Annotated in this window: 49 protein-coding genes (2 of these 49 only partly in view); 22 read left to right on the plus strand and 27 right to left on the minus strand. The window is 62.7% G+C overall.

All coding sequences use genetic code 11. The annotated features are described in order from the left end of the window. The 3 genes from ACJO2E_RS19580 to ACJO2E_RS19590 all read right to left on the minus strand — a co-directional run. Positions 1–69: the 5' portion of an inositol monophosphatase family protein gene (locus tag ACJO2E_RS19580; RefSeq protein ID WP_406966077.1), read on the minus strand. 726 nt of this gene lie to the left of the window's left edge; 69 of the gene's 795 nt are visible here — the first part of the coding sequence; it begins with the start codon at positions 67–69; its stop codon lies off the left edge, out of view. A 62-nt stretch (positions 70–131) separates the two neighbouring features. Further along, entirely contained in the window at positions 132–1,301 is a 1,170-nt protein-coding gene (locus tag ACJO2E_RS19585; RefSeq protein WP_406966078.1) for an HlyD family secretion protein, read from the minus strand. Between the two features lie 19 nt (positions 1,302–1,320). Then, complete coding sequence (locus ACJO2E_RS19590) at positions 1,321–2,883, minus strand: DHA2 family efflux MFS transporter permease subunit (RefSeq protein WP_406966079.1); 1,563 nt, start codon at positions 2,881–2,883, stop codon at positions 1,321–1,323. A 140-nt stretch (positions 2,884–3,023) separates the two neighbouring features. Between ACJO2E_RS19590 and ACJO2E_RS19595 the strand changes: the two genes are divergently transcribed. Both ACJO2E_RS19595 and ACJO2E_RS19600 read left to right on the plus strand, forming a co-directional pair. Continuing rightward, positions 3,024–3,941 carry a LysR family transcriptional regulator gene (locus ACJO2E_RS19595; RefSeq protein WP_406966080.1) on the plus strand — a complete coding sequence of 306 codons (918 nt, stop codon included), beginning with the start codon at positions 3,024–3,026 and terminating at the stop codon, positions 3,939–3,941. A gap of 173 nt (positions 3,942–4,114) precedes the next feature. Beyond that, a complete protein-coding gene (locus ACJO2E_RS19600; protein WP_406966081.1) occupies positions 4,115–4,327 on the plus strand; it encodes a hypothetical protein in 213 nt (70 codons plus the stop codon). 59 nt (positions 4,328–4,386) lie between these two features. Here the strand turns inward: ACJO2E_RS19600 and ACJO2E_RS19605 are convergent, their stop codons facing one another. From ACJO2E_RS19605 to ACJO2E_RS19615, 3 genes are all read right to left on the minus strand, one after another. Further along, a complete protein-coding gene (locus tag ACJO2E_RS19605) occupies positions 4,387–5,688 on the minus strand; it encodes a pyridoxal phosphate-dependent aminotransferase (protein WP_406966083.1) in 1,302 nt (433 codons plus the stop codon). A 114-nt stretch (positions 5,689–5,802) separates the two neighbouring features. After that, positions 5,803–7,494, minus strand: a complete 1,692-nt coding sequence (locus ACJO2E_RS19610) for an acetolactate synthase large subunit (protein ID WP_406966084.1) — start codon at positions 7,492–7,494, stop codon at positions 5,803–5,805. Between the two features lie 75 nt (positions 7,495–7,569). Beyond that, a complete protein-coding gene (locus ACJO2E_RS19615) occupies positions 7,570–7,887 on the minus strand; it encodes a DUF3301 domain-containing protein (protein WP_328185171.1) in 318 nt (105 codons plus the stop codon). A 158-nt stretch (positions 7,888–8,045) separates the two neighbouring features. On the opposite strand from ACJO2E_RS19615, the gene ACJO2E_RS19620 reads away from it, so the two are divergent. From ACJO2E_RS19620 to ACJO2E_RS19630, 3 genes are all read left to right on the plus strand, one after another. Then, entirely contained in the window at positions 8,046–8,555 is a 510-nt protein-coding gene (locus ACJO2E_RS19620) for a DnaJ domain-containing protein (protein ID WP_406966085.1), read from the plus strand. 87 nt (positions 8,556–8,642) lie between these two features. Beyond that, complete coding sequence (locus ACJO2E_RS19625) at positions 8,643–11,000, plus strand: glucose/quinate/shikimate family membrane-bound PQQ-dependent dehydrogenase (protein ID WP_406966086.1); 2,358 nt, start codon at positions 8,643–8,645, stop codon at positions 10,998–11,000. 193 nt (positions 11,001–11,193) lie between these two features. Then, complete coding sequence (locus ACJO2E_RS19630) at positions 11,194–12,327, plus strand: glutathione S-transferase family protein (protein WP_406966087.1); 1,134 nt, start codon at positions 11,194–11,196, stop codon at positions 12,325–12,327. 96 nt (positions 12,328–12,423) lie between these two features. Here the strand turns inward: ACJO2E_RS19630 and ACJO2E_RS19635 are convergent, their stop codons facing one another. The 3 genes from ACJO2E_RS19635 to ACJO2E_RS19645 all read right to left on the minus strand — a co-directional run bounded on the left by ACJO2E_RS19635 (position 12,424) and on the right by ACJO2E_RS19645 (position 16,457). Continuing rightward, positions 12,424–13,413 (minus strand): adenosine deaminase, encoded by a 990-nt coding sequence (locus tag ACJO2E_RS19635; RefSeq protein WP_406966089.1) that lies wholly within the window; start codon positions 13,411–13,413, stop codon positions 12,424–12,426. Positions 13,414–13,478: 65 nt separating this feature from the next. Further along, complete coding sequence (locus tag ACJO2E_RS19640; RefSeq protein WP_406966090.1) at positions 13,479–15,479, minus strand: methyl-accepting chemotaxis protein; 2,001 nt, start codon at positions 15,477–15,479, stop codon at positions 13,479–13,481. Positions 15,480–15,680: 201 nt separating this feature from the next. Continuing rightward, positions 15,681–16,457: a secretin gene (locus ACJO2E_RS19645; RefSeq protein WP_406966091.1), complete on the minus strand. Its 777-nt coding sequence runs from the start codon at positions 16,455–16,457 to the stop codon at positions 15,681–15,683. Positions 16,458–16,840: 383 nt separating this feature from the next. Between ACJO2E_RS19645 and ACJO2E_RS19650 the strand changes: the two genes are divergently transcribed. Next, positions 16,841–17,917: a 3-deoxy-7-phosphoheptulonate synthase gene (locus ACJO2E_RS19650; protein WP_406966092.1), complete on the plus strand. Its 1,077-nt coding sequence runs from the start codon at positions 16,841–16,843 to the stop codon at positions 17,915–17,917. A gap of 27 nt (positions 17,918–17,944) precedes the next feature. Here the strand turns inward: ACJO2E_RS19650 and ACJO2E_RS19655 are convergent, their stop codons facing one another. Next, complete coding sequence (locus ACJO2E_RS19655) at positions 17,945–18,607, minus strand: LysE family translocator (RefSeq protein WP_406966093.1); 663 nt, start codon at positions 18,605–18,607, stop codon at positions 17,945–17,947. Positions 18,608–18,745: 138 nt separating this feature from the next. On the opposite strand from ACJO2E_RS19655, the gene ACJO2E_RS19660 reads away from it, so the two are divergent. Beyond that, on the plus strand, positions 18,746–20,191 hold the full coding sequence (locus ACJO2E_RS19660; protein ID WP_406966094.1) for a dihydrolipoyl dehydrogenase: 1,446 nt from the start codon (positions 18,746–18,748) through the stop codon (positions 20,189–20,191). Positions 20,192–20,263: 72 nt separating this feature from the next. Here the strand turns inward: ACJO2E_RS19660 and ACJO2E_RS19665 are convergent, their stop codons facing one another. Continuing rightward, positions 20,264–20,539: a DUF2061 domain-containing protein gene (locus ACJO2E_RS19665; protein ID WP_406966095.1), complete on the minus strand. Its 276-nt coding sequence runs from the start codon at positions 20,537–20,539 to the stop codon at positions 20,264–20,266. A gap of 265 nt (positions 20,540–20,804) precedes the next feature. Here ACJO2E_RS19665 and ACJO2E_RS19670 point away from each other — a divergent pair, with 265 nt between their 5' ends. The 4 genes from ACJO2E_RS19670 to ACJO2E_RS19685 all read left to right on the plus strand — a co-directional run bounded on the left by ACJO2E_RS19670 (position 20,805) and on the right by ACJO2E_RS19685 (position 25,112). Beyond that, the gene (locus tag ACJO2E_RS19670) at positions 20,805–21,278 is read left to right on the plus strand and encodes a Dps family protein (RefSeq protein ID WP_406966097.1); all 474 of its coding nucleotides are present in this window, start codon (positions 20,805–20,807) and stop codon (positions 21,276–21,278) included. A 280-nt stretch (positions 21,279–21,558) separates the two neighbouring features. After that, positions 21,559–23,094 (plus strand): choice-of-anchor I family protein, encoded by a 1,536-nt coding sequence (locus tag ACJO2E_RS19675; protein WP_406966099.1) that lies wholly within the window; start codon positions 21,559–21,561, stop codon positions 23,092–23,094. A 387-nt stretch (positions 23,095–23,481) separates the two neighbouring features. Next, positions 23,482–24,138, plus strand: a complete 657-nt coding sequence (locus tag ACJO2E_RS19680) for a YccT family protein (RefSeq protein ID WP_406966100.1) — start codon at positions 23,482–23,484, stop codon at positions 24,136–24,138. Positions 24,139–24,176: 38 nt separating this feature from the next. Further along, positions 24,177–25,112, plus strand: a complete 936-nt coding sequence (locus tag ACJO2E_RS19685; protein ID WP_406966101.1) for a porin — start codon at positions 24,177–24,179, stop codon at positions 25,110–25,112. An 88-nt stretch (positions 25,113–25,200) separates the two neighbouring features. Here ACJO2E_RS19685 and ACJO2E_RS19690 read toward each other — a convergent pair whose 3' ends face one another. Together ACJO2E_RS19690 and ACJO2E_RS19695 are read right to left on the minus strand one after the other, a co-directional pair. Further along, positions 25,201–26,367 carry an NAD(P)/FAD-dependent oxidoreductase gene (locus ACJO2E_RS19690; RefSeq protein WP_406966102.1) on the minus strand — a complete coding sequence of 389 codons (1,167 nt, stop codon included), beginning with the start codon at positions 26,365–26,367 and terminating at the stop codon, positions 25,201–25,203. A gap of 216 nt (positions 26,368–26,583) precedes the next feature. Then, positions 26,584–27,879 (minus strand): MgtC/SapB family protein, encoded by a 1,296-nt coding sequence (locus ACJO2E_RS19695; RefSeq protein WP_406966103.1) that lies wholly within the window; start codon positions 27,877–27,879, stop codon positions 26,584–26,586. 126 nt (positions 27,880–28,005) lie between these two features. On the opposite strand from ACJO2E_RS19695, the gene ACJO2E_RS19700 reads away from it, so the two are divergent. Next, a complete protein-coding gene (locus tag ACJO2E_RS19700; RefSeq protein WP_406966105.1) occupies positions 28,006–29,076 on the plus strand; it encodes a beta-N-acetylglucosaminidase domain-containing protein in 1,071 nt (356 codons plus the stop codon). A 9-nt stretch (positions 29,077–29,085) separates the two neighbouring features. Here the strand turns inward: ACJO2E_RS19700 and ACJO2E_RS19705 are convergent, their stop codons facing one another. Continuing rightward, positions 29,086–30,087, minus strand: a complete 1,002-nt coding sequence (locus ACJO2E_RS19705) for a ChaN family lipoprotein (RefSeq protein ID WP_406966106.1) — start codon at positions 30,085–30,087, stop codon at positions 29,086–29,088. Positions 30,088–30,197: 110 nt separating this feature from the next. Next, positions 30,198–31,427 carry a hypothetical protein gene (locus ACJO2E_RS19710; protein WP_406966107.1) on the minus strand — a complete coding sequence of 410 codons (1,230 nt, stop codon included), beginning with the start codon at positions 31,425–31,427 and terminating at the stop codon, positions 30,198–30,200. Positions 31,428–31,514: 87 nt separating this feature from the next. Here ACJO2E_RS19710 and ACJO2E_RS19715 point away from each other — a divergent pair, with 87 nt between their 5' ends. After that, a complete protein-coding gene (locus tag ACJO2E_RS19715; RefSeq protein WP_406966108.1) occupies positions 31,515–33,485 on the plus strand; it encodes a CASTOR/POLLUX-related putative ion channel in 1,971 nt (656 codons plus the stop codon). 184 nt (positions 33,486–33,669) lie between these two features. Continuing rightward, entirely contained in the window at positions 33,670–35,262 is a 1,593-nt protein-coding gene (locus ACJO2E_RS19720) for an isocitrate lyase (RefSeq protein ID WP_406966109.1), read from the plus strand. Positions 35,263–35,458: 196 nt separating this feature from the next. Here ACJO2E_RS19720 and ACJO2E_RS19725 read toward each other — a convergent pair whose 3' ends face one another. Beyond that, the gene (locus ACJO2E_RS19725; RefSeq protein ID WP_406966110.1) at positions 35,459–36,547 is read right to left on the minus strand and encodes a M48 family metallopeptidase; all 1,089 of its coding nucleotides are present in this window, start codon (positions 36,545–36,547) and stop codon (positions 35,459–35,461) included. Continuing rightward, on the minus strand, positions 36,522–37,823 hold the full coding sequence (locus tag ACJO2E_RS19730) for a YjgN family protein (protein WP_406966111.1): 1,302 nt from the start codon (positions 37,821–37,823) through the stop codon (positions 36,522–36,524). The genes ACJO2E_RS19725 and ACJO2E_RS19730 overlap by 26 nt, the downstream gene beginning before the upstream one ends. Positions 37,824–38,306: 483 nt before the next feature. Between ACJO2E_RS19730 and ACJO2E_RS19735 the strand changes: the two genes are divergently transcribed. Genes ACJO2E_RS19735 through ACJO2E_RS19750 form a run of 4 tightly spaced genes read left to right on the plus strand, consistent with a single transcriptional unit; the run spans position 38,307 to position 40,775 of the window. Continuing rightward, positions 38,307–39,155 (plus strand): dentin sialophosphoprotein, encoded by an 849-nt coding sequence (locus ACJO2E_RS19735; RefSeq protein WP_406966112.1) that lies wholly within the window; start codon positions 38,307–38,309, stop codon positions 39,153–39,155. 51 nt (positions 39,156–39,206) lie between these two features. Beyond that, positions 39,207–39,560, plus strand: a complete 354-nt coding sequence (locus ACJO2E_RS19740; protein WP_406966113.1) for a hypothetical protein — start codon at positions 39,207–39,209, stop codon at positions 39,558–39,560. 13 nt (positions 39,561–39,573) lie between these two features. Then, positions 39,574–40,266 (plus strand): C39 family peptidase, encoded by a 693-nt coding sequence (locus ACJO2E_RS19745; protein WP_406966114.1) that lies wholly within the window; start codon positions 39,574–39,576, stop codon positions 40,264–40,266. Positions 40,267–40,268: 2 nt separating this feature from the next. Then, complete coding sequence (locus ACJO2E_RS19750) at positions 40,269–40,775, plus strand: hypothetical protein (RefSeq protein ID WP_406966115.1); 507 nt, start codon at positions 40,269–40,271, stop codon at positions 40,773–40,775. A 103-nt stretch (positions 40,776–40,878) separates the two neighbouring features. Here the strand turns inward: ACJO2E_RS19750 and ACJO2E_RS19755 are convergent, their stop codons facing one another. The 3 genes from ACJO2E_RS19755 to ACJO2E_RS19765 all read right to left on the minus strand — a co-directional run bounded on the left by ACJO2E_RS19755 (position 40,879) and on the right by ACJO2E_RS19765 (position 43,645). Next, entirely contained in the window at positions 40,879–41,940 is a 1,062-nt protein-coding gene (locus ACJO2E_RS19755; protein ID WP_406966116.1) for a transporter, read from the minus strand. 9 nt (positions 41,941–41,949) lie between these two features. Further along, positions 41,950–43,344: a sigma-54-dependent transcriptional regulator gene (locus tag ACJO2E_RS19760; protein WP_406966117.1), complete on the minus strand. Its 1,395-nt coding sequence runs from the start codon at positions 43,342–43,344 to the stop codon at positions 41,950–41,952. A 169-nt stretch (positions 43,345–43,513) separates the two neighbouring features. Then, positions 43,514–43,645, minus strand: a complete 132-nt coding sequence (locus ACJO2E_RS19765) for a hypothetical protein (protein WP_406966118.1) — start codon at positions 43,643–43,645, stop codon at positions 43,514–43,516. A gap of 157 nt (positions 43,646–43,802) precedes the next feature. Between ACJO2E_RS19765 and ACJO2E_RS19770 the strand changes: the two genes are divergently transcribed. The 3 genes from ACJO2E_RS19770 (at position 43,803) to ACJO2E_RS19780 (ending at position 47,778) form a co-directional block, all read left to right on the plus strand. Continuing rightward, entirely contained in the window at positions 43,803–45,569 is a 1,767-nt protein-coding gene (locus tag ACJO2E_RS19770) for an SLC13 family permease (RefSeq protein WP_406966119.1), read from the plus strand. A 94-nt stretch (positions 45,570–45,663) separates the two neighbouring features. Further along, on the plus strand, positions 45,664–47,010 hold the full coding sequence (senA, locus tag ACJO2E_RS19775) for a selenoneine synthase SenA (protein WP_406966120.1): 1,347 nt from the start codon (positions 45,664–45,666) through the stop codon (positions 47,008–47,010). A gap of 27 nt (positions 47,011–47,037) precedes the next feature. Continuing rightward, the gene (locus ACJO2E_RS19780) at positions 47,038–47,778 is read left to right on the plus strand and encodes a putative 4-mercaptohistidine N1-methyltransferase (protein WP_406966121.1); all 741 of its coding nucleotides are present in this window, start codon (positions 47,038–47,040) and stop codon (positions 47,776–47,778) included. 424 nt (positions 47,779–48,202) lie between these two features. Here the strand turns inward: ACJO2E_RS19780 and ACJO2E_RS19785 are convergent, their stop codons facing one another. The 6 genes from ACJO2E_RS19785 to ACJO2E_RS19810 form a co-directional block, all read right to left on the minus strand. Beyond that, complete coding sequence (locus ACJO2E_RS19785) at positions 48,203–49,432, minus strand: heme biosynthesis HemY N-terminal domain-containing protein (protein ID WP_406966122.1); 1,230 nt, start codon at positions 49,430–49,432, stop codon at positions 48,203–48,205. Continuing rightward, on the minus strand, positions 49,429–50,598 hold the full coding sequence (locus tag ACJO2E_RS19790) for a uroporphyrinogen-III C-methyltransferase (protein WP_406966123.1): 1,170 nt from the start codon (positions 50,596–50,598) through the stop codon (positions 49,429–49,431). The genes ACJO2E_RS19785 and ACJO2E_RS19790 overlap by 4 nt, the downstream gene beginning before the upstream one ends. Before the next feature lie 12 nt (positions 50,599–50,610). Beyond that, positions 50,611–51,435: a uroporphyrinogen-III synthase gene (locus tag ACJO2E_RS19795; RefSeq protein ID WP_406966125.1), complete on the minus strand. Its 825-nt coding sequence runs from the start codon at positions 51,433–51,435 to the stop codon at positions 50,611–50,613. Continuing rightward, complete coding sequence (gene hemC, locus ACJO2E_RS19800; RefSeq protein WP_406966126.1) at positions 51,416–52,357, minus strand: hydroxymethylbilane synthase; 942 nt, start codon at positions 52,355–52,357, stop codon at positions 51,416–51,418. Before hemC ends, ACJO2E_RS19795 begins: the two co-directional genes overlap by 20 nt. 118 nt (positions 52,358–52,475) lie before the next feature. Further along, positions 52,476–53,216, minus strand: coding sequence for a LytR/AlgR family response regulator transcription factor (locus tag ACJO2E_RS19805; protein ID WP_406966193.1), 741 nt, complete (start codon positions 53,214–53,216; stop codon positions 52,476–52,478). Continuing rightward, on the minus strand, positions 53,216–54,286 hold the full coding sequence (locus ACJO2E_RS19810) for a sensor histidine kinase (RefSeq protein ID WP_406966127.1): 1,071 nt from the start codon (positions 54,284–54,286) through the stop codon (positions 53,216–53,218). The genes ACJO2E_RS19805 and ACJO2E_RS19810 overlap by 1 nt, the downstream gene beginning before the upstream one ends. A gap of 91 nt (positions 54,287–54,377) precedes the next feature. Between ACJO2E_RS19810 and argH the strand changes: the two genes are divergently transcribed. Continuing rightward, the gene (argH, locus tag ACJO2E_RS19815) at positions 54,378–55,772 is read left to right on the plus strand and encodes an argininosuccinate lyase (RefSeq protein ID WP_406966128.1); all 1,395 of its coding nucleotides are present in this window, start codon (positions 54,378–54,380) and stop codon (positions 55,770–55,772) included. Between the two features lie 32 nt (positions 55,773–55,804). Here the strand turns inward: argH and ACJO2E_RS19820 are convergent, their stop codons facing one another. Then, positions 55,805–56,799, minus strand: the 3' portion of a protein-coding gene (locus ACJO2E_RS19820) for an EAL domain-containing protein (protein ID WP_406966129.1). 208 nt of this gene lie beyond the right edge of the window; the window shows 995 of its 1,203 coding nt (coding positions 209–1,203); its start codon lies off the right edge, out of view; the stop codon is at positions 55,805–55,807.

Consider the following 56,799-nt stretch of genomic DNA (forward strand, 5'->3'; position numbering starts at 1 on the left):
CCGTTCCCGGCGGATCAGTTCGCCAGCCTCACGGGCGATGAGTTCGGCGAAGTCGGCAATCTCGGACATGGGGCGGCTCTCCCTGATGGTGTGACGGAAAGGTCTCACCATTGCAGGAAGCGCCCCGGGAATCAATCGGCCGGCTGATCCGTGGCGATGGCGATCACCACCATCATGCCGGGGCTCAGCAGGTGGCGGTCTCCCTCGTCCACGGAGATGCGCACCGGGATGCGCTGGGTGACCTTGGTGAAGTTGCCGGACGGGTTGGAGCTGGGGATCAGCGCGAACTCGCTGGTGGCGGAGCGGCCAATGGTCCGCACCTGGCCGGAGAAGTTGCGGTCCGGCCAGGCGTCCACGTGGATATTTACCTTCTGGCCCACGGCCAGATTGCGTACGTCGGTTTCCTTCACCTTCGCCTCGATCCAGATGTTGTCCGGCTGGTACATCATCAGGATGGGCTGGCCGGCGGACAGGTATTCGCCGGTTTCCACAAAGGTGCGGGCGACCACGCCGGCGGCTGGCGCGGTGATGGTCATGTCCTCCAGCCGGGCTTGCTGTTTGCGTACATCCGCCTTCGCTTCCGCCAGTTCCTGCCGGGTGATGGCGGTCTGGGCCTCCAGCAGTTCCGGGGTGGGCAGGCTCATGGTGCTGCCGGAGAACAGGCCGAGGGCGGCGCTGTCCCGCTGGGACTGGCGCAGGGCCACCTGCTGCCTGGCGGTCTCCAGCCGGGCCTGGGCGGCCAGCCGGTTGTAGTAGTCGCGGTCACGCTGCTGTTTCGACAGGGAGCCTGACTGGAACAGGGTGTCGGCCCGCTGCCAGGCCTGCTCCGCGTCCTCCAGTTCCACTTCCGCCACTTTCAGGTCGGCCCGGGCCGCGGCCAGTTGCTGTTCGGCGTTGGCGATGCCGCCCTGCAACTGCCGGCGTGCCTGTTCGGCCTGCTGCTGTTCAAAGGCCAGTTGCGCCTCCATGCGGGCTACCCGCGCCTGGCGCTGCTCCAGCTCCAGTTGTTCCGGCCGGCTGTACAGGTTCGCCACGGTCTGGCCGGAGTCCAGCTCGTCGCCATTGTCCAGGGTGAAGGTGTCCACCCGGCCGGGCAGGCGGGAGGATACGGTGACCAGGTCGGTGGTCACGCTGGCGTTGTCCTCCACCACGTGGGTGGTGCGGTACCACAGCCACTGGCCCAGCCACACCAGGCCGGCCACCACCAGCACGGCCAGCAGCAACAGCCGGGCCATACGGCCGGGGCGCATGGCGGGGCTTCGCTTGTTGGCGGCGGGGTTGTTGTTATTGTCATCAGCCATCGAGTAAGTCCGTGTCGGGTCAGTCTGTTGCGTGTTGGGGTGTCCGGCTCCAGCGGCTCAGCAGCCAGGCCGGGATCACCACGAAGGTGAGCGACACCATTACCAGCCAGAAGCCGTCCTGGTAGGCCATGATGGTGGCCCAGAACTGTTCAGTGGCGCCGAGTTTCTGGAGGGCGGCGGTGGTCTGCCAGGCGTCCGGTACGCCGGTGCCCGCCAGCAGGTCCCGCCAGTGGTCGGTAGTGGCCATGGCGGTGTCGTTGCCCGGTGTTACCGCGGTGCTGATATGGCTGCCGTGCCAGGTGATGCGCCGGTCCATCATCAATACCAGGGCGGCGGTCCCGAAGGCCCCGCCCATCTGCAGCATGAAGTTGATCACGCCGGAACCGTAGCCGGTCAGCGCCGGTGGCAGCGAGCCGATGGCCCCGGACAGTGTGGGCGGCGGAAACGAGGCCATGCCCATGCTCATCAGGGTCAGCGCCAGGGCCAGGTAGAAGAACGAGGTGTAGGCATCGGACAGGGAGAACAGGTACACCGCAAAGATCGCAAAGGCCAGCCCCGGCAGGGTCATGTAGTGGGCCGGGTAGCGGTCACTCAGGCGACCGACAATGGGCACCAGTACCGCCAGTACCAGGGTGGAGGGCAGGAACAGCAGTCCCGTGGTCACCGGCCGGAAGTGCAGGACGCCCTGGGAGAACAGGGGCAGCAGGTACATGATGGCGTAGAAGGCGCCGCCGAACACGAAGATGGCCAGGCAGCCCGCCACGAAGGCCCGGTGGCGGAAGATGCCCAGGTCCAGCAGCGGAAAGGCAGTGCGCCGCTGCCACCATACGAACCCGGCCCCCAGCAACAGTGACAGCGCCACCAGCCCCACCACCGCCAGGCTGTCCCAGCCCCAGCGCTGGCCGTTGGACAGGGCGGTGAGCAGGGCAAAGATGCAGGCGAACAGGCCCACGGCGCCGGGCCAGTCGAAGGGCGGCCGGGGGCCGGTCTCCTCCCGGGTCGGCAGGAACAGGTAGCCCATCACCATGGCCGCCAGGCACATGGGCGGGGTCACGAAGAACACATAGCGCCAGGTGAAGGTCTCCACCAGCCAGCCGCCGATGACCGTGGCCAGGGTCAGGGGCAGCCCCAGGCACATGCCGTAGATGGCGGTGGCCATGCCCCGTTCACCGGCCGGGAACACCGAGAACATGGCGTCCAGGGCCAGAGGGCGGATCAGGCCGGTCATCGCGCCCTGGACCACACGGGCCGCGACGATGGCGGCCATACTGGTGGCCAGGCCACCGATGATCGATGCCACCACAAAGGTGGCCAGCAGCCCCACGAAGGTGGCCCGTTGACCAAAGGCCCGCACCAGCCAGGGTGCAACCAGCAGGGCCACGGTGGTGGCGGCCAGGAAGCCGGTGGAGATCCACTGCACCTGCACATCGCTCAGCCCCAGGGAGCCCTTGATATAGGGCGTGGCCACGTTGACGATGGTAATGGACATGCCCAGCGCCACCAGCCCCAGCAGCATGGTGAGGGTAACGAGCCACTTGTATTTGGGCCCGTAACGCTGGAACATCAATTCCACTTGAGACATGGGGCATCCGGATGGGTGTGGAATGAGCTGAAAGGTCAGGGTTTCTGGCCCATTGGATAGCGTAGATCCGGTGGTGCTGGCAGACTTCGTCGTTTCCGACGATTTAGCAAGCTGATCAATTATAGAGTAGAGACAAGCGCTTGAAAAACCAGGAACTGACACTGCTGTACATTTTCGACGCCATCATGACCGAGGGCTCCATCACCCGGGCGGCGGAGCGCCTGTCCATGACCCAGCCGGCGGTGTCCAACGCCGTGTCGCGCATGCGCCACGCCTGGAAAGATCCGGTGTTCGTCAAGAAGGGCCGTCAGATTGAGCCCACCTCCTACGCTCTCAGTCTGTGGGATCAGGTGCGCAACCCCATGCACGAGTTGTCCCGGGCAGTAAGTACCAGTGCTTTCGATCCGGCCAGTTCACGCCGCAAGTTCCGTATTGCCCTGGTGGACATGATGTTGGATCTGCTGTGGCCGGCACTGGTCGGCAAGCTGGAACGGGACGCCCCCGGGGTGGACCTGCACGCGGTGCCCTACACCCTGGGCGGCGCCCATATGCAGCTTCGGGAAGCCCACGTGGACCTGGCCATCGGCATGTTGGAGGAACACGACCACAGCCTGCGCAGTACCTGGCTGGCTGAGAGCGGCTATGTGCTGGCCATGCGGGAGGATCACCCGTTGGCTGGGCGCCCCATCAGCCTGGAGGAATTCCTGGACGCCCGTCACCTTTTGATCTCGCCGACCGGCGACACCCATGGCCCGGTGGACTCAGCCCTGGATGCCATGGGGCTCAGTCGGCGGGTGGCGGTAACGGTCAACCACTTTCCCGCCATTCCGCAGCTGCTGAAAACCTCGGACCTGGTCACCGCCCTGCCGGACGGCATGATGCAGGATGAAGGGCTGCGGGAGGGGCTCTGGCTGACACAGCTTCCTATCGATGTCGACCCCATCAGCATGTACCTGATCTGGCACGCCCGACATGACCGGGAACCGGGGCTGATCTGGATGCGCTCGCTGGTGGAGTTCCTGGTTCGCGAACGGTGGCAGGACCTGGTGGAGAAATGACTGACCGGCGATAATCGGCCCTTTGATTCATCATTTAATATGATGTGACGAATACCGTTTAACAATTTTTTTGATTGGCGCAACTCCTCAATAATACAACCATCGAGATCAGCCAAGAGCTTCAAGCGCTGATACCCGACGAGTTCAATTATTCGTTTCTGAGGAGTTCAATCATGTTCGGTATCAATGCAAACCTGAAGAAAACCGCCGCCATCGCCGCTATCGCCGTTGCCGGTGTGATGGGCGCCGCTAATGCCAGTGCCCAGCAGTACTGGATGGAAGAAGTTCTGGAGCAGCAGCTCGCCGAAAAGGCCGCCCAGGAAGCCAAGGCAGCGGAAGCCGCTGACCAGCAAGCGGAAGAGAAAGCCGACAGCAACGCTTCATGAGTTGCTGAACGGGCCCTGACCAATCCGGCCAGGGCCCGACGTTTTTATTGCCCCTCTTTTTACAGTCCTTTCAGCCAGGATTCGATCCGCTCCATGGCCTTGACCAGCTTCGGGCTGGCCTGCTGGACGAAGTCCTCTCCCTCTGCAAGATCCTGGTCCGCAAACTCGCCGGCGGCGAGCTTCAGGGCCTCCGCACCATCGAAATCCACGAACGCCAGGCGCGCGCTGAGCTGATCCGGCACGAAACCGAAGTCGCTGGCCGGCAGCATGGCGACACCGGTGTCTTCCAGCAGTCGTTTGCAGAAGGCCGCACTGGTCTTGATGTCATGCCTTGCCAGGCCGTCACGATAGGCGGAGAAGTCCGGGAACAGGTAGAAGGCCCCCTCCGGCTTGCGCACATCCACGTCCATGTCTGTCAGCCGACGGTGGACGAACTCGCCGATGGCTTTCAGAACCCGACGGGAGTGCCTGAGGTACTCGTCAATGTCCTCGCCCCCATTGAAAGCGGTAATGCCCGCATACTGGATAGGCGCCGCGGTGGAGGTGAAGGTCTCGCTGGCGATAATCGCCATGGCATCCTGCAAGGGCCGCAGCTCCGGCGGGAAGATAAACGCCCCCAGGCGCCAACCGCCTGCCCCCAGCCATTTGCTCATACCGGTGCTGATAATGGTGCCTTCGGGGTAGTAGCGGGCAATGGACTTGTGGCGGCCATCGAACTGGACTTCCCCGTAGATCTCATCCGACAGCAGGATCAGCCGGTACTTGCGGGCGACGTTGGCAATGGCCAGCAACTGGTCGTCGGTGTAAGTGCATCCCGTGGGGTTGGACGGGTAGTTGAGGATCAGGATGCGGGGGCGGGTGGGGTCGTCCCGGCAGATGATGTCCAGCTCGTCGGCGGTAAGCTGCCAGTTGTTCTCGGCATGGGTCGGCAGCCAGTGCACCGACCGCCCGATAATCCGCGCCTGGGGTGCGTAGGACACCCAGCTCGGACGGGGGATCAGCAGGTCGCCGTAGTAGGCCAGTTGCAGGATGAACAGCAACTCCTTCGAGCCGGGACCAATCAGCACATCCTCCCAGTTGCAGCGCATGCGCTCGGCCCGGTTGATGTAGCCGGAAATGGCCTCCCGCAGGCCCTTCAGGCCCTTCACCGGTAGGTAGTCCTTCTCGGCGGCATGTTCCTGCAGCGCCGCCACCACCCGGTCAGGCACCGGGAAGGGCGACTGGCCCAGGCCCAGCTTGATGATATCCCGGCCCTCGGCACGCAGCTGGTTGCTCAGCTCGTTGATGCGAAGGGTGGCGGAGGGCTGGATGCCCCGTACGTTGAGGTTGATGGCGTAGCGGTGTTCGTTGTGGATATCCATGGGCCTATACTTGCGGTGATCGTTAAATGGCTGACACCCGCAGTATAGGCAACATCAGTTGTTGCGCGAGATGGTTTTCCGGTAGGTGATTGCCGAAGGTGGCACCGTCACGGGCTATTGGCAGTCTGCATTCAGGTCCCGGGTCAACTCTGCCAGTTGTCGGTTGAACACCCGGTCGTTCTCGCTGTAGTCCACGGGCACATCTACCAGGTGTACGCCGCCTTCCAGCATGGCTCGCTCCAGCGTGGGTTGCAGGTCGTCGGCGCGGGTTACCCGGTGCCCGCTGGCGCCGTAGGACTCGGCGTAGCGGACGAAATCCGGGTTGCCGTAGTCCAGGCCGAAGTTGGGGAATCCATCCTGGGCCTGCTTCCACTTGATCATGCCATAGGCGTTGTCGTTGATGATCAGGATCACCAGGTTCAGCTTCAGCCGCACGGCGGTTTCCAGCTCCTGGCTGTTCATCATGAAGCCGCCGTCGCCACAGATGGCCATCACCTTCTGTTGCGGATACAGCATGGCCGCCATCATGGCGCTGGGCAGGCCGGCGCCCATGGACGCCAGGGCGTTGTCCAGCAGCACCGTGTTGTTGTCGTAGGCCTTGTAGTTGCGGGCGAACCACAGTTTGTACATACCGTTGTCCAGGGCGATGATGCCATCATCCGGCATTACCCGGCGCACATCCCGCACAATGCGCTGGGGAATCACCGGGAATCCGTTGTCCTCGCAGCGGTCCTCCAAATGGGCTTCCAGGGCATCCTTGACCCGCAGGAATTCGGTGAAGTCGTGGTTGGCGCAGCGGCCGCAGTTGTCCGCCAGCCATTCCACGGTGTTGGCGATGTCCCCCACCACCTCGTGCTGGGGGAAGTACACCGGGTCCACGTCGGCACCGCTGAAGTTGATGTGGATGACCTGCTTGCCACCGGGGTGCATGAAGAAGGGGGGCTTTTCCACGACATCGTGGCCCACGTTGATCACCAGGTCGGCGTGGTCGATGGCGCAGTGGACAAAGTCGCCGCTGGAGAGGGCGGCGTTGCCGATGTAACGGGAATGGCGCTCGTCCACCACGCCCTTGCCCATCTGGGTGGTGAAGAAGGGAATGTCTGTGGTGTTCACCAGGTGGATCAGGGCCTGGGACACCCGCTTGCGGTTGGCACCGGCGCCGATCATGATCAGCGGGTGCCTCGCCTCGCGGATCATTTCCGCGGCCTTCTGCAGGCTCTTTTCACTGGCGGTGGGGCGGCGGGCGTCACTGGGCGAGAAGATATGGGTGTCCGGCGTGGCCAGCTCCGCGGCAATGTCCTCCGGCAGTTCCAGGTGTACCGCGCCGGGGCGTTCCTCCGCCGCCAGGCGGAAGGCCTCCCGCAGTTTGGCGGGGATGGTGTTGGCGTTGCTGATCTGCCGGGTGTACTTGGTCAGCGGCCGCATCAGGTCCACCACGTCGAGGATCTGGAACAGCCCCTGCTTGGACGACTTGATGGGCTTCTGGCCGGAAATCATCATCATGGGCATGGCGCCAAGCTGGGCATAGGCCGCGGCGGTGACCAGGTTGGTGGCCCCCGGGCCCAGGGTGGACAGACACACACCGACCCGGCCGGTCAGGCGCCCGTAGGTGGCGGCCATGAAGCCCGCCGCCTGTTCGTGGCGGTTCAGCACCAGTTCGATGGACGACTCCCGAAGGGCTTCCAGCAGGTCAAGGTTTTCCTCCCCCGGCACGCCGAAGATATAACGCACACCTTCTTTCTCCAGGACGCGGACAAAGAGCTGTGCGCCGGTGAGGGCTCCTTCGGTGCGGGTTTCGTCAGTCATGGATCCAGCCTCCTGATGGTCGTCGCTCAATTCGGATGTTCGTGGCGTTGATGCCCCGGTGGTCAACGTTACCGGTTACTGCTGGAAGCGGTGGGCCTGCAACTCGATGTGCTCCACCCGCTGCCCCAGCATGATGATACGGCCAAGATAACGTTCCTCACCCGTGGTGGTGAAATCAAACAGGAACCGCCGCCATACCCGCAACTGTCCCTGCCGGTCCCGCTTGAACCAGAGGCCCCGCAAGTACACGGCGTCGTCCAGCAGCATCACGTCCATGCGTTTGCAGTAGTTCCGGGCGGCGGCCAGCACGGAATCCTTGATGGCCTTGGCCCGCCACCAGTACCAGATGGCGAATCCGGCAATGAAGAGCCAGGTCAGGGTGGATAGGGTCACGGGTTGCTTCCATGTCTTGGGGTCATTCGAAAGCCTACACTCCCGCGCGGAAGGTGAAAAGACGGCAGCATGAAAGCGGCCCGGAATATGACGCGCTGTCATTCATCTGCCGCCCGGGGCGTGTAGAATCGGATCGGAACATACCGGAGAGACTCTGCATGCAATGGATTCTGGGGCTTGCGCTTGCCGCCCTGCTTTTCTATGTCCTCAAGCGATGGGGTGCCCTGGACCCCACACAGAAGAAAGCCGCCACCTGGAAGATCGTGCTGGCGGTGGCCGGTGTGCTGCTGGTGTTCATGGTGCTCACCGGGCGGGTGCACGTGCTGACCGCCGCGGTGGCGGCGCTGATTCCCCTGCTGCGCAAGCTGCCGTCGCTGCTGCAGTTCCTGCCCCATGTGCGGCGCCTGTTTGGTGAGGGTGACTCTGGTGAGGGCCCCGGGGAAGGGCAGCAGCGCCGGCATCAACAGGCAGCATCCTCCGGGCAGATGTCCGAGCGGGAAGCCTGTGAAATTCTCAACGTGGAGCCGGGCTGCAGCCGTGATGAGATCGTGGCGGCCCACCGGCGGCTGATGCAGAAGATCCATCCGGATCGTGGTGGCAACGATTACCTCGCCGCCAAGGTCAATGAGGCCAAGTCCGTACTGCTGGGCAAGCGCGGCGCTCCTTAAACTCTGTTCACCTCCATCAGGGCAGTGGCGGAGTTGCGCTGGGGTGACTAGTTTTAGGGAAAGTCAGCGAAATCAAGGATCGACGCCATGGGTTTGCTTGCGTTTGTGTTTGTGGTTCTGGGGCTGGGCCTGATTATTGGCGGCGGCTGGTTGCTCAGCCTGGGAGGCAGCCTCTATTACCTGGTGGCCGGCCTGGTGCTGGTGGTGGTTGGCATCATGGCACCCAGGCGCCGGACCGCGGCCCAGGGCCTCTACGCCCTGTTCCTGATCGCCACGGCAGCCTGGAGTGTCTGGGAGTCGGGCTATGACTGGTGGCCCCTGGCCACCCGCATCGGCTGGTTCCTGTTACTGGCCATTCCGCTGCTGATCCCGGCCTCCCGTAACGACCGGGGCCCGGCTCTGGGGCTGGGTGCGGTCTGGGCGGTGACCGGCGTGGCCCTGCTGGCCAGTATGCTGAACGATCCCCATCGTATCGAGGGGCGCCTGGGCGAGCAGGTGGTCATGGAGGAGCCCCGCCTCGGAGAGAGCCCGGAAGAGGACTGGCTGGCCTGGGGGCGGACCAATCTGGGCCAGCGCTATTCGCCCCTGGATCAGATCACCCCGGACAATGTCGACAACCTGGAACTGGCCTGGCGTTACCAGACCGGTGACGTCAAACAGCCCGAGGACACCGGCGAGACCACCTACGAGGTGACACCGCTCAAGGTGGGCAACACCCTCTACCTGTGCACGCCCCACAACTGGCTGGTGGCCCTGAACGCGGACACCGGCGAGGAGCGCTGGGTCTACAAGGCGGGCATCGAGCCTAACAACCAGCGTCAGCACCAGACCTGCCGGGGTGTTTCCTACCTGCCCCCCGAGGCTGGACCGGGCACCGCCCCCGCCGTGCGGACGGTCAGTGGTCCGGCCGAGGACCAGTCACCGGTGAGTTGCGATGCCCATCTGTACCTGCCCACCGCCGATGCCCGCCTGCTGGCGCTGGACCCGTCCACTGGGGCCCGCTGTCAGGACTTTGCGGACAATGGCGAACTGGACCTGCAGCACAACATGCCGTTCACCCAGTCCGGCTTCTACTACTCCACATCGCCGCCGGTGGTGGCCAGCGGAGTGGTGGTCGTCGCCGGTTCGGTGAACGACAACTACGACATCAACTCCCCCTCCGGCGTGATCCGCGCCTATGATACCCACACCGGGGAGCTGGTCTGGAACTGGGATTCCGGCAACCCGGAGCAGACCGACCCCATCGCCGACGACGAAACCTACACCACCAGTTCCCCCAACAGCTGGTCCGTGGCCAGCGCCGACGAGGAACTGGGGCTGGTCTATTTCCCCATGGGCAACCGTACCCCGGACCAGCTTGGCATGTACCGCTCCGAGCATGAGGAGCGCTTCTCCAGCTCGGTGGTGGCGCTGGAACTGGACACCGGCCAGGTGGCCTGGGTGCGGCAGTTCGTCCACCACGACCTGTGGGACATGGACACCCCGGCACAGCCCAGCCTGCTGGACCTGGAAACCGACGACGGTGTCCAGCCGGCCCTGGTGGTGCCCACCAAGCAGGGGGATGTCTACGTGCTAAACCGGGAAACCGGCGAGCCGATCCATCCGGTCACCGAGGAACCGGCGCCCCAGGGCGCCATCGAGGGGGACTACACCGCGCCGACGCAGCCGGTGTCCGCCCTCAATTTCAACCCGCCGCCGTTGCGGGAGGCGGATATGTGGGGGGCGACGCCTTTCGACCAGTTGGCCTGCCGTATCCAGTTCCGTTCCCTCAGGTATGAGGGGCGCTACACGCCACCCAGTGAGCAGGGCACCATCGTGTATCCCGGCAACTTCGGGGTCTTCAACTGGGGCAGTATCGCGGTGGATCCGAAGCGGCAGGTGATGTTCGGCATGCCCCTGTATATGGCCTTTGTCTCAAGGCTGGTTCCCAACGAGGAGGGTGTGACGCCGGAAGGTCCGGTCAACCAGGGTGAGCAGGGCCTGAACAGCAACACCGGAGCCCCTTATTCGGTGGAACTGAAACCATTGATGTCGCCCCTGGGCATTCCCTGCCAGCAGCCTCCGTGGGGTTATGTGGCCGGTGCTGACCTGCGTACCGGGGAGGTGGTCTGGAAGCATCGCAACGGCACCGTGCGCGACATGAGCCCCCTGCCGGTCCCCTTCAGGCTCGGCGTGCCGGGCATTGGCGGGCCGGTGATCACCGAGGGCGGCGTGGTGTTCCTGGCCGCCACCGTGGACGACTACCTGCGGGCCTACGACCTGACCACCGGCGAGCAGTTGTGGCGGGCCCGGTTGCCGGCGGGTGGCCAGGCCACCCCCATGACCTACCTGAACAGCCAGGGTGAGCAGATGGTGGTGCAGGTGGCCGGTGGTCACGGCTCCATCGGCACGACCCTGGGCGATTATGTGGTGGCCTACAAACTGGCGGAGGATGCAGACAACTGATCACCGGGTCTGCGTAATGGCCGCTAAAGCGTTATGATGATGTCCCCGTGGCAGGCAGTCTGCCCGCTACTCATACAATAACGCTTAGGGAGTCGTGGCCCCTTCCTTGCCGGTGGGCCGGTAGCAGGATTCTTTCACCTGCGCCGGCTGCCGGCCCGCGATTCCCGACAGGAACAGGAGGTCAGGACAACGCATGCCCAGCCAGGAAACACCCCAACGTCTCTACGGTGTACCCCATTCCCTGTACACCGGAATCGCCCGCTGCTACCTGAGGACCCAGGGCATTCCCTACACCGAGATTCCCACGTCCCACCCGGACTTTGCCGAACGCATCATGCCCGTTATCCAGCGCAGCATCATTCCGGTACTGGAAACGCCGGAGGGGGAGGTTGTCCAGGACAGCCTGGATATCATCGACCACTTCGAGCAGCAGGGCGTGCGTTATTCCGCCTATCCCCAGGGGCTCTTGCAACGGGTGCTGGCGGTGATCATCGCGTACTACGGTACCCAGGCGATGCTGCCCCACGCCATGCATTACCGCTGGACCTACCGGGACGACCAGGAGGGCTTCCTGCGGGACCAGTTTGCGGCGGGCTCCGGCGAGGCCCTGGCGGACAAGATCATGTCGCGGATGAACTCCTACCTGCCGCAACTGGGGGTGAATGATCACACCATTCCCGAGATCGAGGCTTCCTACGAGCAGTTGCTGGACACCCTGAACGTGCATTTCGCGGAGCACCCGTACCTGTTCGGCGGGCGTCCGTCCATCGCCGACTACGGCCTGATCGGCCCCATGTTCGCCCACCTGGGCCGGGACCCGGTGCCCGGCAATATCATGAAGACGCGGGCGCCCAAGGTGTTCCGCTGGGTGGAGCGGATGACCGCGCCGGGTCTGGATACCCCCGAGTTCCCGGGTTACGGCGACGACTTCCTGGCGGACGACGCCATCCCGGAGACCCTGGAACCCCTGTTGCGCCAGATTGCCGATGAGATCTTCCCGATGCTGACGGACAAGCTGGCGTTCATGGACGGCCTGATCCAGGAGCAGCAACCGGAAGACGGCCAGCCGGTATCACCGAAGCCGCACCAGCGCTATGTGGGCGCGGTGGAAACCTCCTTCCGGGGCGTACCTGTGCAGGCGGGCATCCAGCCCTATCTGGTCTATGTGCTGCGCAAGGCGGATGAGGCGCTGGCAACGGCGCCGGGCGAGGACCAGCGGCGGGTGCACGAGGCACTGGCCGACCGGGGCCTGGCCGGCGCGCTGCCCGGGGAGCGGGGCTACAGTGTCGACCGGCGCAACCACATTGAAGTATGGGAACGCCGCTGAGGCCCCTGGCCAGTGTTGCCAGCCCTTGAGGTGGAATCACCACATCGGCGGACTGGCGCCTGGGCCAGGGCCTCAGTGCCTGGCCGGGACTGACTGTTACACCGCCAGTTCAGTGAGCAGCGCCTGGCGGCGTGCCTCCGGCATGAAGGCCGCCTCCAGGGCGTTGCGGGCCAGTTGGCGGAAGGTCTCCTGGCCCCAGCCGAAGGCGCTGTGGCAGGCCCGGTAGTTGTCCAGTACACCACCGCCGAAGTAGGCGGGGTCATCGGAATTGATGGTCAGGGTCAGGCCGGCCGCCAGCAGGCGCGGCAGCGGGTGGTCGGTCATCCGCTCCACCACCTTGAGGCGCACGTTGGACAGGGGGCAGACCGTCAGGGGGACGCGTTCCTCCTTCAGTCGCCGGACCAGGCCCGGGTCTTCCAGGCAGCGCACACCGTGGTCCACCCGGATCACCTGCAGGTCATCCAGGGCGCCTTGGATGTACTCCGGCGGGCCTTCCTCGCCGGCATGGGCCACACCCGGAATGCCCAACTCCCGGGCCCGGCGGAACACTTCTGCAAAGGGCCCGGGCGGGTAGCCCATTTCAGCACTGTCCAGCCCCACCGCATCGATACGATCCAGCCAGGGCTGTGCCTGCTCCAGCACCTCGGCGGCACTGGCCACCGGTTCATCCCGCAGGAAGCTCAGGATCAGCCCGGTACTGAGGTCCAGTTCCCTTTCCGCCTCATCCATCGCGCCGAGCAGCCCCTCCATCTGCACATCAAGACCGATACCCCGCTTAAGGTGGGCCTGGGGATCGAAGGACAGGTCCACGTGCACCACACCTTCCGAGGCCGCCCGGCGGAAGTAGTCCATGGCCAGGTCATGGAAGTCCCGGGGTGTCTGCAGTACCGCCATGCCCTGGTAGTACAGGTTCAGGAAGGATTGCAGGTCGCTGAAATCGTACGCCGCCCGCACTTCCTCCACGGACTGGTAGGGCAGGTCGACGCCATTGCGCCGGGCCAGCCCGAACATCAGCTCCGGTTCCAGGGAACCCTCGATGTGCAGGTGCAGTTCGGCCTTGGGCAGGGCCTTGAGGAAGGTGTCCATGATGGTCTCCGCAAATTGACTATTCTGGCAGCCACGGTTCCGGCTGTCATCGCGTTCCGGGTTTATCAGGTGGCGTAGCGGCCGGACAGTTCTCGCAGTTCCTCCGCCAGTGCCGCCTGGTCACGGGTCACCTGGTTGATCTCCCGGGAGCCGGCCAGGGTCTGCTGGGAGGCTTCCCGGACACTGTCCATGCCACGGGCGATGTCCTGGGTCACCGCTTCCTGTTCCTCCGCAGCGGTGGCGATCTGGCTCGCCATGCCGGAGATCCGGGCCACGTCGCCGTTGATGGCGGCAAAGGTGTCGGCCAGCTCGCCGGCCTGCCGGGCGGTATCCAGGGCCTGTTGGTGACTGGTCCCCATGGCCTGGTGGGCGTTGTCGGCAATATTCCGGAAACGGGTAATGATGTCTTCGATCTCCACCGTGGATTCGTGGGTCTGGCGGGCCAGGGTCCTGACCTCATCGGCCACCACCGAGAAGCCGCGACCGTGTTCCCCGGCCCGGGCCGCCTCGATGGCGGCGTTCAGGGCCAGCAGGTTGGTCTGATCGGCCACTTTCCTGATCATGTCCACCATGTTTGTGATCTCCAGGCTGGCGGTGCGCAGGTCTTCCATGGTGCCGCTCACCAACTGGATGGACGCCGCCAGTTGCTTCACCTGGGCCAGGCTCTGTTGCACCACCGTCTGCCCCCGCTGGTTGCGCTCGGTGGCGGTATTCGCGGCGGTGGCCACGTCCTGGGTATTGCTCGAGATCTCGGCGGACGTGGCCGCCATCTGCTCGATGGCTGTCGCCGCCTGTTCCACTTCCCCTTGCTGACGGCTGACCCGGTCCACGGCCTGGTTCGCCGTGGTGCTGGTCTGCTCGGTGGCACTGGCCAGTTGTACGCTGGCCTGGTCGATCCGGGTGATGGCCTCCCCGAAGGTTGCCAGCAACCGGTTGAGGGCGTGGCCGATACGTCCCATTTCATCCCGGCTGGTCACTGTGGTGCGGACACCCAGGGTGCGCTGTTCGGTGACGGTATCGATATCGGTGAGCAGGGTACGGACCTGTCGGCTGATACTGCGCATAAGCAGCAGGGCAACGGCAGCAAAGATCACCACGGCAATGACCGTAATTACCAGCAATTGCCGCTGCCCGGCCTTGGCCGTGGCCAGGCTTTGCGACGCCTGGGCGGCCATGGTGGTGACAACGTCGTTCTTGAGGGCGTAGAACTGGTCGATGCGGGCCGTGGCCAGGTCGAACCATTCGATACCGGCCATGCCGATGTACCCGAATTCCGACGACACCAGCTGCTCCCGCTGGCCAACAAAGGCCTGTGCCTCGTCGGAGGCGGCAAGATCCTTTAGGCGGCGGTCGGTTTCCGGTCCCAGCAGGTCACCGGTGGTTTCCAGCAGGGCCAGCTGTCTCCCGGCCAACTGGCTCAGGGCGGCGTAGGCCGCAAAGTCCGTCATGCCGGAGCGGATAATGGCGGCACCGGCGGCGCGTTCCCGGCCGGCCCATTCCGCGGCCATGGTCAGGGCGTGGTAACCGCTGAGCGTACGGCTGAGTCGCCCGTCGTGGATCCGGGCCAGGATGTCAGGGGTTATTCCGATCATGTCCATGATGATGGCGGAGTAGCGACCCGTCGCCTCGGGAATGGTCAGGCTGGTGCTGTCTGCCGCGCTGCGAAGCCCCGGCAGGCCGGCAAGCTCTGCCTGCACCGACTCCAGGCGCTCGCGGGTGGGGCTATCGGTTGGCAACAGCTCGATCAATGATGACCGTTCCTGCCGGAATGCCGCCAGTTGCTGGTCGGTGATCGCGCGCTGCTCCGCCAGACGTTCCACCGCGCGGGAATCGCTGCCACCGGAGGCCAGCATCAGGGCTGTGAGGCCCCGTTCCTTCTGCAGGTGTTCGATCAGGGGATCGGCGGCCTGGGTGATGGCCACCCGGTCCAGCAGGGCCCGGGTATTGTCCACCCTGACCGAGCTGGACCAGAAGGCCGACAGGGAAAACCAGAGGATGGCCACCAGGGCCGGAAGGATAAGCAGCAGTAGCTTTCCACGCATGGAAAGATGGTTCAGCCAGGACAAGGTTACCTCCATAACACGGTGACAACGCTCCAGGATGGAGCACAACCTGTGTCGCCTTGCTTCTGCGCCTTGTCCTGGTGCGTCTGTGGAGCGAGGGGATCCGCGACGAACCGGGGACAGGCGTGCCCCGGCGATGAGGCCGGGGCGAAAGAGCGACTCGCAAGGTAGGAGGCTAAGCAGTCATCGTGCCAGGTGGCTGCTTCAGAGGATGTCGACTTTCACTTCAAATTGCTGGTTTTCCTGGCGACTGCCGCCAACCTGGTAGGTGATGCCGGACTGCTGGCCCTGCTGGGTGGTTTCGGTGCCGCCCACGTCGACCCATTCACCGGGGGCGACCCGGCGCTGGGTGACTACCGCGTCGGTTTCATAGCCGTCCATGCCGGAGTCCGGCATGTTCTCGAAGGCGGTGATGCTGAGTTCGACCTGCTGGTCGGAAATGCGCTGGGGGGTGACGATGAAGCCGCTGCGGATATCCACCTGCTGGTAGATGGCCGCCGGGTTGCGCCCGCCCCGGATGGCCAGCGGCAGGGTACGTACCTGGCCGGAGCTGATATGGGCGGATTGTCCGTCCTGTACCACCACGTTCCGTTCCTGGCGACTCTGGGTGCTGATGGTCCGGCTCTCACCCTGGATGGTGACCACGTTGCCGTGGCCGGTACTGACACCGCCGCCGGAGCGTTTGCCCTGGACCTGACCGCCGCTGCGGACAGTGATGCGTAGCTGTACCGGTGCCACGTCCATGGTCTGGATAAGCTGTCCGATCTCATCCAGCACCTCCGGGTCGCCACGGGTAACCAGTTGGCTGCCCTGGGCGGCCATGGTCAGTTCGCTCTCCGGGTAGAGGGACCTGAGCTGGTCCGCCACCTCCCGGGCCGGCCGGTTTTCGAGGGTGAAGGTGCGGTTCTCGGGCGCCGCCAGCACCAGGGCGGGCAACAGGGTCAGAAGCAGGATCAGGATTCGGGCAGGAGCACTGGCCATGGACATCTCCGCAGAAAATTGTAGGCAGCGGTTGCAAACCGGGAAAGCCGGGGAGTATATTGTTGATCATGAATACGACTAATGCACCCTGTCAATTGCACGCATCTCATCAACGAAGTGTCACGACGCACTTCGGAGACAGCGCCCTGACACGCTTCGCGAATGCGACGGCGGGTGTTTCCGTGTTCTTCTGGTGGTTTTTTGGTTATGGCTTTTATTTTAGCCAGAGCCGAGGCCGCCTGTAGCACACGCAAGACAGATTCAGGAAAAGGCAGCCCGGCACCGACCCCAGGCTGCCACCGGACAAAAAAGCCCCGACTGGTAGCCTCCCAGCCGGGGCTTTTTCGTTTCCAACTGGCAAAAACGAGAAGGATTTGAACAACATGAACATGCCGCTGGAAGTCCGGACGACACAGGAGGCCAATCCCGTGGAAGCACCTGCGGATCCGCAACCCGATCCGTCGGGGAAAACCGCCACACCCTTGCCCACACCCGCCACATTGCGCCGGGACATTCCGGTGCCGGACTACCTGGCGTCCCAGATCGATCAACATCGCCAGGAGATCCGCGCCATTCTCAATGGTGACGACGACCGCCTGCTGATGGTGGTGGGGCCCTGTTCCATCCACGATGAAGTGGCCGCCCTGGAATATGGCGAGAAGCTGGCGGCGCTGGCGGACGAGGTCAGCGATCGCATGCTGATCGTCATGCGGGCCTACCTGGAGAAACCCCGTACCACCGTGGGCTGGAAGGGCCTGTTGTACGACCCGGAGCGCACCGGCGAGGGCAACCTGGGCGAGGGGCTGGTGCGCTCCCGCCGGCTGCTGGTGAACCTGGCCCACCTGGGGCTGCCCCTGGCGACGGAGGCACTCAGCCCCCTGGCCATGGACTACCTGGACGACCTGGTGAGCTGGACCGCCATCGGCGCCCGCACCACCGAATCCCAGATCCATCGGGAACTGGTCAGCGGCCTGCCCATGCCCACCGGCTTCAAGAATGGCACCGACGGCTCTGTCGGTGTGGCGGTCAACGCCATGAAGTCCGCCGCCCACGGCCACCACCGGCTGGGTTTCGATGCCCATGGGCAGCCGTCGATGATCACCACCCGGGGGAATCGCGATACCCACCTGGTACTCCGGGGCGGGCGCGGTATCACCAACTACGATGCCGACAGCATTGGTACAGCCGTGGAGACCCTGACCGCCGCCGGTGTCCGTACCGCGGTGATGGTGGATTGCAGCCATGACAATGCCTGCAAGCAGCCGGAGCGGCAGCCGGGCATCGCCCGCGAGGTGGTGGCCCAGCGCCAGGCCGGTAACCGGGCCATCAAGGGCCTGATGATCGAGAGTTTCCTGCAGCAGGGCCGGCAGGACGATGGCGACGAGCTGGCCTACGGCCTGTCCATCACCGACCCCTGCCTGGGCTGGGAGGAGACGGAAGCCCTGTTGCGGTCGCTCTGACCGCCCGGGCTGCCGTGGAGTGATTTGCTAGTTCCGGGCTGGGGTGCTGTCACCGCTATCACCGGATATGGTGGAGAACAGCAATTGCCCCGCCAGGACCAGCAGGACGCCGCCCATCAGCCGGTCCAGCCAGTGACCGAAGCGGTCAAACGCCCGCCGCATCCGGGGCAGGGTGAAGAACACCGCCACCCCGGCAAACCATAGGCCGGTGGCGATGGCCATATAGAGCCCGTAGCCTGCCTGCACGGCAACCGGCGTACCGGGGCTGATTACCACGGAAAACAGCGACACGAAGAACAGCGTGGCCTTGGGATTCAGGGTATTGGTCAGGAAACCCAGCCGGAAGGCCGCCGGCCCGGATTGCGTCTTCACACCATGGGTGTCCACATGAACACCTCCCGCCCTTGATCTCAGACACTGTATCGCAATCCAGGTCAGGTAGAGTGCACCAATGACTTTAAGGATCGTAAACAGGGTCAGGGACTGCTGGATCAGCAGGCCGATGCCGAGCAGTGAGTAGGTTACGTGCACCAGGATGGCCAGGCCGATTCCCACGGCCGTCAGCAGCGCGTTGCGGCGGCTCTGGCAGAGCGCCTGGCGCAGCATGATGGCAAAGTCGGGCCCCGGGCTGGCGACCGCCAGCAGGTGAACAATGGCAACGGTTGCAAATTCGGCCCAGTAGGCAGACACATTTCACCCCGCGTTTGAATTCCGGAAAAGTGGGCAGCATAGAGGTAAATATCGGTTTTCGCCACAGAACGGGGTTGAGTGGGCCGCCGTGCCAGCTATGTTTATAGGCGGGATCGTAGTCCAGACAGGAGAACGCCAGTGGTCAAACGCAGCAAGGTTGAAGTCGCCATCCTGGGGGCCGGCACGGCGGGCATGGGAGCCTATCGGGCGGCCCGCAAGCACACCGACAGCCTGGCCCTGATCGAAGGCGCCCACTATGGCACCACTTGTGCCCGGGTGGGGTGTATGCCCAGCAAGTTGCTGATCGCGGCAGCGGAGGCGGCCCAGGATACACGCCACGCGGACCTGTTCGGGGTTCGCACCGGCGGGGTTACCATCGATGGCCCGGCGGTGATGAAGCGGGTGCGGGCGGAGCGCGACCGCTTCGTCGGTTTCGTGCTGGAGGCGGTGGAGGGCTTCCCGGAAGCCCATCGTTTCCGGGGCCATGCCCGCTTCCTGTCTCCCCATCGCCTGCGGGTGGGTGATAACCATGAGATCGAGGCGGACCGGATTGTGATCGCCACCGGCTCCCGTCCCAATATCCCCGGCTTCCTGAAGGCGGCGGAAAACCGGCTGGTGGTGAATGATGACATTTTCGAGTGGCAGGACCTGCCGGACTCCGTGGCCGTGTTCGGTCCCGGGGTGATCGGGCTGGAGCTGGGTCAGGCCCTGAGCCGTCTGGGGGTACGGGTACGGATGTTCGGTGCCGGCGGCGCCATCGGCCCGATCCAGGATCCGGAGATCCGCCAGTGTGCGCTGGACACCTTTAACGACGAATTTCCCCTGAACCCGGATGCCGACACCCGCAAGATCGAACACCGGCCGGATGGCGTGGCCATCACCTTTGTTGACGGGGACGGGGACGTGGTCACGGAAACCTTCGATTACCTGCTGGCGGCCACCGGTCGGCGGCCCAATATCGACGGGCTCGATATCCAGAACGCCGACCTGGAACTGGACGACCGGGGCACCCCGGTGTTCGACCGTTACACCCTTCGTTGTGGCGACAGCCATATCTTTATTGCCGGTGACGTCAACAACGAGCTGCCACTGCTGCACGAGGCGGCGGACGAGGGGCGTATTGCCGGAAATAACGCAGGACAGTACCCGGAGGTGAGGGCCGGGTTCCGCCGGGTACCGCTGTCCGTGGTGTTCACAGACCCGCAGATCGCCACCGTGGGCAAGACCATCCAGCAGGTGGACAAGGACTGTCGCGGTTGTTTCGCCGTAGGGTCCGTATCCTTCGAGGGCCAGGGGCGTAGTCGGGTGATCGGTCGCAACAGGGGGCTGCTACGGGTCTATGGCGAGCATGGCACCGGCCTGTTCATGGGGGCGGAGATGTTCGGCCCGGCGGCGGAGCATATCGGCCACCTGCTGGCCTGGGCGGCGCAGCAACGCCTGACCGTGTCCGCGATGCTGGACATGCCGTTCTACCATCCGGTAATCGAAGAGGGCGTGCGGACCGCGCTCCGGGACCTGAACCGCCGGCTGAGCATGGGCCCTGAGGTGGTGGAGAATTGCCTGGATTGCGGACCGGGAGGCTGATCGGCGGGCATGAAAAAGCCGGCGACGGAGCGCCGGCAAACCTGGGGCCGCCACATTTCGGGGTAGGAAGGGTCAGGCCGTGGTCACGCCCTGGTGATCATACCCGGAGGGTTGCGCCTGGCGACACTGTGCCCTGCTGGCCCAGATTTTCTCATGGAAGAAGTAGGCCACGGTGTTGATCGCCGGCTCAACCATCGCGATCAGGCTGCCGATCAGGATATCACCGGTCAGTACAAAGGCGACGGTGAACGCCACGGTGAAGTGTGTGATGGCGAAGGTGATGGTCTTGGTCAGGGAGTTGTCACCCTCCCGACCGTGGTCGTGGAAAAACAGCTTCAGAGCACTCATGGCCAGCTCCCGCCTGATGGATTGAACACACTCCCATTGAAAGACAACGGATAATCACTGTTAAGTAAATTAATTCTTGGAGCCTGATAGTGTGAGGTAATTGATTCGAGGCGACCTGGGTGAAGTTATGGTTTATCGGTGCTCTTTCACCCATTGTCAAAACCTATCAAAGGTATTGTAAGACTCTGCTTTTGCAGGAAAAACCGCTGGGGTATATTGAACGTAATCAAGTGAGACAATCACCAAGGATCAAGGAGTTAACTCTATGGGTACAAATTTCATCGGCCTCGACACAGCCAAGACGGAAAAGCTGGCGGCGACACTCAACGAACTGCTGTCGAATTACCAGATCTTCTACATGAACGTGCGCGGCTACCACTGGAATATCAAGGGCGACAACTTTTTCGAACTGCACGCCAAGTTCGAGGAGCTGTACGACGACCTGCTGCTGAAGATCGATGAGATCGCCGAGCGTATCCTCACCCTGGGCCACCGTCCGGCCCACGCCTACAGCACCTACATCGAGCATTCCAGCGTGCCGGAGCGCAAGGACGTGTCCGATGGCAAGGAGGCGGTGGAGAATATCGTGGAAAGTTTTGCCAAGCTGATTGGCAAGCAGCGTGAGCTGTTGTCCCTGGCTGGAGAGGCCGACGACGAGGGTACCATTGCCCTGATGAGTGACTACATTTCCCAGCAGGAAAAGACCGTCTGGATGTATCGCAGTTACCTGGGCGAGTAAGTCGGGTTCCCGAACTTCCCTTTCGCAAAACCCCTTCCCTGGCGGCCATTCGGCCGCCTTTTTTCTGACATGAATCTGCAGCCTTGTTGACCCTCTCCTGTCACATTTGGTGAATATCCTTTCCGGATCTACATATCTGAAAAGGCGATAGTTTATGGTTTTCAGGGCGTATCTGGTTTGCGGGTTTCTGGCGGCGACGGTGGGAATGTCGGGTTGCGCGAGCGATAAGGCGTCGCATCCGACGGGGTCTGTTGACGGAGGCCGGACAATCGAACTGGAAATGCTCGGAACCTGGCAGTCCGGGGGCGATGTCTTTGATGAATCCGCCGCTGAGATCGTGGCCCATGACCCCATGAATCAGCGTCTGTTTGTTGTCAACGCCAACGACAGGACCGTGGATGTGCTGGATCTGCGGGACCCCGCCCACCTGACCCGGGTAGCCACCATCGATGCGACCAGGGAGGGCGGCGCCGCAAACAGCGTCGCGGTAAGGAATGGACTGGTTGCGGTGGCCGTTGAAGCCTCTGACAAACAGGCTAACGGCAAGGTGGTTTTCTATGATGCCGATACCCTGGGCAAGCTTGGCGAGGTGAAGGTCGGCGCACTCCCCGACATGCTGACCTTTACACCGGACGGCACGAGAGTGCTGGTCGCCAATGAGGGCGAGCCCAATGACGCCTACGACGTTGACCCGGAAGGATCGGTCAGCGTGATCGATCTCTCCGGCGGCGTGGCCTCGGCCCGGGTCGACACGGCTGACTTTCGGGCATTCGATGGCCGGGAGGAAGAACTCCGCCGTCGGGGCGTCCGTATTTTCGGGCCGGCGGCCCGGGCATCACAGGATATGGAACCGGAATACATTGCGGTCTCCCCGGACGGTGACCATGCCTGGGTTACGCTGCAGGAAAACAACGCTATCGGGGTATTGGACATCAACAGCGCCAGTATCGTCGACGTGATTCCTCTTGACTTCAAGGATCACAGCCTGCCGGGCAATGAACTGGATGCCAGTAACCGGGACAACGGCATTGATATCCGCAACTGGCCAGTCAGGGGGATGTACCTGCCGGATGCCCTGGCCAGCTACAGCATCCAGGGAAAGACCTATTACATCACCGCCAATGAGGGCGACTCGAGGGATTATGACGGATTCGGTGAGGAATACCGCGTTGGTGACCTGCGCCTCAAGGATGGCGTATTTCCGGAGGGTATCCAGGACGATGCTCGGCTGGGCCGACTGAAGGTGACATCAACGCTTGGTGTGGCCAACGGCTGTCAGCCTTCAGACCCCGCGACCGACGTCGAGGCGGACTGCGTTTTCGATGAACTCTACGCCTATGGTGGCCGCTCATTCTCGATCTGGTCCGAGGATGGTGACCAGTTGTATGACAGCGGCAGCGAGTTTGAACGGATTACGGCGGAACGGTTGCCCAACGGTTTCAACAGCACCAATGACGAGAATGCCTTCGATAACCGGTCCGACGACAAGGGGCCGGAACCCGAGGCCGTGACCATCGGTACGATCGACGGACGGGTCTATGCCTTCATTGGTCTGGAGCGCGTGGGCGGACTGATGGTTTATGACGTGACCGATCCGGAGCACCCGGCGTTTGTCCAGTACATGAATAACCGTGATTTCGGGGCGACGGACGAACAACTGAAGGAGGGTCATGCCGGAGATCTGGGGCCGGAAGGGCTCGCCTTCATAGCGGAGTCGGACAGCCCCACCGGACATCCGATGCTGGCGGTTGGCAATGAAGTCAGTGGTACCACAACCCTGTATGGAATCCGGTTGATGAATCAGGATGAACGCTGATTATTTCGAAGTGATATCCCTGTAAATCCTGATTCATAGAAAGACCATGGCCGGAGAGTATTATTCTCCGGCTTTTTTTGCCATTATTCTTTCATTTCACGTTATTTTGCATTTCGAGATGTTTATTTAATTTATCTGTAACTTTGGTTTTTAATAATGAAGTTGAAGTTTTGGTGTCGGGCTTGTGATTGCGTCTTTCTGCAGTAAAGAACGGCTTTTGGCAACTCCGAGCGACTTCAGAATGTGATTATTTGAGTTGACTTTGTTTCCGGAGCTATGCTCCGGATTTTTTTAGGCATATGTCCTTTTTGTGCTGAAATAATTCGTTAATAAACAGTGTATATGATCTCTCGAGATTGATTTATTTCCTGACTGGCGTAAGTGTTGATGTCTTATTTTTCAAGGTTTTTTCCGGCAACGTTATTCACCTTTATTTTAGTTTTTGTCGCGCCTGTTTATGCCGACGTGACGCTTCGCCTCGGTGAGGGCGTGGAGCTAAAGGCCATTAATGGCGGGCTTTCTGGGCGAGAAGGGCGTGAGCTTTCCCTCCGGAATGGTTCCAGTCAGATCCTTGTCGAGTATACGACGGAACTTGGCCGTAATGACGACGACAGCGTTCTCGATACATCGGATTCTTTCGTGATTATTTTTAATTCCGAAGACCAGTATTTGACCCTTGAGGCCCCGGATATATCCACCCGTCACGAAATGAGGGCGTTCAATGATTCTGCCAGATGGGTTTTGAGGGATGCCGATGGTAACCCTCACCCGTTTAAATCCGATGTTCTGGATAAGGATGGTTTTCAGTTTGCCAGGAATTATGAACAGGAATTGTCTGATTATAATCGGGCCGGCTCTGGGTCGGCTGCTATTGTCGGCCTGAAAGGTAGCGATAACCGGTTTTTTGATAACCCTGATCGTAACGATGAATTTCCAGTGGCTCGGGACCAGGAAATGGTGAGGGAAATGCTTCGCTATTGGTACTTGAAAGCCGATGAGAATACTAAGCGTGAGATGAAGCGCTGGATTAATTCCAGCGATTAAATAAACCGACGTACCCAAACCAAATGGAGTATCAATAAATGAAGAAACTTCTCCTGGCTGTCGCTGTGACTGCCGCCGCCGGTTCCGCTAACGCCGTCACCGTATACGAGAATGATGGCTTCACCTACAAGCTCAATGGCGACCTTCAGGTTCAGCTGCGTCGGGACATCGGCGAAGACGAGAGCGAATACGTTGATTTCGACGACCTGGAGCTGAAGAACTATTTCAGCTACGACCTGAACAACGACATGACCGCCTTTGGTCGTGTGGATTTTGATTTCAAGGACGAGGCCAACGGCAAGGATAACGTTACCCCCCTGGAGGAAGCCTATGTCGGTATCCGCTACGGTGTAACCTCATTCTCCTTCGGTAAGCAGAACTTTGCTTCCGATGAGTTCGGTGTCGAGGAAGCCTACGAGGCGCCGCTGGATGAAGATCAGTTTGATGCGGTAGGCACTGATGGCGATGACACCTTCCGTGTCGACGTGGAGCTGGAGAACATCTACCTGGTATCCAGTTATGAACTGGAAGCTGAGGACAAAGGTGGCATTGAAGGTGAATTCTTCGACATTTTTGCCTTTACCGACATTGCCGGGCTGAAACTGGGCGGCGGTTACCAGAAGCACACCCCGCTGGGTGGCGATTCACTGGATACCTGGGGTCTGAGCGCCGGTTACGATTTTGGTATCTTCGGGCTTGCTGCGGACTACAGTGTCACTGATGACGGCAACACGGATCTGGATACCGAACTGTACAACATTGCCGCCACCCTTGATGTAACCAACACCACTGGCGTCGCTATCGGTATGCAGAACCAGGAACAGGATGAAGCCGATGACGTAACAGCCTGGTATGCCAACGTCACGTACAAGTTCCCGACCCAGAAGAACGTCAGCGTGTTTGCCGAAATCGCCGACAATGATATCGACGACACCGACCTGGGCATGCTGGCCGGTATGCGGGTGAAGTTCTGATCGTTGGAGTCATCCAACGTTCTTGCATGAAACGTGCGATTTGAGTTGACGACACTTCGCCGGGCCCCGTGGCCCGGCTTTTTCGTTTTCAGGCCGGTCGCCAGTAGGCGGTTTCCCGACCGGCGACGGTGGGTTGGGGCAGGTCCAGGGGCGGCACCTGCTGGTGGAGGAACCAGCGTTCCGCCACCACCCGGCGGGTGAACCAGTGGGATTTCATCAGGCTGGCGGCCAGGGGCATCTTGACCCAGTCGGGGACCTGCACCGGCGTGTCCCGGTGCATGGACCGGGTGCCGAAACGCCTGGCGATGGCCTCGCCGTAGGGTTGCAGGCTGCGGGCGGAGAGGTCGGGTTCCGAGCGAATCACGTTGGCGGCCATCAGCGCCGATTCCACCGCCGGGCGGATACCCTCGCCGCTCTGATTGAAGGCCAGGCCGGCGGCATCCCCAAGCAGCATGACGCCGTCGTCCACCAGCGGTCGTTCGGCGTGGTCGTAGAGCAGGTAGGCGTGGTCCTTGAACTGGCCGGGCAGGTTATCAGGTATACGGCCCTGGGCCTGCATATGGGTGACAAAGCGCTCCAGGTGTCGGGATAGCCCGCGGGAGTCCTCCCGTCCCAGCCCCACGTTCAGGTGGTTGCCCTTGCGAAAGATCCAGGCGTATCCCTTCAGGTCACGGCAGAACCACAGCTCCGGGCGGTCGCCCCGGGCATTGCAGGTGTTGGCCTGTTCCGGGGTCATCCCGAACTCCATCTCCCGGGCGCTGACCACGGTCTCGTGGCTGCCGGGGCCGGCTCCCAGGTATCGTGCCACCGGACAGGCATGGCCCCCGGCGCCAATAAGCAGTGGGGTTTCCCAGCGTTCGTTGATTGCCCAGTTGCCGTTGGCCTGGCGCAGGGAACTGATGGGCATGCCCAGTGCCTGGTCGGTGTGGGCCCGGCTGAGCAGGTAGTGGTCAAACTCACTGCGGCGCACGCCATAGCTGACGTTTTCACCATGGTCGTTCTCCACCGCCCGGTGGCCGATCATGCCGATGCGGAAACCGCGGATGGGTTCCAGCAGGTGGTCCCGACCGTAGTCGGTGGGATCGATCTGGAGGGCATCGAACACAGCGGGGGTGACCCAGCCGGCACAACTCTTGTCCCTGGGGAAGTGGGCCTGGTCGATCAGCAGGATACGTTTGCCGGTATTCTGCAGGGCCCACGCCAGGGTGGAGCCCGCCGGCCCGCCACCCACGATGATCAGGTCGTAGTAGTCCATCAGTGGGACCCCGTCCACGCCAGGCACAATAGCGACATCGGATCTGCTCCGGTATAGGAGCCCCTGAACAGGCAAGGTGTTGTTCAGAGGTTCCTTTATTCTTGTTGGTTATGTTCGGCGGCCCGGAGATCGGTTTATTCCCGCGCACGCCGATGCCTGAACAGTATAGAAAATGATCGCCGTTTGTCACCTGTTACCTGATGGCCGGGTACGGCTTCACCCTCCTCCCAACCGACTGAACCAGGCGACAACCAGTCCGGTGGCAAGGGACAGGGCCATGGGGGCGCCTACCTGCCAGCCCAGGCGACGGGTGCCGATGGTAGCCGCCATGATGGATTTGACCAGATTGTTCACCGAGGAGGCGATCACGATGCCCAGGACAGCGGTGCCAGCGGCAATGCTGCCGAGGGACATGCGGGTCAGGGACAGGGTGATGGCATCCACGTCGGTAATCCCCGAGGTGGCGGCCAGCACGTAGATGCCCAGGTTTCCCAGCCATTGTCGCAGCCACTCCCCGAGCACCAGGATAACCGTCAGCAGGACCCCGAAAACCAGCGCGAATTTCAGGTCCAGCGGGTTCTGGTTCAGCTCCGGCTGGGCCACCCGGATATGGTGGCGGTGCCGCACCCAGATCACCCCGGCGCAGGCATAGAGCACCACTGCCATGGCGGTGACCGGCCACACCAGTGCGGGCAACAGGGCGCGGTTGATAATGGCGCCGTAGATCAGGATACGGGGGAACATCGTGCCGCAGGCGATCAGGATGCCAGCCGCGTACATGGGCGTCAGGGTATCGGACAGGCGGGACTGGCGGGAGAAATGCAGGGTCAGGGCGGTGGAGGAGCTCAGGCCGGCGAACAGGCTGGTAAAGAGGATGCCCTTCTCGGCGCCGCCCACGCGGATGGCGAAATAGCCCACGAAGGAGACCGAGGCAATCAGCACCACCATCCACCAGATCTGGTAGGGGTTGAGGACCTCCCCCGGGCCCATGCCCTGGTCCGGCAGCAGGGGCAGCATGACCACGGTGATCAGCAGCAGTTTCAGGGCGGCGCCCAGTTCGTGGGACTGGAGACGCCTGAGGATCCCGTGGATCTCCTCCTTGTTGTCCAGAATGATGGCGGTAATAACGGCGGAAGCGGCCGCCACGGCCATGTCCACGGCCACCACCATGGCGCCGAAACAGAAGGTCAGCAACAGGCCGACGATGCCGGTGATGCTGTAGTCACCGCTTGTGGGGGCCCGGGCGCGGTAGGACACCAGGTTCAGGCCCACCAGGCCGAGGAACATTACCGGGAAGGCCCAGGCCGTCAGGGCCTGATTCAGCAACGCGGCAATGGCACCCAGCAGGCCGACCAGGGCATGGGTACGGATGCCGGCAATACGTTCCCCGGGTTCCCGGTGGCGGGCTTCCCAGCCCCGTTCCAGTCCGATCAGAGCCCCCAGCAGCAGCGCGACGGCGAGTTGGATGGCCACCTGGTTGCTGTCGAGGAATGCAGTTGCGAGTTCGTCCATTTTTTCTGCTTGTCCAATGGCATAGACAGTGTGTGGTACTGTTACTGGCAGTATAGCGGCTGTATCGGTCGCCTGAACGCTGCCCGATACGCGGAACGGGACGGCACGAATACCACGAGGACAGTCATGACCCTGCCGGATCTCGGTATTATCGAAGGTTTCTATGGCCCATTGTGGACCATGGACGAGCGACGGGCCCTGGTACGCCAGCTCGGGGCCCATGGCTATGGTTTCTATCTGTATGCCCCCAAGGCGGACCCTTACCTGCGGCGCCGCTGGGAGCAGGACCATCCGGAGCACCTGGCCCGGGAGCTGGCGGCGTTCGCCGGCTTCTGTCGGGAGCAGGGGGTGCGCTTCGGCATCGGCCTGAGTCCGTTCGAGATTTTCAACCGGTTCGACGATGGGGCCCGTCAGGCGCTGGCCCGCAAGCTGGCGTTCCTGGACGGCATGGGCATCGATGAGCTGGCCATCCTGTTCGATGACATGCACAGCGACACCCCGGACCTGGCCCGTACCCAGGCGGAGATCATGCATTGGGTCATGGCCCATTCCGGGGCAAACCGGTTCATCATGTGCCCCAGCTACTATTCCGACGACCCGGTGCTGGACCGGGTGTTCGGCCAGCGCCCGGACGATTACCTGGAGGTGCTGGGGGAGACGCTGGATCCCGCCGTGGATGTGTTCTGGACCGGTGAGGAGGTCTGTTCCCGGGAAATTTCTCCCGGCCACCTGCGCCGGGTGGCAGGTCAGCTCCGCCGCAAGCCGCTGCTGTGGGACAACTACCCGGTCAACGACGGTGACCGCATGTCCCGGCATCTGCACCTGCGCGGGTTCACCGGGCGCCCGGCCGCCAATACCGGGGAGATTGCCGGCCACGCCATCAACCCCGCCCTGCAACCCACGCTGACCGCCATCCCGGCCCTGACCCTGGCGCAAAGCTACGGCCAGGGAGAAGACTACTGTTATGGTGAGGCCTTCAGGACCGCCGCCCGGGAGGTGGTCGGACCTGACCTGGCGGAGCAACTGCTGGCGGACCTGCTGGTGCTCCAGGACGCCGGCCTTCACCGTATCAGCGAGGAGCGGATGGCCAGCCTGAGGGCCGCCTACGGTGAGGCGGAACACCCGGCGGCCCGGGAAATCCTGCGCTGGCTCGCCGGGGAGTACCAGGTGACCGATGAGATGGTGCAGACCCAGTAGGTTGTTCGGCTAGTCGCAGGTCAGTTCACGGGCCCGACCGAAACGCTCCATCATCGCTGCCTGTTCCCGTTCCCCGTCCCGGTACCGGACCGGCAAGGGCCAGAGATCGTAGCGGAAGTCGCCAGCGGCGATGGCCGGCGGGGGTTCCAGAGAGCCATCGTCCACGGGCATGTACGGGGTAATTACCCGGATATCCAGCTCCGGGGCCCGTTGTTCCAGCACGGCCACCAGCCCCTGGCGCTCCTTGCTGTGGAAGGTGCCAGTGATCATCAGCACCTGGTGGTCCGGGTGGGTTGCCAGGGCCTCCAGGATCCGGTCGGCCATGGTGCTGTCCCGCAGCAGTTGCGCCTGGTAGGTGTTGTCCAGTCGCCGCTTCCCTTCTTCCGTCGATTCCCCATGGCCGCTGTGCCCCAGGGTGTCCATGAACCGTTCCCGGTAGCCCGGCACCTCGGGAAAGGGCTGTTCCGGCAGGGCGTCACGTTCCGTTTCCGGCAGGGTGTCCAGGTAGGACGCACCCTCCCGCCCGACACAGCGCACCACGCCGGATGGCGCATTGGCGGCGACCACCGGCAGGTCATGGCGACGGGCGAACTCCACCAGGGGGCGGTACGACGCCTGGTAGTTCTCCCAGGCAGCAGCGTCCTCCATCATTTCCTCCTCGCCCAGTTTCCCCGCCAGATACTGATCAAGATGGGCCTGGTGGTCCAGGTTGAAGGCTTCCAGGGCCAGGATCTGGTCAGGGTTGCGGTGGTACAGGGCCGCCTGCAGGCGGGCCTCGAGAAGGTGGGCGCCCTGGTGGCCATGGAGCTCCCCGATCACGACCACATCGGCATGGTCCAGACGAGAGGCCAGTCCGGGAATGGTCAGGGGCTGGCCCGAGGCGTCCGCCAGGCGGGTGTCATAGAACGTCGCCGGTGGTGTATCGGGCGGCGAGTGGTGCACGGCGCAGCCGGCGAGGAAAGCGGCAGCGGCAATGGAGGAAAGCTTGGTCAGCGGAAATGGCAGGCTCATGGGTGACAACCGGGCTGGTCAGGGTTTGCGGCCATATTACGTAAACGGTCCGGTCCGGCGCCAGTATATGGGGCGGGTGGTGTGTCCGCGATGATCCACTGAGGGGACGTTTACAGCGGCCAGTGGAGTTGCAGGTTGCCACCCCCGAAGCCTGCGGTGTGCAGGTAGAACGTCGGGTTGATGGTCAGCACGGCGTTATCGGAAGCCGATAGCTGGATGTCGATCGGCAAGGCCAGTTTGCCGAGAAAACCGGAGTGCCGGAGGTCTTTTTCCTGTTCGAAGGATTGCCGGATGTCCGGTGCGCTGAGGTAGAGCCCCGGGCTGATGACGGTACTGGGGGCGGCCTGTACGGAGAATTCGCCGAACAGGGTGGGTTCCCGCCGGCGGATGTCCCCTTCGTCATCCAGGGCCCGACCGAAGAAGCCGTTTTCATCCAGCCGCACGTAGGCCAGGCCGATGGTTGGCGTCAGTCGGTGGCTGGTCAGGGTGGCGGAGCCGAGGGCCTTCAGGTGGTCCCGGTCAAAGCCCGCCGGGCGATTCCCGTCGTCTCCCTGCAACTGGTATTTGCGCCGGGTGCGTTCGCCCTCTAGGTGCAGTTCCAGCAGCCAGTCGCCCTGGTGTTGCCGGTGGGTGAGGGCCGCCCGGAGGCTTTCGTTGTCCACGGTCAGGTCTTCCTGGCGGCTGATGAACCGTGATTCCGGGGACAGGCTCAGGGACAGGGTGGTGCCGCCCATGTCGCCGGCTCCCTGCCGGTGCCATTGCAGGAAGAAGGTCTGCGGTTTGTCCTCGAAGGCATCCTGGGTGTCGGTCTTGTCGTTGAAATAGGCGTCCGGGAGTATCCAGCTGGCGTGGATCCAGCTATCGTCGGTCAGGTGGTGACGGGCGCTGAAGTACACATCCGCTTCCGACTTGTCCGAGAAGACGTCACCCTGCAGCCAGATTTCCGAATGGTCGCCCAGGTTCTGGCGGAACCCGATCAGTTGCCGGTCGTAGGCGCCGTCCAGGTCCTCGCTGCGCTGGATGTCCAGCAGGAAGCCATTACGGCCCTCCCGGAACCCGAAGTCCTGGCGGAACCTGAAATCATAATACAGGCGGTCACTGCTGACGCTGCCTGCGGTACCGCGAATGCCATCGTCCGTGACGCCGGGGGTGGCTAACCGGTGGCGGAAGGTCAGTTCGTGGAGGAAGCGTTCCTTGTCGTAGGTCTCGTCCCGACCCATGACCACGGCATCCGCACGCCAGGGCTGGGGCACATGGGCGGTGTCGGCAACCGTGGCCGTCGCCAGTGTAAGGCCCAGGCAGGCCGTCATCAGGTTGGTATGCCGGTACAGTCCGGACATGATGGTCGCTCACCTCCAGGATGAACTTTCAACTATGCTAGGAGCCAACATGACATTGCGCAAACGAACTGTCACAGAAGGGCGTCCATGCTTCCATTTCGCATAGTTGATCGGATCAAGTTTGTGGTTGAGCGCCAACTGGTGAAGGGCGCCGGTTTCCAGCTTCTGGTGGTGGCCGCGTTTATCGCAACCATCTCCTTGGTTGGGGGGATTCTGGTGGCGCCTCTGGACGGGGAGTTCGACCATGTGGGCAATGCCATCTGGTGGGCGTTCCTGAGGCTGACCGATCCAGGCTACCTGGGCGACGACGTGGGGGCCTGGCAGCGGTTCGTTTCCACGTTGCTGACGGTCAGTGGCTACGTGGTGTTCATGGGTACCCTGGTGGCCATCCTGACCCGCTGGCTGATTGCGCGGATGAACGAGCTGGAGCGGGGATTGACGCCGGTCACCCTGAAGAACCATATCGTGGTGCTGGGCTGGACCAGTCAGACCCTGCCGCTGCTTTCCGAACTGCTGGGCTCCACCGGCCGCATGCGCCGGTTCCTGGAGAAACACGACACCTCACGGCTGAACCTGGTGGTGTTGACCGAGGAAGCCAGCGCCGCACAGGTTCATGAACTGCGGACCGAACCGGGTATCGGGGCCCGGGCCCGCCAGGTGATCCTGCGGTCCGGTCTGCCGATCCAGCCGGACGCGCTGCACCGAGTGGCCTGCCTGGATGCGGCGGCCGTGATCGTGCCCAGTTCCGCCCACGAGGCCACCAGCCTGCTGACCGCCGACGTGGAGACCGTCAAGGCACTGTTGTCCATTTCCGCCCAGGCCCGCCACTACCGTACCGGGCTGCCCTTCGTTGTCGCTGAGCTGCAGGACATCCGCAAGCTGCCAGTGGTGGAGCGGGCCTACCCGGGGCCTGTCGAGGTGGTGGCCGGTGACGCCACCATCAGCCGGCTGATGGTTCAGAACCTGCTCCATCCCGGTCTGTCGGAGGTCTACAACGAACTGCTGGCCGGTGAAGACGGCAACGAGCTCTATATCCGCAGTGGCGACTCGGTGGGCGGGCTGACACTGGGGGAGCTGGCGGCGCAGCGCCCCGCTGTTATCGTGCTGGGTATCCTCAAACCGGACGGGGCGGGCTGGCAGGTGAACCTGCTGGCGCCCTCTGACACCCGGATTGGCGCCGATGACCGGGTCGTGCTCATGGCCCGCACCTACAGCGAGACCGAACCCGACAGTCGTCAGGAACCCCTGCCGGTCATCCCCCGGGCAACAGCGACCCCCCGGGCGTATCCGGTGACCGGCAGCCAGCACCGGGTGCTGGTACTGGGCTGGAACCGCCGGGTGCCCAGCCTGGTGGCGGAGTTGTCCAGCTACCCGGGCAAGGGCTTCGAGGTGGAGGTGGTATCGGTGGTGCCGGTGGCCGAGCGGGAGCGGGCCATTGACCGGTACTGCGGGCCGGAATTCTTCGTGCCCTGCCGGCATATCGAAGCGGACTACATGGTGGAGGAAGAGCTGCGCCGCATGACTCCGGCACGGTATGACAGTATCGTTCTGGTCAGCAGCGACCGGTTGACCTCCGGCGAGGAGGCGGACGCCAGGGCCATGGTGGGTTACCTGCAACTGGAGGACATTCTGCAGGAAAGTCAGCGCCGGCCCCAGCTCATCATGGAGCTGAGCGATCCGGATAACCGCCAGCTTCTCTATGGCCACCAGAGCGAGATGATGATCAGCTCCATGATCCTCAGTCATGTGCTGGCCCAGGTGGCCCTGAGGCGGGAGCTGCGTGCCGTGCTGGACGAACTGTTTACGGCCGGCGGTGCCGAGATCCAGTTCCGGGACCCGGACGACTATCCGCTGCCGGCCAGTGCGGATTTCCATGTGCTCGAGAAGACCCTGGCGAGCGGGGGCGAGGTGGCGCTGGGGGTATATCGTGCCCGGGCCGACGACAGGGGCCACCGGTTACAGCTGAATCCGCCCCGGCGGGAGTACCTGGAGTTGAAACCGGGAGACCGGTTGGTGGTGTTGACTCATACCGCCGACAGCGGCGGTGGCGCCTTGTAAGTCAGGGGGTTATGGTGAATGATGTGGTATTCACCGAAAAAATGCCGGAAATAGATAATATAAATTTCAATTATGCGAGCGGAGTGTCTAAAGTAGGGCGCAATCTTCGGTGATCTGCTCAAATTTTGAGCGGGATGCTGGTTCACTGAATGATCCTCAACCCTAAACAGCAAGGACTGAGACCATGCCTTACGCACAAGACGTTGACCAGATTGCTTCCATCCTGAAGCAGAACCCGACCTGGAACGCTATCAATCCGAAGCACGCCGCCCGCATGCGTGCCCAGAACAAGTTCAAGACTGGCCTGGACATCGCCAAGTACACCGCCAAGATCATGCGCGAGGACATGGCGAACTACGACAAGGACACCTCCCAGTACACCCAGTCCCTGGGCTGCTGGCACGGTTTCATCGGTCAGCAGAAGATGCTGTCCATCAAGAAGCACTTCGGTTCCACCAAGCGTCGCTACCTGTACCTGTCCGGCTGGATGGTTGCCGCCCTGCGCTCCGAGTTCGGCCCGCTGCCGGACCAGTCCATGCACGAGAAGACTGCCGTGTCCGGCCTGATCGAAGAGCTGTACACCTTCCTGCGTCAGGCTGACGCCTGGGAACTGAACCACCTGTTCCGTGCCCTGGAAGAAGCCGAGAACGCCGGCGACACCGCCAAGGCTGAAGAACTGATCAAGCAGATCGACAACCACGAAACCCACGTGGTACCCATCATCGCCGACATCGATGCCGGTTTTGGTAACGCCGAAGCGACCTACCTGCTGGCCAAGAAGATGATCGAAGCCGGTGCCTGCTGCATCCAGATCGAGAACCAGGTCTCCGACGAGAAGCAGTGTGGCCACCAGGACGGCAAGGTAACCGTTCCCCACGCCGACTTCCTGTCCAAGATCAACGCCGTTCGTCTGGCGTTCCTGGAGCTGGGTGTGGATGACGGTGTTATCGTTGCCCGTACCGATTCCCTGGGTGCCGGCCTGACCCAGAAGCTGGCCGTTACTGACGAGCCGGGCGACCTGGGTGACCAGTACAACAGCTTCCTCGATGGCGACTACATCGAAGACGCTTCCGAGATCAACAACGGCGACGTTGTGATCAAGTCCGACGGCAAGCTGATGAAGCCCAAGCGTCTGCCTTCCGGTCTGTTCCAGTTCCGCCCGGGTACCGGCGAAGACCGCGTTGTGCTGGACTGTATCACCAGCCTGCAGAACGGTGCTGACCTGCTGTGGATCGAAACCGAGAAGCCCCACGTTGGCCAGATCGCCAGCATGGTTAACCGCATCCGCGAAGTGGTGCCCGATGCCAAGCTGGTCTACAACAACAGCCCGTCCTTCAACTGGACCCTGAACTTCCGTCAGCAGGTATTCGATGCCTGGAAGGCAGAAGGCAAGGACGTATCCGCCTACGACCGCGACAAGCTGATGAGCGAAGAGTATGACAGCACCGAGCTGGCCCAGCTGGCCGACGAGTGGTGTCAGAACTTCCAGCGCGACGGTGCTCGCGAAGCGGGTATCTTCCACCACCTGATCACCCTGCCGACTTACCACACCGCGGCCCTGTCCACCGACAACCTGGCCAAGGGCTACTTCGGCGACGAAGGCATGCTGGCCTACGTTGCTGGCGTACAGCGTAAGGAAATCCGTCAGGGTATCGCTACCGTGAAGCACCAGGACATGGCCGGTTCCAACATCGGCGATGACCACAAAGAGTTCTTCGCAGGTGACGCGGCCCTGAAGGCCGGTGGTAAGGACAACACCATGAACCAGTTCGGCTAAGCCGACGGTTCAGGCGTCCGGCAGCACCTCCCCACGGGGCGGTGACTGCCAACCGGAAAAGCCGGGGGATTCAGTCCTCCGGCTTTTTTTGTGTCCGCATGGGTGACGTCGTTAAAGGCGAGCTCGCCAATCGGGAGGGCTGTGATGTCGCAGAATAGTATTCCTGAGCACGGGAACGGGTCGAAGGAATCGGTTATCACGGCTGTGCAGCGTTACGGAATCGCTCAATCCGTTCCGAGGTCAGCGGGTGGGTGGAGAACAGGCCTTCCAGATGTTGTCCCAGGCCACCGCTGTCTTCGTCGGTGGGCTCGTCAACCCCGGCGAGGGAATCGGACTCCCGGAACGGATTATCCAGCCGGGTCATCAGATTCACGAAGTCCATCGGGTCCAGGTCGTTTTCCCGGATGACCTGCAGGGCGTAGTCGTCAGCCTCCCGTTCCATATCCCGGGAGTAGGCCAGGTTCATCATCACGGCGGGCAGGCCCACGGAGGCGTCGGAGACGGCCGACAGGTCGCCGGTCATCAGGACCATGATCCAGGCGCTCAGGGAGCTTTGCACGATGCGCTGCATGCCGTGCCGGTGGACCACATGGCCCATTTCGTGGGCCAGCACGGTGATCAACTCCTGATCGCTCTCGGCCAGCTCGACGATACCGTCCGTGAATACCAGGGTGCCGTCCGGCAGCGCAAAGGCATTGGCGCCGAAGCCGTCACGAAACAGGATGGTGAATTGATAATCCGGCTCGGTGGCCATTATGGGTTGAAAGGCCTCACGAAGCGCCTGCTGTCGCTCCTCGGGCAGGGTGGATGGTTCCAGGGCAAATTCGTCCAGTTGCGCCATGGTGCCGTCTGACAGGGCCGTCACGGTCGACGGTGGCAGGGTCAGCGCGACGGTGCGGGCGGCCAGGGGGATGCCATGGGTAAAGGTCAGGATGGTCAGCAGGACCGTGACCGCCGTTGCAAACAGGATCAGCCCGATGTGGTTTTCCAGCCGGTGCACCAGCCGTGCCACCAGCCCCTGGTGGAAGTGCCCGGCAATGGCGTCGACCCCGTCATTGTCCGGGGTCTCGAAGACCTGGTTGTCGGGGAGATAGACATAGCGGGGGGCATTGCCGACCCGGGGGGCGATACGGATCTCGTACCACTCAAGGTCCTGGGAGGTCGTGTCGCTCTCCAGGGCGAGCCGGTCCGCCTGACGGATCAGGCGGGCCGGGAAGCCCTGGGAGGAGGTGCCGGTATAAAGACGTCCCTCAACCACCTCAGACCGGGAGGAAGCTTCCGACATCGAAAGCCTCTCCCATCTCATCGCCCAGGGCATTGGTGTGTTGCGCTTCGGCGGCGACGAAGTTGTCCAGGTTGCCGTGGATCGCCATATGGGTCTGGGAGGCCCGGTAGCTGGCGAGGCGGACCTTGGCCCAGGGGATGAACAGGCCCAGGGTCAGGGCGGTCAGGATGCTGTTGCTGACGATCAGCCAGACCATCCGGCCGGGTGCCAGTTCTGAACCGAAACCGTGGGACTGCAGTTCGGCGTGGTTCATCAGCAGGTTGGTCATGCCCGCCTGGAAGTAACCGAACAGTGCCAGGTAGCCGGCCGTCATTACCAGGAAGGTAAGGATCGGGTGGATGACGCCACCGGCGACGGCGGCGCCGACCCCGAACGCGAGAATCAGCAGCAGCGCCTTGCCGAAGAAGCGGTAGTAGGTGCCGTCGGTGCCGGTCCAGCTAAAGGCCGCGGTACCGTAGCGGGCGTTCTCCACCATGAACTTGTGCATCCGGCGGGCCGCCATGGGCGCCAGCAGGCCAAGGGTGAACAGCGTCAGTACCGGCCACACGAACAGCACCATGAAGGCCTGTCCGTAGGTGCCCTGGAAATCGAACCGGATGTTGCGGTAGGCGCTGTTGATGGCGTGGAACTTGAGGCCCCGCACCACCATCCAGGGCATGGCAATCAGCAGTAGCAGGACCAGCAGCAGGCCGGCAATCGGGAACAGTTCCGTGATGAGGGTGTAGATCACCAGGGCGACAAAGGCGACGATCCGCCCCTTGAGGATGGCGATGGGACTCGCCAGGTACTGGAAGCTGGCTCCCTCCAGTTCGGTGTTGCCGTAGAAATACTGGTTGTTGCGGACCTTTGCCCAGGCGGAATAGATACCCAGGGTCACCACGGTCAGCAGGATGTTGACGATCCAGATGCCGAAGTATTCCTTGCCCGTGCCATGGAAGCGGAAACCGGAGGTATGGATTTCCGTGCCGTCCGGCTCGGAGGCCTGGTCTGCCCGGTTGACCGGCGGCCTGGGCGGCTGGCCGGAGGACACTGGCGCCCTGGTGGTCATGGGAATCATTTCGGCGATGACACCGGCCTCACGCAGGCGGCTGACATATTTCTCGGCCTGGACCCGGTTGATACCGGATTTCATGACCACCGGCTGGCCGCTGAACAACTGATTGATCCGGGCCTCGGGGATCCGGAACAGGGACTGGACGTTGGCCCTCGCCGTGGCTTCCTCCACACCGTCGGCAGTGCGCCCCTCGAATACGATCTTGTACTGTTGATCTGACATGGCATTCCCTTGCTGGCAGGTTGGCAACACAATGGCTCATCGGAACCATTACAGCTTGTTCATGTTAACCCATATTTATTCTTATCCTGTGATGGGTTGCACACTTTCCTGATGTTCCCTGGTTTTTGTCTGAATGCGGAGCCGCGGCCGGTGCCGGGGGCGCCTGACAGGGCCCCATGTATAGATTCTTTACAGTGCCTGTCCTGCGTCAGGTTTATGAATTGTCTTGGGAAACGGTTCTTTGGAGCTTTCTGGCGCAAAAACCTGTTTCAGGGATGAAACAGAATGGCCGGCAGGTTTCCAACGATCTCCCCACCCAATGGGAAAATTCGTCGATAAAACAAGCCATTATTCCCCGTTCCCGGATCTGGCACAGAAATCGCTCTACCACGACTGAGGGCCTGGTGTGTGGTGTATTGGTAAGCGCCCCGGTGTCAGAGGCCCCAAGCAGGTAACAACCAACTGTGTAGAGGGATCGATATCATGAATACCAAGAAGAGCTTGTTGGCCGTGGCCATTGCCCTGGGACTGGGAGTTTCCGGTTTTGCCTATGGAGACCAGGGAGGCGACGGAGATCCAAACACCAACGCGGATGACACATCCACCGCCAATAACGGCTATTCCGGCAATACCGACTCCGGTAATGACAATTCCACTGACAACTCGAACAACTCGGATAATTCCGACAGCAGTACCGATGTCGCCGATTCGTTCAAGATCGCCGACAGTGGCAATGACATGTCGGATAACTCCGACAATTCCGACAACTCGGACAATTCGGACAGCAGCACTGACGTCACTGACTCGTTCAAGATCGCGGACAGTGGCAATGACATGTCGGATAATTCGGACAACTCCGATAATTCGGACAATTCCGACAACAGCACCAATGTCAGCGATTCATTCAAAGTCGCCGATAGCGGAAACGACAACTCGGACAACTCTGACAATTCGGATAACTCCGACAGTTCCGACAACAGCACCAATGTCAGTGATTCCTTCAATATTACTGACAGTGGCAACAGCGACAGTTCGGACAATTCCGCCAACGCCACTGATTCCTACAACTCTGACAGCAGCACTAACACGCTGAACCTGAGTGTCAGCGCGTTCCTGAACAATGCAGAGCTGGACGGCAGTGTATCCGGTGTTACCACCACCTATGGCAATGCTAACGGTGGCGGGTCTTACACCAGTGTCAGCAACAATAATGAGATCTCTGGTGGTTCTGCCAACTTCACCGGTGTCGGTGCCTTTGCCCAGAACGTCGGCACAGGAAGCGTGACCCAGGCTAACGTCAGCGTCATGTCGAACCTGTCCACCGGCAACTAGGGAAGAGGGGGGCCGCTGCTGACGTGGTGGCCCCGTTTCAGGAGAACCGCCATGGGTAAAATCATCAGTCGGATTCCGCAGGTCGCGGTCTCGCTGTTTCTGCTGACCGGACTGCCGCTGGCACTGGCGGACGAGCCGTGGATGAACGCCTCCGCACTCACGGATGACCAACTGGCCGGCGAGAGCGGACGCCAGGGCGTGTCCATGCAGTGGCAGACGAATAATACCGAGCAGAACGGTACCGTTGCCGACAATGTGCTGACAGGCGATGTGGTTACCGGTGACAACCACCTGTCCGATCAGGCGTTCGGGCAGATGAGCGGGATTGCCACGGTGATTCAGAACACCGGTAACCAGGTGGTGATCCAGGACAGCACCCAGATCAACATACTCATCAATCAGTAGCGGGAGGTGGGGCATGGGCAGGTTGGCAGCGCTGGTAGCCGTCATGATGTGCAGCCTGCCCTGGTCCCAGGTCCAGGCGGGTTCGGTGACCGTGCCCGGCATTGGCGGGGATCTCTCCATTCCGGTGGAGAGCTACCAGGAAAAACGCTTCCATCAGGTGATACGCCAGCAGTATGACTTCAGTTGCGGGTCTGCGGCCGTGGCCTCCCTGTTATCCCACCACTACGGCCATCCGGTGTCCGAGCAGGAGGTGTTCAACTCCATGTTCGCCGTTGCGGACGAGGAGAAGGTGCGTCGCGAGGGGTTCTCCATGCTGGACATGAAGCGTTACCTGGAGATGGAGGGTTTCCTGGCGGACGGCTTTCGCATGCCCCTGGCGGACCTGAGGGAACAGGTGCGGCTGCCGGTCATCGTATTGCTCAATGTCCATGGCTTCCGTCATTTCGTGGTGATCAAGGGGATCAGTGACCGGGAAGTGCTGGTGGGTGATCCGGCGAGGGGGCTCAAGGCCTACAGCCGACAGCAGTTTGACGAGTACTGGGACGGCACGGCTTTTGTGATCCGCAGTCACCTGCAACAGGGGCGGGCCTCGTTCCTGGGTGACGGCGACTGGCCGGATCTGGCCCGGGCGCCGGTGGAACGGGGGTTCCGGGAGCTGCCCGGTGCCCACACATTGCCTTACTGGCCTTCATCGAGGGAGTGGTGACCATGGACCTGAAACAATGGTGCTGGCTGCTGGTTGCCGGCGTGGTGCTGCCCGCTCCGGTCTGGTCCGCAGACCCGGTGCCGGAGGAAGCTGCCCTGTTCGGGGTACCCCTGGCGGATGAGGAACTGGACCGGCTTCGCGGCGGATTTCTCCAGGACGGTCTGGAGATTGCCATCGGGCTGGACCAGATTGTATCGATTGATGGCCAGGAGATGATCGTCAACCGGCTGACCATTCCCAACCTGAACCAGCGGGTGCGGGGGGAGGCCGTGGATCACACCATGGAAACAGTGGTGCAGGTCCTGCAACCTGATTCGTCCGGCGGTTCACGGGTGGCCACCAACCTTGGCAGCGGCACGGATGGCTGGACCACCATCATTCAGAACAATCTCAATGCCACGGTGATCCAGAATATCCACCAGCTCAATATCGAACTGAACAACCTGGGTGCCAGGTACAGGGTGCCCCAGCACCTGGGGGATCACCTGAACCACTTCCTGAGCCGCTGAGAGCCTTGATAGCCGCGTTGCGCCGGCTCGATTTGGACCGCCAAACTTTTGCCACCCCGCCTTGCTCTCAAGACTCTCAGTGGCTCTGTCACCTCGACGCGCCTCAGAGGTTGATGGGCAGGCGCAGGGTGATCTCGGCGTTGGGCGCATTTTCCGTGACCCCAACGCTGACCGTCGTGCTCAGGGTGGTGTCCGTGGTCAGTCGCTGGGACAGCCCGAACGTCAATGACCCCACGTGGACCCGGTCAAAACGGGCATCCAGCAGGCTGTTGTCCACTTCATAGTCGGCATGCCCGATAACGGAGTGGTCGTATCCCAGGCTGAAGGAGGTGCGCTCGTTGAAGGCGAACCCCATGCCGAAGCCGAAGCGGATCACGTCCCCCGGGTCGACGGTGCCGCCGTTTGCCAGCCCCTCGTCCTCCTCCATGGTCCAGACATAGCTCAGGTTGCCGAACAGGACGGCCGGGTCGGTGGGATAGATAAATGAAAACCCCGGCTCCACGGACCAGAACCCCGAGCCGGTGGGGCGTTCCCTGAGCTCCACCCCGATCGGGTTGCCATCGCTGTCGCGGATAATCCGTTGGGGAACGTCATAGGGGCCTTCGCCCGTTGGCGCTTTGACCCGCAGGCTGCCGATGATATAGGGCCAGCCATCCAGGCCGTCGTTGAGTTGGTAGCGGGCGGAAACCTCGACGTCCCCCAGCCCTTCGCCAGAGGATTCCCGGACCGTATCCAGAGGTGTGCCCTCGAAGACCTCCCGCTGCCGCAGATCCTCGTTGATGATCAGGTAGGGGACCCGCACGCCCGCCTCGAACCGGCTGGTGAAACCATATTTCATGGACACTGCTCCGGTCAGGATATCCCGCTGTACTTCCGAGATGTTGATCAGCCCCACCAATAGCGCGGGTATCACCGTGTAACCCTCGACGGCCACCACGGTGGAGTTGCTGTGGGCGTAGGACAACGACGGTTCCAGGGTCACCCGGCCCGGTGAGGTGACAATGCCCCGGTCGTAGGTGATGGAGGCAACGTCGGAGGCCTGCTCGGCGGCAACCCGACGTGCATCCTCGCCCACGGTGGTTTCCTGCGGTTCCTCCTGGCACAGGGCCGTGGCGGGCAGCAGGCCCAGGGTCATGAACAGAGACACCTGTTTCAGCGTATACATGACGATTCCTTACCGACGACTGTAACGTCCGGTAGTGCTGGGTGTGTGGATGGTGTCCGACACCGACACCTGGTACTTGTCGATCAGGCGATAGAAGGACGCCCGGGAAATCCGCAGCAGCCGTGCTGCCGCGGAAACGTTCTGGCGCGTCAGGGCCAGGCTGCAATGGAGGGCCTGCCGTTCCGCCCGTTCCCGGAACCGGGCCAGGCTGAGATCGTGCTGGTCATGGACATCGTCCGCGACGTCATGAAGCGCCAGGTCCATGGGTTCTATCCGTGAATTCCCGCTGAGCAGCAGGGCCTGGCGCAGACGGTTCTGCAGCTCGCGCAGGTTGCCCGGCCAGGAATGGGACATCAGCTGCTGTATGGCGGCAGGGCTGAGATGCTTCGAGGGCAGGTTCGGCGGCAGGCGTGTCAGTAACTGCTCCGCCAGTAGCGGTATGTCTTCCGGGCGCTCTTTCAAGCGCGGCAACCTGACCGACATTTCCCCCAGTCGGAAAAGCACGTCGATGCGGAAACGGCCCTGGTGCACAAGGTCCGGCAGGGCAGTGGATGCGGTGGCAATAATCCGGACACGGACCTGCCTGGACCTGTTGGACCCGACCCGCTCCACGATCCCCTCCTGGAGGAACCGCAACAGTGACGACTGTTGTTGCAGGGACAGCTCATCAATGCCGAGGAGCAGCAAGCTGCCTCCATCCGCCGTTTCGAGACGGCCAACCCGGAGCTCCGTGGCGTTGGTAAAGGCGCCTTTTTCATGACCGAACAGCTCGCTCTGGGTCAGTGACGAGGGCATTGCAGCGCAATTGACGATCACCAGTGGTCCATGGCGGACCGGCGATTGATCGTGTACAAAGCGGGCTGCGGCTTCCTTGCCGGTGCCGCTGTCGCCGTATATCAACACCGGTTCCGAGGTCCGGGCGAAGCTCTTGAGTCGTGCGGTTATCTGGCGTATGGCCTCCGATACCCCGGTCAGGGCAATCTGCTGGTAGTCGTTGTGGGAACTCCGTGGAATGTCCTGCCGCAGTTGGGCCATGCCCCAGAAATGCCCGACTGCCAAGGCCAGCCGGTCCCAGTCCATGGGCAGTGTGTGGTAGTCGGAGCAATGGAGTGACGTCAGGTAGCCCAAGTGCGGATTGGCTGCCGGCGCTCCGGGCAGGATGCCAATCCAGAACGTCATGCCGGACTGGGCGATCCAGCGTTCGAGGAAGGGGGCACCGGTATCCTGCGGGTAACCGGTCAGGTCTATAATGCCGACATGGCTGTGATGTCGTTGCGGCAGTCCAGGCGGGGGCCTGGCCGTATAGTCCAGTTGATGCACGTGCCACCGGGAGGTCAGTGTGGCCGGTGGTACGACACGGTTGTTACCTGCGGTCAGCCAGGTCAGGTCGCGTCTTGTTGTCATGGTTGGCGATCTTCGGTCCGTGATGCCAGGTCCGGTGGCAATTGTTATTGGTGGATACTGGACAGAGTCTGACCCGATGGGAGTGGCCTGGGCATCGGGTCAATGCCGGAGACAAACAGGTTGCGTGCCACTTGCTGAGAACTGCTTCTCGTTTAATGTGTTAACTTGATCACGAAGATGACGTTGGTAGCGGCGTGTAAAATAACTGGACAGTCAACTGGGCGTTGGCCCACGCCGTGGCTCCATCCGCACCGTCGGTGGTGCGCCCCTCGAATACGATCTTGTCGTGTTGGTCTGACATGGCATTCCCTTGCTGGTTGTTGTCGACGCATGATTTATTGATGTGGACAATATAATTAACTGAGCGTCATAAATTAATCGTGGTGTCGAGCACGTTTTTTGACATCCTTATCGTTTACAGCAACATTTACCTGGCACTTCAGGATGGAACTCGGATTTTGACAACAGATCAGGGAATTGTTTTCGCCGTATTGCTTACCACGCTTGGCCTGTTTGTCTGGAACCGGATCCGCTTCGACCTGGTGGCCATGCTGGCGCTGCTGGCGGTTGCCGTGGCAGGCCTGGTGCCGACGGATGAGCTGTTTGCAGGCTTTGGTCACCCGGCGGTGATTACCGTTGCCGCCGTGCTGGTGATCAGCCAGGGCCTGGTGAACGCGGGGGTGGTGGACAGTATTGCCCAGGTTCTGGGTCGGGTAGGCGATCGCCCGGCGGTGCAGGTGGCCACGCTGACGGCTGTGGTGGCCTTGTGTTCAGGCTTTATCAATAACGTGGGGGCCCTGGCCCTGCTGATGCCAGTGGCGATCTGGATGGCACGGCAGTCCGGGCGTTCACCGTCCTACCTGCTGATGCCCCTGGCCTTCGGATCGCTGCTGGGCGGCACCATGACCCTGATCGGCACACCGCCGAACATTATTATTGCCTCTTATCGCGAGGGTGGCGCCAACTTCGGCCTGCTGGACTTCTTTCCGGTCGGATTCGCCATCACCCTGCTCGGCGTCGTATTCATCGCCCTGGTCGGCTGGCGGCTGACACCCCGTCGTGGTGAGGCCGATGATGGCGAAAAGCTGTTCAGCGTCGGCGACTATGTCACCGAACTGCGGATTCCGGAAGCGTCCGACTATGTGGGCCGCACCCTCCATGACCTGCTGACGGACAGCCGGGATGACGCCGACCTGGCCGTGCTGGGGCTCATCCGCGACGACAGCCGCAAGCTGGCGCCATCCACCTACCAGGTCCTGCAGGCCGGCGACCTGCTGCTGGTGCAGGCGGATACCGAAAGCCTGCAGGCTGTGGTGGACAAGGCCGGCCTGGAGCTTGGCAGTACTCCAGAGGACGCGGCGCTGGAAGAGGGTGAATCCCGCATTGTCGAGGCGGTGGTCACCACCGAGTCAGGCCTGATCGGCCAGTCCGCCAACCGGCTGCGCCTGCGCGAGCGCCATGGCCTGAATATCATTGCTGTTGCGCGGCAGGGGCACCGTGTCGACAAACGGGTAGGTCAGGTGGCCCTGCGGGCCGGGGATATCCTGCTGGTGCAGGGGCATGATGATGACGTTGATGGTGCATTGCGGGAGATTGGTTGCCTGCCCCTTGCCGAGCGGGGGTTGCGGTTTGGTACCCAGCGCCGTATCTGGATTGCTGGCGGCATCTTTCTGGCGGCCATCGGTCTGATACTGGGCGGCCTGCTTTCCGCCCCCGTAGCGCTGGTTGCTGCGGCTGTGGCGATGGTTCTGGTCAACATTCTCAATACGACCGAGGCCTACCAGGCCATAGACTGGTCCATCATTGTGCTGCTCGGGGCCATGATACCGGTGGGCGGCGCCCTGGAGTCCTCCGGCGGCGCCGGGCTGATTGCCGGCCAGTTGCTGGCGATGGGGCAGGGGCTGTCACCGGCGGTGCTGCTGGCGGTGCTGATCACGGGCACCATGCTGCTCTCCAATGTAGTCAACAATGCGGCCGCCGCCATCCTGGTGGCCCCCATTGCCCTGAGCCTTTCGGGGCAACTGGACATCGCCTCGGATGCCACCCTGATGGCGGTTGCTGTGGGGGCTTCCTGCGCCTTCCTGACTCCCATCGGTCACCAGTCCAACGCCCTGGTCATGGAGCCGGGTGGTTTCACATTTGGTGACTACTGGCGTCTGGGGCTGCCCCTGTCCGCGCTGGTCGTGGCTGTCGCGGTGCCAATGATCCTGCTGGTCTGGGCATAGAATACAGGCGTACCGGACCTGATTTACCTGCCGCGCTGATCCACTGTGGTAGTCTTTGGGTAGATACGATGACGCTCCCTTTGAAAGGTCAGGTATGTACGACAAAGACTGGCTGTTGCAACGGCTGTACGAGACCCGCGACCGGACCCTGGCGCTGGTGGATACCCTGTCGGAACATCAGTTGCAGGTGCCCTACCATCCGGGCGTAAACCCGCCCCTGTGGGAGATGGGGCATTCGTCCTTCTTTTACGAGGTCTTTGTTCTCAACCTGCTGGATGGCACCCCGAGCTACGACCCATCCATGGACGACCTGTGGGATTCCTTCCACATCGATCACCGGGACCGCTGGAGCCGGGAACTCTTCCCCGGTCGGGAGCAGACCCGGGACTACATGCTCACCATCTATGACCGCATGGCCCGGCGTATCCGGGAGCAGCCGCTGGATGAGCAGGCGCTCTACCTCTACCGCTATGCCATCTACCACCAGCACATGCACATCGAGTCCATGACCTGGTGCCGGCAGACCGTGGGTTATCCCGCCCCGCCGGCGGTCACGGATCCTCGCTCCGACGGCCTTTCGGGCAGTTATGAGCCCCTGGGTGATGCGGAGGTTCCCGCCGGTACCTGGCGCATCGGCATGCCCGGCGAGTCGGACATGTTTGCCCGTGAGGACTTTGCCTTCGACGGCGAAAAGCCCTGCCATGACGTGACTCTGGATGCCTTCCGGATTTCCCGCAGCCCGGTGAGCAACGGCCAGTTCCTGGCCTTCGTGGAGGACGGTGGCTACCGCCGCCCGGAACTCTGGTCCTTCGGCGGTCGCAAGTGGCTTCAGACGGAAGTGGACGTGGCGCTGGTACATGGTGAGTCCGGGCCGGTCATGCAAACGCCCCGGCATCCGCTGTACTGGCGGTGGCACGATGGCCAGTGGCAACAGCGTCTGTTTGACCACTGGCGCCCCCTGGACCCCCATGCCCCGGCCATCCACATTTCCTATTGGGAGGCGGAAGCCTGGTGCAACTGGGCCGGTCGTCGCCTGCCCACGGAGGCGGAATGGGAAGTGGCCGCCCTGGGTAACCGCCCCGGTGAACCATTCCGCCGGTTCCCCTGGGGCAACGAGCCGCCCACGCCGGAGAGGGTGGATATGGACGCCACCGGGATGGGCCGGCAATCGGTGAGTGACCTGCCGGCGGGCGAAAGCCCGTTTGGCTGTCGCCAAATGATCGGCACCGCCTGGGAGTGGACCAGCGACCAGTTCCTGCCCTATGACGGGTTCCGGGTGGACATGTATCCGTTTATGTCTACCCTCCAGTTTGGGGACCACAAGGTCACCCGGGGCGGAGGGTGCGCCACGTCATCCATGCTGATCCGTGGCACTTACCGACAGGCCTATCTGCCCCAGCGCAACGATGTCTACACCGGGTTCCGCACCTGTGCGGTGTGATACCCGGGAAACCCGGAGGGTTTGCCCATGAATGTCTACGAAACCGATGAATTGCTGGGGCAGTACCTGGCCTTCCATTACGGTGACAGCCATTTTGGCGTCGGTAACTATCCGGCCCGGTGCGCCAACACCTGCCTGGAGGTCATGGCGGGGCGGGAAAAGCACCGCGCCCTGGACTTGGGCTGCGCTGTCGGTCGCACCAGTTTCGAAATGGCCCGGATTTTTGAGGAGGTGGTGGCACTGGACCTGTCACAGCGATTTATCGATGCCGCCAACACCCTGAAGACCCATGGACAGATGGAGTATTTCCTGCGGGCACAGGGGGAGCTGGGCGATACGGCGGTGGCGAGCCTGGAGGGGCACAACCTGGCCAAGCATGTGGACCGGGTCACCTTCGAGGTGGCGGATGCGTGTAACCTGGGGCCGTCGTACCGTGGCTTTGATCTGGTCTTCGCCGGCAACCTGATCGACCGCCTGCAGGACCCCGGGACTTTCCTGTCCGGTGTACACCAGTTGCTGAACGACAGGGGAGTGCTGGTGATCAGTTCCCCGTACACGCTGCTGGAGGAGTTCACCCCCCGGCCAAAGTGGATTGGTGGCTTCCAGCGCAATGGTCAGCCGTTCACGGTGCTTGATGGCATGAAGGAGATCCTGGCGCCCCACTTTGAGCTGATGCGGGATCCGGTGGATGTCCCTTTTGTGATCCGGGAAACTGCCCGGAAGTATCAACATACTATTGCTGAATTGACGGCCTGGCAGAGGAAGTAGATCACCATGGGAGAGGGGCTCCCTAGCCTGCATGTTGAGGTGCGGGGCCTCGGGGTGGTGGTACTTTCTCCGCTGCAATTCACGGTACGTCCTGTACCGACCTTGCACCGCGCCATCCCTGGCGCTGCTACGAAAGCACCACCACCCCAAGTCCCACAGAGCTTGTCGGTGACCGCAATGAGCGTTTCTGTGACGCTTCACCCACCGGTAGTGAAAGAAATTCCGCGACTGTAATCGAGATTCATTGAGGTAACTGCCAGGTTAGGCGGGGACGTGGTGGGGGACCTTTTGGAGCAGCGCCAGGGATGGCGCGGTGCAAGGTCGGTCCATGGACGGGCCGTGAATTGCAGCGGAAAAAGGTCCCCCACTGCGGCCCAGGCACCAGACCTGGACCGCCCACTCCAAACGAAGCGAATACCGGTCTTCAGGCCCGGGGCATCGGCAAATCCGGCAACCCGGTTTCCTTGACGAGGCCCTGCATCAACAGCCGCATGCTGGCCTCCTCATCGCCCATGTGGGCATTCAATCGACTGAGTTCCGCCAGGGTTTCCTGATTGCGGCGCAGGTGCAGGCTGGTCTCGAAATACTCTCGGGCCTTGCCCCAGAGCTCATTGCGCAGGCTCAGGCGGCCCAGGGCCAGCAGCAGGTCCGGATTGTTGGGGCGGTCCTGCAGCCAGCGTTCCGCGGCCAGGAGTTGCTCGTCGGGCTTGGCACCGCAGATGCGACCATAGAGGCGGATCAGCTCATCGCTCCAGTGATTGCGCAGCACCTTCCGCAACAGGGTTTCCGCCTGGTCCTCGTCGCCGGCCCGGGCCAGCAGTTCCGCGTATACCCGGATAGTGTGCTCATCCCGCCGCATGGACCCCGGCAGCTCGTCCCACAGGCGGGTCAGGGGTGTCATATCCTGGTTACCCTGGCGCTGGCACTCGTCCGCGGCCCGGTGCAGCAACTTGTGCCAGGCCGTGCGTTCCAGCCGGTCCAGTTCCGAACTATCGCCGAGCTGACGCTTGCGCAGTTCCGGCAGCAGTCGGGACAGCTCCCGCCAGTCCTCCAGGCGGACATACACGTTCTTCAGCAGTTTGAGCACGAACGGGTGATGGGGGGCCTGCTTGCGAAGCCGTACAAGCGTTGCCAGCGACTGTTCCAGCCGATTGGCGTTCAACTGCAGTTGCGCCTGGGTGATGCCCACCGCCAGGTCGGAACCGGGGGTGCTTTCAAAGGCCTTGCGCAGCAGTTCGTCCACATCGTCATGGTCGCCGGATTCCGAGGCGGCCTGGGCGGCGGCCAGGTAGTTGATCAGGGGCGTGTCCGCCTGCTCCGCTGACGCCTCCAGCTTCTTGCGGGCCTGGGGCCAGTTGCCTTCCGCCAGGGCCAGCAGGCCTTCCGTGGTGCGGCGGCGGGCGCGGCGTTGCTGGCCCCTGGCCAGCCAGTTGGCCATGATACCGGTCTGCTGGGTCAGGCGGCGGATAAACCAGATAGCCGCCAGCAGGACCAGCACCAGTGCCACCAGCAACACCAGACCCACCCAGAAATTGGTCTCGATCAGGTAATTGCCCAGACTGACGCGGATGTAGCCCAGGTCATAGTGGAGGCCCTGGCTGAGCCCCAGCCCAATCAGCAGGGCAACGACGAGGATGATCGCAAGGCGGATCATGACTCACCGTCCCCGCTGTCGGCAGGCTGTTCCCGGGTCTCCCCGTCCGGGGCATCCGCGCCGTCCATGGGCGCCTCGGTGTTGGCGTGACGACCGGCAATGCGGCCCTTGAGGAGCGTCAGCGAGCGGCTGATGTCCGGCAGCTCCGGGTTGATGTCGCGCCCCTTCAGTTCCGTCAGGGTGTCCCTCAGGGCGGTGATGTGGTTGTTGCTGCTGTCGTACCAGGTGTCCAGGGAGGTGAGGGCCTTGTCCAGGGCCTGCTGGTACAGGGTGTCGTGGCCACGGAGCACCGCCAGTTCCGCCTGCTCGATCATCAGTTGCAGGTTCAGCCGTGCCCAGGCGCTCTGGTCCGGGGACAGCAGTGGCTTGACCGGTTCATCCAGCCGGCGGATGGACACCACGTTGCTCAGGCTGGACTTGACCCGTTTCCAGGCCCGGGAGAGGGCACTGGATTCCTCGCCGGTGCCGACGGTATCGCTTTGCGGGTCGTCGCCGGCATCGGTGAAGTCAGGGGCCCGCTCGATCAGGGCCCGGTCGGTGAGCTGGGTGACGGTATTCCGGGCCGCTTCCAGTCTCAGGTAGAGGCCGGTGCGGTCGACATCAGTCACGCTGCGCAGGGCCATGATTTCCCGTGCCAGTTGTTCCCGTACCGGGTAGACGCCCACGTCGTCGGTTTCCCGCAGCACCTCATCGGCGGATTCCAGGGCCGCCAGGGCGCCCCGGATGTCCTTTTCGATCTGCAGGCGCTGGTTGGCGATGCGCATCAGGTATTCCGCCTCCGCCAGCAGCCAGTCCGTGCGGGTGCGGTTGCCGGCATCCAGCAGCTCGCTGGCGGTATGGTCGATCTGCCGTTGCTGCTCGTTCAGGCGTTGCTGCTGTTCCCGCAGGGTTGTCTCCAGGGATTGCAGTCGTTCGGTGCGGCTGTCCCGGCCCTGGTTCAGCCGCTGGTCCAGTTGGCTGTTCATCTCGGTAACGTGTTGCAACGACTGCTGGAGCTGTTGCTGGGTCTGCCACTGCTGCCAGCTCCACAGTCCCAGGGCGATCAGGCCCGCCAGCAGTATCAGGCAGACCAGCCAGACCGGCCAGAGGGCGGCACGGCGGGTCTCCGGATTGGCGGGTATGGTCGCGGGAAGCTGGTTCTCGTTGTTGGATTCGGTCACGGGCATCCTTACTGGCTGTCAGGGCGATCCGGGCGTCGGGGCTGGTCCTGTCTGGTGAGGAGGATAGCAGCCAATCACCCGGTTCACGATGTCCTCGTCTGCCATGCCGCTGGCGCAGATGACCCGGTCGAACCCGGCCTCCCGGGCCTGTCGGGCCACCCGGTCGGTCGGAACCAGCAACAGACTTTTCAGGCAATTATGGCTGCTATTCTCACTCAGTGCGATGAAATTGTTCAATGTTTCCCCGGACAGCGCGATGATGACGTCGGGTGCGAACCGCTCCAGGCTGTCCGCCAACTGCTCTGGTGACGGGGTTGTTCGCTGGCGACGGTAGAGTGGCAACTGGGTGACCGACGCGCCCCGCTTTTCCAGGGTCTCGCGGATCAGGTCGCGACCGGTCTCGCCCCGGGCCAGCAGTACTTTCTCGTGGGTCAGGGTCTGTAGCGATGGCAGAGCCAGCAGGGCCTCACTGGTGAAGCCTGCCGGTGGATGCCCGGGGCTCAGTCCAGCGCTCTCCAGTACCGCCGCGGTACTGGCCCCGACTCCATACCAGTGGACGCCGGTGGGGAACTGGGGCCACCAGGTGTCCACCCGGTCCAGCAGTTGCCGGGCGGCATAGGGGCTGACGGCAATGATATGCTGGAACAGGTCCAGGTCGAGGATGATCTGCCGGCTTTCCGGGGTTTCCGGCAGGGGCACCCGTTCCATCACGGGCAGGGTGCGGGTATCGGCACCGGCTGACCGGAACGCCCCTGACAGCCGGGTGGCCTCCGGTTCCGGCCGACAAATCAGCACCCGCACGCCGGTCAGGGCAGTCACTTCCTCAGGTCGGGGTGTGTCCATAGATATCGGCCAGTATCCGGTCGGCGCCCATCCTGAGCAGGTCCTCGGCCAGTTCCCGGCCCAGGGTCTCTCCCTCGGCCCGGGCGCAGCGGCCTTCCACCCGCAGGATTTCCTTGCCGTTGACCGTGCCCACCAGGCCCCGCAGCCACAGGGTGTCTTCGTTTTCCAGCAGGGCATAGGCGGCGATGGGCACCTGGCAGCCGCCTTCCAGGCGTCGGTTGAGGGCCCGCTCGGCGCTGACCCGGTCCCAGGAGTCCCTGTGATTGAGTGGCGCCAGCAGGTCGATCAGTTCCTGGTCGTCCAGGCGGCACTCGATGCCCAGGGCGCCCTGGCCAACCGCCGGTAGCGACAGGTCGTCCGGCAGGGTGTAGCGGATGCGGTCATGGAAACCCAGGCGCTTGAGGCCGGAGGAGGCCAGCACGATGGCCTGGTAGTCACCGGCATCCAGCTTGGCCAGGCGGGTGTTGACGTTGCCCCGCAGGGTGCGGACATCCAGGTCCGGGCGGTAGTTGCGCAGCTGGGACTCGCGACGCATGCTGGCGGTGCCCACCACAGCGCCCTGGGGCAGGTCGTCCACGGTGTTGTAGTTGTTGCTGATGAAGGCGTCGGTGGGGTCTTCCCGTTCGCAGATGGCCACCAGGCCGAGACCTTCCGGGAATGCCATGGGCACGTCCTTCATGGAGTGCACGGCCAGGTCGGCGCGCCCGTCCAGCATGGCCTCTTCCAGTTCCTTGACGAACAGGGCCTTGCCGCCAATCTTGGCCAGGGGCACGTCGAGGATCTTGTCGCCCTGGGTCTTGATGCCCACCAGCTCCACCTCGACATTGTCGTGCAGGCGCTCCAGCTCGGCCTTGATGTGTTCCGCCTGCCACAGGGCGAGGGCGCTGGTACGGGTTGCGATGCGAAGGGTTCGTTTTGCCATGGTGTCCGTGTTTGTTGAGCGGAATGAGAGGAGCGGGAGACGGATTGACCCTATCCCGCCTGACTGTTTGCACAAGCCTAACCCGATGGCGCTGAAAAGTCCCGTCAGTGGGTGTTGACTACAGCTCCCGGAGCCATTGCCTGACCCGGGCCACATGGCGGCGGCTTACCGGCAACGCCTCATCGGTGTCGGCCACCCGGACCTGGCTGGAGCCATCCTCAAGGCGCTCCAGCGAGCGGATGAAGTGGGTGCCTACCAGGGTGTGCCGGTGGATGCGCAGCAGGTGCTCCGGGAACCGGCTTTCCAGGGCCTTCAGGCTCAGGTCGGTCAGTGTCTCGCCGTTGTCGTGGTGCAGGGTGACGTACTTCTGGTCGGCTTCGCAATACCTCACCCGGGTCATATCCACCAGTTCGGTACCCCGGGCGCTGCTGACACTGAGGTGGTGGCTGTCGGTGTCCGGTTGCCCCTGCAGCGCCTGGAGCTGCACCCGGTTCAGCCGTTCCGCCTGGCTCAGGGCACCGGCCAGCGCCTCCCGGCGCACCGGTTTCAGCAGGTAGGCCACCGCCTGTACCTCGAACGCGCGGACGGCGTAGTCGTCGTAGGCGGTACAGAAGATGATGGCAGGCGGATTGGGCTGCCGGGTTAACTGTGCGGCCACCTCCATGCCATCCCTGCCGGGCATGCGAATATCCAGCAGTACGATGTCCGGCATGTCCCGGGCCATGGCGTCGAGAACCTGGTCCCCGTTGGCCGCCTCACCGCTGACCCGGTAGCCGTCCAGGTCATCCACCATCCGGATAAGGCGTTCCCGTGCCAGGGGTTCGTCGTCGGCAATCAGTACGCGGCGCTGGCTGGTCATCATGTGGTACCCGTGGTTTGCCATGGGAGCCGCAGGGTGACGGTGTATAGATCATCCTGCTGGCTGTGCTTGAGCACGGCGGTTTCCCCGAACAGGGTCTGGATCCGCGCCTGGGTGTTGCTGAACGCGACCCGGTTGCCCTGGTGCTGACGGGCGCCGTCCTCCGGTTTCGGGTTCTGTACCAGCAGGTAAACGTACTGGCCGCTGCGCTGGCTTTCAATAACCACCGTGCCGCCCTCGGCCCGGGGCTGGATGCCGTGGTAGATGGCGTTCTCCACCAGCGGCTGCAGGGTCAGTGGGGGGATGGCCTGGGTGTCCAGGGCCGGGTCGGTGCGCCATTCCACCCTGAGCCGGTCGCCCAGCCGCAGTTTCTCCAGGGCCAGGTAGCGTTGGCACAGGCCGAGTTCTTCCTTCAGGGGGACCACGCGCTCCGTGGTCCTCAGCGAGGCCCGGAACAGTTCCGACAGGTCCAGCACCGCATCCTCCGCCTGTTCCGGGCGGGTACTGATCAGGCTGGCAATGGTGTTCATGCTGTTGAACAGGAAATGCGGATGGATGCGCGCCTGCAGGGCGGTGAGCCGGTAGGTCATCTCCGCCTGTTTCTGCAGCCGCCACTGGTGTTGCAGGTAGAAGTAGCGCAGGGCCATGAGGGTGGCGATAACGGCAATCAGCAGGCTCTTGCCCATGGCCTGCCCGTGTTCTGCCATGGATTCCGGGTAGAGGAAGACGCCGGCGAGTCCACTGAACAGGAGGACGTCCAGTGCCACCAGGGTCACCATGGCCAGGGTGGCCCGGGTGGTGGTCAGGCTCGACAGCCAGGGCCGGGCCAGGCAGATCAGCGCTGCGCTGGTGAGCACGGTCCACTGCACCAGCAGTGACACCAGGCCGAAATAGTTCCAGTCCAGCCACTGGCCCCGGGCATGGGCCATGGCCAGTAGCAGCACCATCAGTTCGCTGGTGATCACCAGCATGAACACGGAGCGTACCCGGCACAGGTCCGGCACGAAGAACCCGTTGAGCTGCGAGCCGGGATCATCCTGCTGACGGTTTCTGGTACTGCTGACAGTCATGCGGGTGAGAGTCCTCTCCGGAGTGTTATAATCCGCACACATTTTTTCGCACCGGATCATTCTGCCGGGCCGTCAGCAGGAAAGATACACCATGACCGACCAGAACAAGAGCTCTGAAAAACCCTGGGGAGGCCGTTTCAGCGAGCCGACCGACGCATTTGTGGAAAGGTTCACGGCCTCCGTGGATTTTGACCGGCGCCTGTACCACCACGACATCCGCGGATCCATCGCCCACGCCACCATGCTGGCGGAGGTGGGCGTGCTGACCGCCGACGAGAAGGATCAGATCATCCAGGGGCTGGAAGAGGTCCGCGCCGATATCGAGCAGGGCAGGTTCGAATGGTCGGTGAGTCTGGAAGATGTGCACATGAACATCGAGGCCAAGCTCACCGAGCGTATTGGCATCACCGGAAAGAAACTCCATACCGGCCGCAGCCGCAACGACCAGGTGGCCACGGATATCCGCCTCTATCTGCGGGATGAGATCGATGCCATTGCCGCCGAGCTGGCCCGCCTGCGGGGCGGCCTGCTGGATCTGGCGGAGCGGGAGGCGGAGACCATCATGCCCGGGTTCACCCATCTGCAGACCGCCCAGCCGGTGACCTTCGGTCATCACCTGCTGGCCTGGGCGGAAATGCTGGAGCGGGACGCCGAGCGCCTGCAGGACTGCCGCAAGCGGGTTAACGTGATGCCCCTGGGCGCGGCGGCCCTGGCCGGCACCACCTATCCCATCGATCGCACCATCACCGCGCGGCTGCTGGGTTTTGACCGGCCCACCGAGAACTCCCTGGATTCCGTCAGCGACCGGGACTTCGCCATCGAGTTCTGCAGCTTCGCGGCCCTGCTGATGACCCACCTGTCCCGCTTCAGTGAGGAACTGGTGTTGTGGACCTCAGCCCAGTTCGACTTTATCGACCTGCCGGACCGCTTCTGTACCGGCTCCTCCATCATGCCCCAGAAGAAGAACCCGGACGTGCCGGAACTGGTGCGGGGCAAGACCGGGCGTGTCAACGGCCACCTGGTCAGCCTGCTCACCCTGATGAAGAGCCAGCCGCTGGCCTACAACAAGGATAACCAGGAGGACAAGGAGCCGCTGTTCGATACCGTGGATACCGTCAAGGGCAGCCTGCGGGCCTACGCCGATATGATCCCCGCCATCACCTCGAAGGCGGACAACATGCGTGAGGCGGCCCGTCGCGGTTTCTCCACCGCCACCGACCTGGCCGATTACCTGGTCAAGAAGGGGGTCGCGTTCCGGGATGCCCATGAGATCGTGGGCAAGGCGGTGGCGTTTGGGGTTGCCGAGAAGAAGGACCTGTCGGAAATGACCCTGGTGGAGCTGCAGCAGTTCTCCGATACCATCGGTGAGGATGTCTTCGACGTACTGACCCTGGAGGGGTCTGTGCAGGCCCGGAACCATATGGGCGGCACGGCGCCGGATCAGGTGAGGGCGGCGGTGGTCCGCGCCCGGTCAAGGTTGGGCTGACCGGTTACCGGTCGCGCCGGTGGGTCGTCGATTCAGGCGATCGCGCCGGTCGACCAGTTGCCCTGGTCGGGGGTGCCCAGTTCCTTCAGTGGGCGGGGTGCGCTGACCAGTCGGCCCTGGATCAGGTGGATGCCCAGGTTCTGCACCCGCTGACGGGCAATGTCGTTCTCAACGGCGGTGGCGATGGTGATCTTGCCTGAGGCATTGGCGATTCGCTGCAGGGCTTCCATCATCACCAGGTGGGTGGGTTCGTCTTTCAGTCCCCGCAACAGTTCCGGGGCGAGTTTGATGTAGTCCACCGGCAGGCGGCCGGCAAGCCGGTAGCTGTCCATACTGTTGCCGGCACCATCCAGGGCGGTCTTGCAGCCGAGACGTCGCAGCATGCGACAGATCTGGCGGCAGTCGGCGGTGTAGGCGACGGCATGGTGGGCCGGGATCTCGAAACACAGGGACTCGGGTTTCAGGCCGGTCTTTTCCAGTGCCCTGGCAATAAATCCGGGAAACGTGCGGTCCTGCAGGGACCCCAGGGACAGGTTGAAACCGCAGTAGCCCATTGAGCCGGCCACCTGCGGGTGGCGATACAGGTGACACAGCGCCTGCTTGATAACCTGCCTGTCCAGGCGCCGTGACAGTTCGAAGCGCTCGATCAGGGGCAGGAACTGTGATGGCGTCATGGCGGATTCGGCACTGTCGGCGCCGCGCAGCCGGGCCAGTACCTCGAAACACCGTCCGTTTGTCCTGGCTGTCAGGGCTTCGATGGGCTGGAACTCCAGTGGCAGGCCGCCATCGGCCAGGCACGAGCGGATATGGGCCAGCATGGCCTTTGTCTGGGCAATGTTTTCCCGGTGGGGGGATCGACCAGCCCGCTGGACGGGAGCCTGCTTGGGAACCACTAAGGTATCTGCGGTCTGTGAGCGGGTCGCTGACTTGGGAGCACTGGCCTTGCGCACGGTCACTTTCGCTGCCATAAAGTAACCACGGCCATGGCGCAGGGTGACGGTGAGGGGGCGGCCACTGTCGTGGTAGC

It is taken from the genome of Marinobacter shunpengi, from assembly GCF_045449695.1.
GTDB lineage: Bacteria > Pseudomonadota > Gammaproteobacteria > Pseudomonadales > Oleiphilaceae > Marinobacter.

What these genes read in the sequence shown, in the direction of transcription:
- ACJO2E_RS19585 (WP_406966078.1), bottom strand. Translation starts at nt 1,301, where the DNA reads ATGGCTGATGACAATAACAACAACCCCGCCGCCAACAAGCGAAGCCCC.
- ACJO2E_RS19590 (WP_406966079.1), bottom strand. Translation starts at nt 2,883, where the DNA reads ATGTCTCAAGTGGAATTGATGTTCCAGCGTTACGGGCCCAAATACAAG.
- ACJO2E_RS19600 (WP_406966081.1), top strand. Translation starts at nt 4,115, where the DNA reads ATGTTCGGTATCAATGCAAACCTGAAGAAAACCGCCGCCATCGCCGCT.
- ACJO2E_RS19605 (WP_406966083.1), bottom strand. Translation starts at nt 5,688, where the DNA reads ATGGATATCCACAACGAACACCGCTACGCCATCAACCTCAACGTACGG.
- ACJO2E_RS19610 (WP_406966084.1), bottom strand. Translation starts at nt 7,494, where the DNA reads ATGACTGACGAAACCCGCACCGAAGGAGCCCTCACCGGCGCACAGCTC.
- ACJO2E_RS19620 (WP_406966085.1), top strand. Translation starts at nt 8,046, where the DNA reads ATGCAATGGATTCTGGGGCTTGCGCTTGCCGCCCTGCTTTTCTATGTC.
- ACJO2E_RS19625 (WP_406966086.1), top strand. Translation starts at nt 8,643, where the DNA reads ATGGGTTTGCTTGCGTTTGTGTTTGTGGTTCTGGGGCTGGGCCTGATT.
- ACJO2E_RS19630 (WP_406966087.1), top strand. Translation starts at nt 11,194, where the DNA reads ATGCCCAGCCAGGAAACACCCCAACGTCTCTACGGTGTACCCCATTCC.
- ACJO2E_RS19635 (WP_406966089.1), bottom strand. Translation starts at nt 13,413, where the DNA reads ATGGACACCTTCCTCAAGGCCCTGCCCAAGGCCGAACTGCACCTGCAC.
- ACJO2E_RS19645 (WP_406966091.1), bottom strand. Translation starts at nt 16,457, where the DNA reads ATGGCCAGTGCTCCTGCCCGAATCCTGATCCTGCTTCTGACCCTGTTG.
- ACJO2E_RS19650 (WP_406966092.1), top strand. Translation starts at nt 16,841, where the DNA reads ATGAACATGCCGCTGGAAGTCCGGACGACACAGGAGGCCAATCCCGTG.
- ACJO2E_RS19665 (WP_406966095.1), bottom strand. Translation starts at nt 20,539, where the DNA reads ATGAGTGCTCTGAAGCTGTTTTTCCACGACCACGGTCGGGAGGGTGAC.
- ACJO2E_RS19670 (WP_406966097.1), top strand. Translation starts at nt 20,805, where the DNA reads ATGGGTACAAATTTCATCGGCCTCGACACAGCCAAGACGGAAAAGCTG.
- ACJO2E_RS19675 (WP_406966099.1), top strand. Translation starts at nt 21,559, where the DNA reads ATGCTCGGAACCTGGCAGTCCGGGGGCGATGTCTTTGATGAATCCGCC.
- ACJO2E_RS19680 (WP_406966100.1), top strand. Translation starts at nt 23,482, where the DNA reads ATGTCTTATTTTTCAAGGTTTTTTCCGGCAACGTTATTCACCTTTATT.
- ACJO2E_RS19685 (WP_406966101.1), top strand. Translation starts at nt 24,177, where the DNA reads ATGAAGAAACTTCTCCTGGCTGTCGCTGTGACTGCCGCCGCCGGTTCC.
- ACJO2E_RS19690 (WP_406966102.1), bottom strand. Translation starts at nt 26,367, where the DNA reads ATGGACTACTACGACCTGATCATCGTGGGTGGCGGGCCGGCGGGCTCC.
- ACJO2E_RS19695 (WP_406966103.1), bottom strand. Translation starts at nt 27,879, where the DNA reads ATGGACGAACTCGCAACTGCATTCCTCGACAGCAACCAGGTGGCCATC.
- ACJO2E_RS19700 (WP_406966105.1), top strand. Translation starts at nt 28,006, where the DNA reads ATGACCCTGCCGGATCTCGGTATTATCGAAGGTTTCTATGGCCCATTG.
- ACJO2E_RS19705 (WP_406966106.1), bottom strand. Translation starts at nt 30,087, where the DNA reads ATGAGCCTGCCATTTCCGCTGACCAAGCTTTCCTCCATTGCCGCTGCC.
- ACJO2E_RS19710 (WP_406966107.1), bottom strand. Translation starts at nt 31,427, where the DNA reads ATGTCCGGACTGTACCGGCATACCAACCTGATGACGGCCTGCCTGGGC.
- ACJO2E_RS19715 (WP_406966108.1), top strand. Translation starts at nt 31,515, where the DNA reads ATGCTTCCATTTCGCATAGTTGATCGGATCAAGTTTGTGGTTGAGCGC.
- ACJO2E_RS19720 (WP_406966109.1), top strand. Translation starts at nt 33,670, where the DNA reads ATGCCTTACGCACAAGACGTTGACCAGATTGCTTCCATCCTGAAGCAG.
- ACJO2E_RS19725 (WP_406966110.1), bottom strand. Translation starts at nt 36,547, where the DNA reads ATGTCGGAAGCTTCCTCCCGGTCTGAGGTGGTTGAGGGACGTCTTTAT.
- ACJO2E_RS19730 (WP_406966111.1), bottom strand. Translation starts at nt 37,823, where the DNA reads ATGTCAGATCAACAGTACAAGATCGTATTCGAGGGGCGCACTGCCGAC.
- ACJO2E_RS19735 (WP_406966112.1), top strand. Translation starts at nt 38,307, where the DNA reads ATGAATACCAAGAAGAGCTTGTTGGCCGTGGCCATTGCCCTGGGACTG.
- ACJO2E_RS19740 (WP_406966113.1), top strand. Translation starts at nt 39,207, where the DNA reads ATGGGTAAAATCATCAGTCGGATTCCGCAGGTCGCGGTCTCGCTGTTT.
- ACJO2E_RS19745 (WP_406966114.1), top strand. Translation starts at nt 39,574, where the DNA reads ATGGGCAGGTTGGCAGCGCTGGTAGCCGTCATGATGTGCAGCCTGCCC.
- ACJO2E_RS19750 (WP_406966115.1), top strand. Translation starts at nt 40,269, where the DNA reads ATGGACCTGAAACAATGGTGCTGGCTGCTGGTTGCCGGCGTGGTGCTG.
- ACJO2E_RS19755 (WP_406966116.1), bottom strand. Translation starts at nt 41,940, where the DNA reads ATGTATACGCTGAAACAGGTGTCTCTGTTCATGACCCTGGGCCTGCTG.
- ACJO2E_RS19760 (WP_406966117.1), bottom strand. Translation starts at nt 43,344, where the DNA reads ATGACAACAAGACGCGACCTGACCTGGCTGACCGCAGGTAACAACCGT.
- ACJO2E_RS19765 (WP_406966118.1), bottom strand. Translation starts at nt 43,645, where the DNA reads ATGTCAGACCAACACGACAAGATCGTATTCGAGGGGCGCACCACCGAC.
- senA (WP_406966120.1), top strand. Translation starts at nt 45,664, where the DNA reads ATGTACGACAAAGACTGGCTGTTGCAACGGCTGTACGAGACCCGCGAC.
- ACJO2E_RS19780 (WP_406966121.1), top strand. Translation starts at nt 47,038, where the DNA reads ATGAATGTCTACGAAACCGATGAATTGCTGGGGCAGTACCTGGCCTTC.
- ACJO2E_RS19785 (WP_406966122.1), bottom strand. Translation starts at nt 49,432, where the DNA reads ATGATCCGCCTTGCGATCATCCTCGTCGTTGCCCTGCTGATTGGGCTG.
- ACJO2E_RS19790 (WP_406966123.1), bottom strand. Translation starts at nt 50,598, where the DNA reads ATGCCCGTGACCGAATCCAACAACGAGAACCAGCTTCCCGCGACCATA.
- ACJO2E_RS19795 (WP_406966125.1), bottom strand. Translation starts at nt 51,435, where the DNA reads ATGGACACACCCCGACCTGAGGAAGTGACTGCCCTGACCGGCGTGCGG.
- hemC (WP_406966126.1), bottom strand. Translation starts at nt 52,357, where the DNA reads ATGGCAAAACGAACCCTTCGCATCGCAACCCGTACCAGCGCCCTCGCC.
- ACJO2E_RS19805 (WP_406966193.1), bottom strand. Translation starts at nt 53,216, where the DNA reads ATGACCAGCCAGCGCCGCGTACTGATTGCCGACGACGAACCCCTGGCA.
- ACJO2E_RS19810 (WP_406966127.1), bottom strand. Translation starts at nt 54,286, where the DNA reads ATGACTGTCAGCAGTACCAGAAACCGTCAGCAGGATGATCCCGGCTCG.
- argH (WP_406966128.1), top strand. Translation starts at nt 54,378, where the DNA reads ATGACCGACCAGAACAAGAGCTCTGAAAAACCCTGGGGAGGCCGTTTC.